We start from the raw sequence: 57,671 nt of genomic DNA, 5'->3' as shown, positions 1-57,671 counted from the left end.
ACACGGATCCATCTATTCGGGCCAACTGAACATCTTTAAATCCGTTAGTCAATATTGCCAATTTGCAACCCTTTAGGCTGGCAAGCATTTCGGTCACACCGTTAATGAGATGGACTTCTTTACCCAAGTTTTCAAGATAAGTTTGCCCAAATACATCGGCATCCATATCGAGATTGTGATGCATGAACAATCGCTTAAACCTTTCCGTTTTCAACTCCTTCAATGAAATACGCCCTTGTTCTAAATCATCCCACAGTACCTTACTGATTGTTTTGTAACTAGCCCTGTAGTCCTTCAGCCCATTCGAAAAGCCATGTGCCTCGAATGTATAAGCGAACGCACGTTTTTCCGTCTCGCTAAAATCAAACAACGTATCGTCTAAATCAAATAAAAATACATCATATATCACAAAAATCTCATCCTTTACAAGCAGTAATTATTTATTGTGATGCCAGTATAACATGATTTACACTTTTAATTCCCACATAGAACTGTTTGTAGAAAGTAAAAAGTGCGCCTGCATAAGGAGTACTTCTGCAGACGCACTTTTTTAGATTTTCGGGAAAAACTTTCTGGCAGCAATAAATAACCAAGTACATACTATGAAAGGGAACGTTAGCGCAGGAAGCCCTAGTGGATTGAGAAGGAACTCTAATCCTGCGGTAACCGGAACAGTCAAAGTGGCGGCTATTATCCCAGTCAACGGCGTTTTTTCTGGTTTATTATCAAATACAAGACTGACGGCTATAATTGTCAATACGGCGTTGTAATTATACAAACCTAAATTCAAAGATTGTGCATCTACACCCATAAAATAGGCAGCTAGCCAGGATACAAAAGTACCAATAATTGCATAAACTCCGAATCGCCATCCTGCCAAGAAAAGTCCGACAAGAATGAGCGAGCCTGTCAAAAGAGAGTCAATAATGAACACTTCGCCGATTCCTTTTATCAATCCAACAAATAAAGTCGGTGTCCCATCGGTTTGCAAATTCCAACGCGCGGGAGAGCTTATGACAAAACCTGGATCCATGTGAAGTACATCGGAGCGGTAAGTAACAAGTAGCCCAATCCACGTAATAAAAACGAATGGAACCGTTAGTATAGGGATTCCCCATTTAGCAATCCATTTAGTTAGAATCACCATTGATAAAGCGGCAATTGCAGCGGCAACCAGTGCAACCAGCCAGCGATTTCCTCCGGTTAAAAAAAGAATTGCGGCCATACCACTTAGTACAGAATTGAAACTGTAGATTCCAGCACGAATCAGCGAACGACCACCACCGCAATACTGCGCGGTAAGCGTTCCAACTATTGAAGAAAGAAAAGCCATTAGACCAAGAAATGGGGAATTTAGCGTGATACCCATTAGTATAAGAAACCCTGAAAAAGCATTATCAACTAGAATAACTTGAGAAAACCCCTTTAATGACGACGAAATAAGAAATATGAACTTATTTAGATGAGTGGGTTTAGCATGAATTTGCTGCATTTGGACATCTCCTGTGTATTATTTGCGTTTGTGAGATCAGAACTAGTAGTCCAAAGAACGCGGAAATAAGCGGAATAAAGTACCCTATTGATACTATTTAAGTATAGTACCATAAAAAAGGCTTTACTTATACAAAATAAAGTGTAAAATATTATTTTGTAAATAAAAGATCATTTAGGAGTGACTTATGAAATTATCAGAGAAAAATGTATTAATTGCCACAGCAATATTGTTTGTAATTGTCGCGGCCTTGTTGAACCTTGGCAACAAAGAAATAGCTGAGAACTTCGTGAATCTGCCTAGTACAGAAATCGCTTCCTCAACTTATAAAGTCAATGATGGAAAACTGGCTTTGGAATTTGGAAAATCGACTAACGAATTACTATTCTTATCGAATATCGTTATTCGATAAGAATAGTAATTCGTTTAGTGTAGAGCATTTATTACAGAATGATTATTTACTAGCTGAAGCTAATATTCCCGAATCAACTAATGGAGAAATAGTAAGCATTGTATTAGGAGATACTAGCTTAGCAAGGAATTATAGATTTATTACAAAATTATTGAAAATAGTGCCATCACGATTAAGATAAAGGTTGAACGCATTCAAGAGCTTTTAGGTGCAATATCCATGTTTTCATTATAAGATTGAAAAACCTATGACTGATTGTCTCCGAATATGGAGCAATCAGTTTTTGATTGTCCGAATATAGGGCTTTAAATGTGATTCCTTAAAATTAGGATAATTGTCAACTCTTATTAGTAATTGAACCAATTGATTGTTTGTATACATTTTTCCTGAATATAGTGTCATACTTAAGAATAGACCAAATTTACGGAAGGAAGGCATGCTTAATGGGACATAAATCAACCATAAATGCGGCAATGCGATGTGGGCTTGAAATTACGGCTAACGCACGCAAAGAACTCATGAAATGGTCCAAGGATGAGCACGCCTTTTTTTCGATGCAGGTTGCCTTCGATGTACATATTGAAAAACGTCCAACTAATAAACAAGGAAATATGTCATTTTCATTGTTCTTCGATAATGGTTCGAATGAAGTCTTAGCTAAACGTTTAGACGACAGAGTAGCCGTAATGGAATGTGTTTATCAAAATGATGGTTTTCTAGCAACTGGTTTTCACGTAAGGGGACGCAGGGAGCCTGTACAGACGAATAGACGTCTTCCTGTACGGTTAAAGTTTCTTGTAGGCCGTAGCACTGGCGTTGCGATGCCTATCGATTTATATACAAGTATCCGGGAATTGCCGGTTGCACAAGAACGCTCTGAGTATGTGAAGAAGAGAATTGCCAGCTGGGAAGGTTATTTACGTATACAAGAAAGCAATGCGGATGTCGCAGATTTGACTGCGGCTTTTTCAATGGCCAGTTTTAATGAAGATTTCAGTAAACTAAGTCTCGTTTGCAGTGGATTAAAAGGAAATGAATGGAATGCAATTAAGGGTTTTAGTGTCAAGATGAAAGGGCTTCAAAATGATATTGGTAGTGTTGTAAATACGAATAGGTCTAAGAACATTGTTGAAATTGAACTGAGTCGAAATTATAAAGAGATGGCAAGGCGGAATGAATGGCAGCCTAAATCTTTTAAGGAAGTCGTGTTCAGTAACTTTGCCGAACTTAGCCAAGTAAAAAGACTAAGGAAAGGTTTTAAGGATCTTCAAGACGGCCTTGCAGCAAATGCGAACTTAGAGAAGGTTCTATTTGAGGAGCGGCCCGTTGTACGCATTTCGAAAAAAAAGCAAAAACTTGTATTTCATAACGAGTTAAATGAGTTCCAACAAGAAGCTGTAACTGGAGCAATGACATCAAATGATCTGTACGTGATTCAGGGGCCACCAGGGACTGGAAAGACGACGGTTATTTCAGAGATATGTCACCAAAATGTCAAGGCAGGGTTGCGTACACTTGTCGCCTCACAAGCAAATCTAGCAGTGGACAATGCACTCGGCAGATTGTTAGCGCATCAAGATATTCGGATTTTACGTTATGGTCGAACAGAAAGCATTGAAGAAGAAGGAAAAAAGTTTATTGAAGAAAATGTTGCATTGAACTGGAAAAACGTAACGTTAGATGCTGTGAATACTCAACTTTGGGGAAATTCAGTAAAAGAAGCGCAACTTCATGAAGAATTAGAAAGTTGTAAAATACGATTGGGAAAACTTCAACTTGAATTGCTGTCATTAGATGAAAAAGTAAAGCAAAAAGAAGAGGCAGAAGCGCAACATCTCGTCCTTGCTAGTGAAATAATGAAGCTCAGTAAAAAGGCAGTAATTTATAAAAAAGAACGTGGAGAATTAGTGGAAAAGGAGGCTGCATTAAACCAACTAGCCGATGCATTAATCGTTGAAATCAATCGACTTGAGCAAATTATACAAGTACAAAACTTAAGTCCAGAGACAATTGATAAAATGGAGAAAATAGAACCTCAATTAGAGAAAATGCGTAATTACATAAGCTTTCGTCAAACAATACAAATGATTGGCGAGACAGAAAATGCTATTGCCATTATTGGCAAAGAACTTGTATTAAAAAGTAATAAAATCGATACTATTTATGGGTTTGTGAAACAGTTAGATTCAATAACTAAAATTGATTTATTAAAAAACCGGTTAGAGTTTTTCGGAATTGTGCCGACATTCAATATGAATTGGAAAATGACCGAACTAAATAAGGTAATTGATTCAATTAAATCCGACACATCTAGCGATGAATACAGTGATTGGCAAGAATTACAAAACCGACTTTTAGCCGCTATTGAGATGATAGAACGTTTGTTGAAAGAGCATGGATTTCTTCCAAATGCAGTTAAAAGAACTGTGAATCAAAAGTATAGTTCAGTTAAAGATATTCATGGGCTGATTGATCGTGTTGGAAAGTTTTTAATTAATCCTTCGACTAAAAGTAGTCTTGCAACGAGAAATTATTCGGCACAAAAATATGACAATCTCGATAAAATAGCCATCGCTTTGGAAATGTTACGTGAAAGAAAGAATTATGTGCAGACACAGCGTGGAAACTTGGAAAAACAAAATCAAATCAGGTTGGATGCCAAAAAAATGTTTGCTGATATTAAAACAGAAATAATCAATCACACACATCGATTCATAACAGAAATAGAACAGGAAAGAAGCGCAATGCAGCGCAATGCAGAGAGTCACCAAATAACCCTAAATGACCTCCGGCGAACAGCTGAAAAACTTCAAAAAGAGATAGAAACTGTCGATGAAACAGTATCACTCAGTGAAGTGAAAATACAATTGCAGCAAAAAGAACAGGTATATGCCGATTATATAGATAAGAAGGCCACGCTTAATCAATATACCTATCAATTGGAAAATAAAAACAGCGATGTAAACGTAAATGCTCAAAAATTAGAGAACAATAGAGCTACGCTTCAAGCAATAAGCGAAAAAATTGATTTGGTAAATGAAGAGCGTCATGAACAGGAAGGACTACTAGCGCCACTGGTTGAATTATTGGACCAGAATCCCGAAGAACAGCGTCTCCAATTGCAAACTTCTATCACGGCTTTATTGGAAAGTATGAAGAAACTTAAAATCGACAAAGAGCGTTTACCTATCAGTCATTCACTCCAACAAGAGTGGAGGACACTGCTCACAGAAGCGAATGATTATGATCTTGACGAAATTCGGAAAATGTATGTGCAGCATGCGAATGTCATCGGGACAACTTGCGTCGCGTCTGCGAGACGAGATTTCATGGAGGAGTATCCGACATTCGATGTGGTCATTATCGATGAGGTTTCTAAAGCAACCCCTCCCGAATTGTTACTGCCAATGTTAAAAGGGAAAAAGATTATTTTAGTTGGGGATCATCATCAATTACCGCCACTAATGGGGCAAGATACACTAGAGGAATTGCTTGAGGAAAGTGACAATAATGAAGAAAAGAAAGAACTAGAAAAACTGTTGAAAGAATCATTATTTGAACGTCTTTTTAGAACATTGCCAAAGCAAAACAAAACGATGCTTGCCATCCAGTATCGTATGCATGAAAGTATTATGGAAACAATTACGCCTTTTTACAAAGAAGGAAATTACGGTCTTCAGTGTGGTTTAACGGACTCTGATTCTGTTCGTGACCACTTGATTGAATCCCGCTATGTGAAAAGAAATGATCATCTTCTTTGGTTTGATATGCCGAATGAACCGAAGTATTTCGAGGAGAAGGTTAAAGGGGGAACAAGTCGCTTTAACCAAGCTGAATTGACGATGATTAAAAACCTCTTGATGGATTTAGATAAGGCAACTGAAAATGCGAAGAATGCTGGAAGAATGAAGCAGGAAGACAAAAAAAGTGTTGGTATAATAAGCTTTTATGGTGAACAGGTAAAAAGGGTAGACCGGTTGATCCAGCAAGAACTACTGCCACATCATTTACATTGCAGAACGGGATCAGTGGACAAGTTTCAAGGCATGGAAATGGACGTCATTATTTTAAGTTTCGTTCGGAATCACCAGGATAAGGGTGGTGACATCGGATTCGCGAAGGACTACAGGCGTCTAAATGTTGCTTTGTCACGGGCACGTGAGTTGCTCATAATTGTGGGAAGTTCGGGTATGTTCACGATAAGGACAAAACATCCAAGTTCAAGGGAAATGTACGGACGTCTTTTAGAAAGCGTCAAACTGAAAAATGGATTTAGGAATCTTGAAGGAACTGTTAAAGTATGATTAATAGGGGGATTCCTGTGTATGAATGACTTAAAGGGACGGTTAACAAAAGAACTTCAACAGGATTTTAATGTAAAAATAAAGGGCTCTCTGACATGGAGTTTACCTGTTAATTCTGTCGAGATTGTCTACCAAACCGTTATGCGAACGAAAGTGGATATTCTTATGAAAATGATGTTGATTGCTTTTGGAAAAGCCGATATTGCAACTGCTGAAGAGTTGAGTGAAATTCTTCTCGTCGAACAGCTCTTTATCAATGAATTAATTGATAAAATGACTCGAACAGGTGTAATCGAAAAAAGAGAAGGGTTTTACTCTTTGACAGACGTTGGGGTCCGGCAGTTTAAAACAGGTATTTTTGTCCATGAACCAGAAATTGGCTCTAGACAAGCGCTTTACAGTCCATGCCATCAAACTTTTCTGAATGGAGAAATAAAGAATATTACGTATGAAGAGAATGAACTTTACCGATTTAAAAGTGAAATTGATGATTGGTCTATAGCAACGCTTGAGGATTCGGTTCTACTAGATGCGCTTATAACGATGGGCGTTGAATCAGGTGAAGGAAACGTTCAGATTGTTGTGTCCGAAATTGTATCTGCTTCAGACATAGAAGTCGATTTGATTCCTTGCATCGAATTTCATCTCTATAACGAGGCAGAGGATTTACTCTATGCAAGGGTGTGGAATACGCTGTCAGAACACTGGGATGAAATGCTAGAAGCACAATTGAATGAAAAAGAACGGAAAAAGTGGCGGGATATGTATTTGTCATGACCATTTAAGATGCTTTTAGATATATTGGAGTTAAGAATCCAATTAAATTTGCTACGGTACCTATGCCTAGTCAATAATAGGTATGCATTTCTGCACATACCAAGAAATCAAAGTTAAAACGGGAGACTCCTTTACTTGAGGGGTCTCCCGTTTTTAATTAAGCAAACTATTTGCATAAGTGCTAGATACGTACTCTGAAATTGTTCATATGTAAGTGGATAGAATTAAAAACTTTGGCTACAGTTATTTTGCAAACAGATTAAAACTATTTGCGAAAAAAGTTATGTAGGGATGAAGAAAATAAAAGTATTGGTGAAATTTTCTATGTTGAAGTTGCCGAAGCGCGTATCATATGATTCTTTAATCTAGCCCTAATGGTGGAACTTTCCAGTGTCCTAAAAATGGTAGGTTCTTTTTTCTTTGAATGTGAATGAATAGCACAACTACTTACTTGAATTTAGAATAATCTCCGTAATATAGTCCATCGTGATTTCCGAAGCCTTTTCGACATCATGAGTTGTCCGGTTATTTAAAAAGTTAGTGAGCATACCTTGCCAAATTAGAATCGTCATCTCGTTGACCTTATCAATGTCAGCATTATCGATGAAACCCTCATTTGACGCAATTTCCAAAATGGACCGACCCCTTTTTGAGACACTCCGTTCAAATAAAATGACTTTTAGTTCTTCTGGAAAATTAATCAGATCACTTGGGTAAATCTCGTAGTAATCTGCCAAGAGTTTTTCAGGATGATTACCTAAATCCTTGATAAATACGGCATGAAAGATTTGCGGCTGTTGAAAAGAGTGCTTACAAAAGCATTCCCAAGAGAGTATGTATTTTTCTAATGGATTTTTACCTTTTTCGATAGCGCTCCCCACATCATCCGTATACGTTTTCAAGAACTTCATGGAAGCGAAAAATATCAAATGTGAAATCTCCGTAAAATAATTGTAAATCGTTGCACTGTTATAGCCCGCCCGATCGGCTACTTTTCGGATTGTGACATTTTCAATTCCTTCTTCTTCAATTATTTCCGCTGTCGCATCAACAAAGTATTTCCACATCCGGCTTCTTTGAATCTTCTTATTCCCCATCTAATAACACCCCTATAATCTATATACTAGCAAAGTTTTGACAAGAGTATGCCCATTATACATTATCTACTAAAAAAAAAGCTGTTATTTAGATTGTTCTATGTTTTTGGATGTGTTAATATAATCAATATAAATAAATAATCATGATTATTTATATGAGTCTGGTTTAAAACTACTCATGGATATAAGTATGTGTTTATCCCACATGAACAAACAGTTTTATCCATATAACATAAATTGGGGGTGTCAAAGAGATTATGTAGAAATGTGACGACCCTTAAATGCTAGATAGGTTGAACTAACGATCGACGAGGGGGGTGGAAACCCGCACTCATTGAAGTTATCAGTAAACAAAGAGGTATGATTTGAGGGATGAGAGATAGACTAGCAAATGATTACCATTTTAACTACCATTATTTTTAAACTGAAAGCGTTACCAATTTGAAGAAATAGCTACAAATCAGGGGTTTTTAACAATTAGAACTAAAAAAGGGGATTGGAAGTATGGGGAAAGTTAGAATTGATCCATTTGTATTCTGGACATCAATCGTCGTTATAGTTGCGGCAACTGTGTTATTAGTATTAAACAAAGGAACAGCGGAACCGTATTTGAATAAGTTAATGACTTCCATTACCTATCAAATGGACTGGGCATTCCAGTTTTTAACAATCGGATTATTTATATTACTCATTTGGTTAGCATTTAGCCGTTTTGGGAAAATCAAGTTGGGTGAAGGAAAGCCCGAATTCTCCACATTTAGCTGGGGGACAATGTTATTCACTGCAGGCATGGGGACAAGTATTATGTATTGGTCGATGTTGGAACCGATTTATTATTTCATGGGACCACCTTTCGGAATTGAGGCCGAGAGTAATGAAGCGGCAGAGTGGGCATTGACGTATGGCTTATTCCATTGGGGAACATCAGCATGGGCACTTTATGCTTTCCCGACAGTTGTCATTGCTTATTCGTATTTTGTAAAGAAACGTCCTTCTTTAAAAATGAGCACTGCACTTAGTGGGGTTCTCGGTAAATATTCAGATGGCAAGATTGCAAAATTAATTGATGTGTTGGTAATTTGGAGTTTGGTCGGAGGTCTTGGTACATCATTGGGACTGGGTGTTCCAATGGTTTCTGCAGTTGTCGCTAGCATTTTTGGGCTAGATAAATCATTGATGCTCGATACAATTATAGTTATCAGTATTACAATCATCTACTCTGCAAGTGCTTATATGGGACTGCATAAAGGAATTAAACGATTGAGCGACATAAATGTCTTCCTTGCATTGGCTCTTGCGGTTTTCATCTTCATTGCAGGTCCGACATTGTTCATCTTAACGTATTTTACCAACAGTTTCGGAATGATGATTCAAAATTTTGCGATAATGAGTTTTTATACAGATCCAATTAGCAAAGGTGGATTCCCACAAGCTTGGACAGTATTCTATTGGGCTTGGTTTGCTGCCACGGCTCCATTCATGGGCTTGTTTGTTGCACGGATTTCCAAAGGACGCACGATTCGCCAACTAATTACACATATGCTGGTATGGGGGTCAGTCGGTGGGTGGACTTACTTTATGGTCTTTGGTGGATACACAATGAATCTACAATTGAATGACCTTCTTCCGGTAAAAGACATTCTAAACGATAGCGGGGGTCCAGCGGCAGTTGTTGAAATCTTGAAGTCATTGCCACTCAGCTACATTGTGTTACCATTCTTTGTGGTGTTGGCGGTTATTTTCCTTTCCACCTCACTCGATTCTGCGACCTATATCCTTGCGGCAATTGCGACGAAGGAAATAAAGAATGGACAAGATCCTGCAAGATGGCATCGTATGGTATGGGGTGCAATCCTTGCAGTCCTTTCGGTAACCTTACTAAATATAGGAGGATTACGTGTCATTCAAACTTCTGCCGTCATTGTATCCGTACCAATATTTGTTATTTATTTATTGTTAATCGTTTCGTTCTTCAAATGGTTAAAGCAGGATTTCCCGAAACAATAAAACAGATTCAAATTAGCGATACTTCACTCGCACACTAGGTTTTAAAATTATTACTTGGAGGTAATTACATGGTTTTCAATGTACGCGAATCGAACCGGTCAATTAAGACAAAATTTCCGAGAGAGGTTAAGGAAATCGAACATGTCTGGATTCCGTTATCGGACGGGACACGTCTTTCGGCACGCATCTGGTTACCTGTAGACGCAGAACAACAGGCAGTACCTGCTATTTTAGAATACCTTCCTTATCGCAAAAATGATTTTACGGCGCTAAGGGATTCGATTCGTCACCCGTACTTTGCGGGTCACGGCTATGCGAGCATTCGTGTGGACATGCGTGGTTGTGGCGATTCAGATGGGATTTTATATGATGAATATTTAAAGCAAGAGCAGGACGATGGACTTGAAGTACTATCTTGGATTGAGAAGCAGCCATGGTTCACAGGCGGAGTGGGAATGATCGGTAAATCGTGGGGCGGCTTTAACGGCCTGCAGATGGCGGCACGTCGTCATCCCGCGCTGAAAACAATCATTACACTTTGTTCGACAGATGATCGTTACGCTGATGATGTTCACTATAAAGGCGGTGCACTTCTTGCGTCGGACATGCTTTGGTGGGGTTCCACGATGCTTGCCTACAATGCACGACCCGCAGATCCCGCAGTTGTAGGGGATGCATGGAGAAAAAGTTGGTTGGAACGTTTAGAGAAAACACCACCATTCGTAGAAGAATGGATGAGACACCAGCGCCGCGACGAGTATTGGAAACATGGTTCCGTCTGTGAAAACTATGATGATATCGACATCCCTGTCTATGCGGTAGGGGGATGGGCTGATGGCTATACCAATGCAATCCCTCGTTTACTTGAAGGATTGAAAGGTCCACGCAAAGGGTTGATCGGCCCATGGGCGCATGAATATCCAGAAGTCGCGGTTCCTGGTCCACAAATCGGCTTTTTACAAGAATGCGTACGTTGGTGGGATCATTGGTTAAAAGGCGTTGACACTGGCATCATGGAAGAACCGATGCTACGTGCATGGGTACAAGATAGTGTACCGCCTAAAACGGATTACGCGATTCGACCAGGTCATTGGGTTGCTGAAAATGAGTGGCCACCTAAGACGCAAGAACAAAAAGCCTATTATTTGAACAAACAACAGCTTTCAGATAAACCGGTTGCAGAACAAGAAATAACCGTTTCAAGTGTTCAGCATCATGGACTCTATTCCGGTGTGTTCTGTCCATTCGGACAACCAGGAGATCTTCCTGCAGATCAGCGAATTGAAAATGGCTTATCCGTAGTCTTCACATCTGACCCGGTAAATGAGGCGATTGAAATTCTAGGTTCTCCTGAGTTTACAGTCGAAGTAGCATCTGACCAGCCGAATGCATTACTCACAGTTCGTCTGAATGACGTCGCACCAGACGGTTCTTCGACACGCGTGACGTGGGGCGTGTTGAACTTGACACACCGAAACAGCCATGAGCACCCTGAACACCTGGAGCCGGGTAAAAAATATACGGTAACCTTATGTATGAATGCAATTGGCCATAATTTACCTGCAGGACATTGTTGGCAATTAGCTGTATCGCCAACATATTGGCCACATGCTTGGCCATCTCCAGAGCCAGTGACATTGACCGTCTTTGCCAATGAAAAGACGTATCTCACGTTGCCAACTAGACAACCTAAAGAAATCGATCAGGAATTACAACCGTTCGAACACCCAGAAACCGCGGCTGTTATGGAACGTGTGATACTGCGTGAAGCAAACCGGACCAGAGAAATTCGCCATAATACAATTACAGACGTTTGGACGCTAGATGACTTTTCTGATGAAGGAGCAAGAATGCTTCCTAGTAACGGAATCGAATATGGCAGCACAAATCGCAACGTTTATTCCGTTACAGAAGAGGATCCACAGTCTGCTAAAGTTCAATGTGATTGGACACTGACTGTAGGACGTGGTGAATGGCAAACGAGCCTTAAGAGCACCAGCATCATGACAGCAGATGATAAGCAATTCTATGTCTCGAATGAGCTTATTGCTTATGAAGGCGAGACTGAAGTATTCAATAAAACATGGAAAATAGCAGTGCCAAGGGATTTTGTTTAATCAATAGTTCTCCTTGTACAGACAGTCTTTCTTTTATGGGAGACCGTCTGGCACAAGGAGTTTTTAGTGGGCTAACGTTTAAAGTACTATTTTTACACGTATTTCTATGTTCCATTCTATAAGTATGAAACACACTTTTAGTAATCATGATAATTTATTCAGGTATGATAAATTAGGTTGATTTCAATCACGCGTTTGTACGGGATTATTCATAGGAGACGGGTCCCGTTATAAATATGTATGGGTGATAATTGGATTCGTTTTCCCTATCAGGTACAGGGCATCTGAAAGCGAGTGAATAGTTACTTCTTTTAAAAATGAATAAGGTAAAGACCTGAGGAGGATCCCATGACAGCTATACTATTTATCATCATCGCCATTAATATCGTTTATGTTTCTTTATTCACGTTACGCGTCATTCTTGTTATAAAAGGATACCGTACGGCGGCATCGATTCTTTCGATGGGCGAAGTGTTTGTTTACCTGATGGGTTTAACAATTGTCCTAGACAATTTAGACAACCCAATCAATATTGCAGCGTATTGTGTAGGCTGGGGAATGGGCGTCTTCCTCGGAAGTAAGATTGAAGAGCGCTTGGCACTTGGTTATATTGTCTTTGACGTGGTCGTTGATTCACTTGAAATCGAAATACCAATGAAAATCCGTGAACAAGGGTATGGGGTTACATCTTGGGTGGCAGATGGTAAAGACGGTAAACGACTCGTTATGAAAGTGTTAGCGAAACGAAATTACGAACAGAAATTAAGAAAACTGGTCCTTTCATTAGCGCCTAAAGCATTTATAATCTCCTATGAACCAAACAAGTTCAACGGCGGATTTTTGCTAAAAAACCTTAACTCAGGACGTAATTAATCTCCATAAAATGTTGCATGTGAATACCATTAAAAATAGTGCGAGGGGTATAAAGAATGGCTATATTAAAAGATTTATTTATTGGATTATCTCAAAATCAATTCCTAAATACTGCAGCAAAAAAATATGGTTTGAAATTAGGGGCACAACATGTCGTCCCGGGGACGAATGTCGCAGAAACGATTGAAAGTATAAAAGAACTGAATGCGCAAGGGATTTCTTGTACGGTCGATAATTTAGGCGAATTCGTTTTTGAAAAAGAAGAAGCAATCGAAGCTAAAGGACAAATTCTTGAGGTAATTGAAGCAATCCATACACATAAAGTGGATGCACATATCTCATTAAAACCTTCTCAACTTGGCCTGGATATCGACTATGATTTCTGTTTGGATAATTTAAAGGAAATTGTGAGTAAAGCGAGCGCTTATGATATTTTCATCAACTTTGACATGGAGGATCACAACCGTCTACAACCATCGTTTGATATATTAGAAACGCTATCTAAGGAGTATTCTAATATAGGAACAGTGATCCAAGCTTATTTCTTCCGAGCTGTAGAAGACATTAAAAAGTATGAAAACTTCCGCTTACGTATCGTGAAAGGCGCGTACAAAGAGTCAGAAGAATACGCGTATCAAGATAAGAAAGAAATTGATGAAAACTATATCAAGCTCATCGAATGGCATTTGTTAAACGGCAAATTCACATCAATTGCGACACATGACCATGTAGTTATTAACCATGTGAAAAAGTTTGTAAAAGTGAACAATATTTCAAATGACAAGTTCGAATTCCAAATGTTATACGGGTTCAGAGTGGATATGCAGCTTCAATTGGCGAATGAAGGCTATAACTTCTGTACATATGTTCCTTTTGGTAGTGACTGGTATGGCTATTTTATGAGACGTCTTGCTGAAAGGCCGCAGAATTTAAATCTAGTTGTGAAACAGGTGTTTAATAAGAAAACGAATAAGGTCATTGGACTGTCGGCAGGGGCATTTTTGTTAGGGAGAATGACTAGAAAGAAATAGTGTTTTTATAGTACGAATAAAAATTCTGATTCAAATGAAGCTTTAGCTATCACTTGAGTCAGGATTTTTTGCGTAGATCATTCCAATGAAAACGCTTCGGCTACTACTAAGAAACGCCTTCGCTGGGATAGCCCATTCAAAAAGCACATTGTATTATATCGGATTAAACCTGCAACCTGAAACACGTATTATAAGTGATCATATGTGGGTGGATAGAATCAAAAACTTGTGCTACAGTTAATTCGCAGACAAGTTCAACTAGTTTAATTGCATAAAAAACAAGAAAAGTAGGGATGGAGCATATGAAAATACTAGCAATAGATATTGGGGGAACATCTATTAAGATGTGCATGGCTGATGAAAATGGAAATGCTACTGCATTTAAAGAATTCGATTCTGAAGCTGAAAAGGGTGGACAATACTTAGTTGATAATATTATAAAGAAAGTTATAGAGACTTATATAGAATTTGATGCCATTGGTATTAGTACAGCAAGTCAAGTAAACAGTGAAGAAGGCTCCATCATTTACGCGAATGAAAACTTTCCGGGTTATACAGGTATGAAAATAAAGGCTATTTTTGAAGCTGAATTCGGTGTTCCTGTGAAAGTTGAAAACGATGTGAATGCGGCTGCTTTAGGGGAAAAACATTTTGGAGCTGGTAAAGAAATTAACGATTTCTTATGCTTAACTTATGGAACAGGTATAGGCGGCGCTATTGTAATTGATTCGACTGTTTATAAAGGGCTTAATGGAGGTGCAGGCGAATTTGGTCACCTGATTTTGCATCCTGGAGGCGAGAAGTGTAATTGTGGCTGTGTGGGATGTTACGAGATGTATGGATCGACCACGGCTTTAGTGAAAAAAGCATTGGAGATTGATAACAAATACATCAATGGGCGAATGATTTTTGAAGGCCTGGAACAAGGCGATGTATCACTTGAGCGGGTACTTAATGACTGGGTACTTGAAGTCGCATATGGCCTCGTGTCATTAACGCATATCTTTAATCCTCCAGCGATTATTATAGGCGGTGGCGTGATGGAGCAAGATAGATTAATAGCAATGGTTACTCGCAAAGCAAAAGAATTAATGTTGAAGAGTTTTTCTAATGTGGAGATATTAAAAGCCTCGCTTGGTAATAAAGCAGGATTGTTAGGCGCGGCGTCATTGCATTTACCTAGCAAAAACTCATGAAAGTATATACTATACAGGTTCGTGAAGACCGAAAATTTGAAAGATAACTCCTTTTGTTACATCTATGAATGAGAGTAATCACATTTAGTGGTTGACTCTCTTTTTTGGTAGTTGTACAGATGAAAATATACACTATAGAAAGTAAGGAGTGGTTCAAGTTTGAATAACAACTTGGGTTTTATGGGTGGCTTATATGCTATTAGTGAATGGATTATGAAGTTTTCTTTGATTAATCTATTTTGGATACTCTTTAATATACCTATTATTTTTTTACTTTTGAATCTATTATTTATTGAACAGAAAGAAGCATTACCCTTTTTATTGATTCCTATAATACTATTAATGCCAATTTTATTCTTCCCTGCAACGACCGCAATGTTTGGAATGGTGAAAGGGTGGATTAGTAAAGATGAAGGCAGTAGTCATCTTTTCAAGTCATATTGGGGGTATTATAAAGAAAATTATAAAAGAAGTGCATTAATTGGGCTTATTTTAACAATAGCTTGGATGATTTGGGCGGCAGATGTCTATTACTTTTTCAATGATAATAATAGTATAATGATGTTTCTTTTTATAATAATGGGTATTATCTTATATGTCTTTTCAATCAATCTTTTTTCGGTTACTGTTCATTATCATATGAAGTTGTTTACTGCACTAAAAAATACACTTCTCCTAACGATAGGTAGTCCAGTGTTATTTATTGCGGTGGCAATTAGCAGTGGTGTTGTCCTATATATAAGCCTAAACGTTTTCAGGGTCTTCCTTCCCTTTTTAACAGGTTCTCTTATTACGTTTTTATCCTTTTCTGCTTTTTATAGAAATCACCTCAATAGTATTGAAAAAACTAAAAAGTGAAACAAACTGAATATTGTATTGCTAAATTTTGGGGTGCGTGTTAATCTGGAAATGCGCAATGAATGCAACCGGTTTCATAAACATATGGGAGAGGAGGAATCAATACCCGAATTAAACTGAATAGGAAACTGTGCAACCGCTTTCACTGAGGAGAACAAAAAGGAGAGATACTATGAGAAGCAAGAAATGTATTGTCAGCTTAATTTCTGTATTGTTAGTATCTATATTTGCACTAGTGGGGTGCTCAGCTTCCGACGACGAAGGGAAAAAAGTAGCATCTGGTGGCCAGGTAACAATTGACATTTTACAATTTAAAGTAGAAATTAAAGAACAGTTTGAAGCGTTAGTTAAAGTGTATGAAAAAGAACATCCCAATGTAAAAATCAATGTTAAAACGGTTGGTGGAGGAGCTGATTATGGCGGGTTGTTGAAAACATCATTCTCTTCCGGTGAAGCCCCAGACATCTTTAATGTCGGTGGACCGTCTGCAGTTGAAGAATATAGAGAGTATTTAGCGGATGTGTCTGATACAGAGGCTGCGAAAACGGCTAATGAAGGAACTTTAAACACCGTAACAGACGGTGATAAAGTGTTAGGATTACCGATAAATCAAGAGGGGTATGGCTTGATTTATAATAAGAGGATTTTTAAAGAAGCGGGCATCAATCCCGATGAGATTGTAACTTTCAAGGATTTAGAGAGCGCTGCTGAAACGTTAGACAGCCAAAAGGAAAAGCTTGGTATTGACGCTGTATTTGCACTAGCAGCAAAAGAAAAATGGGTAATTGGGAACCATCTAGCAAACATCTTTTTTGCACCAGAATTTAATAATGATATTCTAGAAGCTTTTGATGCAAAGACAATCCCATTTGAAAAAAGCAATGAATTGAAAAGGCATCTGGACTTGGAGAATAAATACTCCGTTCAGCCTGTCCTAAGCTTAGACTACTCTCAACAAGTGGAACAATTATTCTCGTTAGAACGTGTAGCGATGATTCAACAAGGCAACTGGATCTATAATTCAGTTTACGATATGGACCCAGAACTAGCGGAAAATGGGATCGGTATTCTACCAGTTCCTCTAGAAGGATATGAAGGCAAGATTCCAACTGGCGTCCCGTCCTATTGGGCTGTCAATAGTGCGAGTGATCCCGAAAAAGTCCAAGCAAGTAAAGACTTCCTGAATTGGATGTACACATCAGAAACAGGTAAGAATGCTGTACTAGAAGACTTTAAATTCATCCCAGCCTATCAAAACTATGATGCAACAAAAATAGCAGATCCGCTTTCGCAACAAATTTATGACTATGCTTCTAAAGGGAACACAATTGAAGGATGGGTATTTTTAGCATCTCCAACTTCGTGGAGTCAAGAAGTACTTGGCGTTAATATGCAAAAATATTTAAGCGGTTCCATGGAGTGGGATGACGTTATTTCTCAATCACGCGCTAAATGGGAAGAAGAACGCAAATAACAGGATTCAACAGAACAATACAGCTAACAAAAGTCTACGTCGTTTTTGTTAGCTGTACTTCATATTGGGGGTGCTAGAAGTGCGAAACCGTGATCTATCATTTTGGCTATTTATAATGCCAGTACTAGTGAGTTTATGTCTAGTCATTATTGTTCCATTTATTTATGGGTTCATTTACTCCTTTACAAATTGGAATGGACTAGTGGCTACTGAATTCATAGGGTTTAAAAACTATATTACATTATTTAAAGATGAAGAATTTAGAGCATCCATTTGGTTTACGACTAAATTCGCAGTGACATCTGTCATCCTTCTTAACTTCTTAGGGTTAGGTCTAGCTATGCTTGTGACCCGGAAAATGAAATCGAGTAACTTTATGCGAACGGTTTTCTTCATGCCCAACTTGATAGGCGGGCTTATCCTAGGATTCATTTGGCAGTTTATTTTTATCAGTGTTTTTGGAAGCTTAGGAGATTTACTAGGGATTGAGGCATTAACGGGTTGGTTGTCCACGACAGCAACTGGTTTTTGGGGATTAGTCATTTTGACATCTTGGCAAATGGCAGGCTACATTATGATCATCTATATTGCATACTTAGAAAACATTCCGAAGGATTTAATTGAAGCAGCGAAAATTGATGGGGCATCAAGTTACCAACGCTTTCGCAACATCACATTCCCACTGGTAGCACCTGCATTTACCGTTAGTATGTTTTTAACGTTGTCCGGTTCATTTAAAATCTATGACCAAAATTTATCATTGACGAATGGTGGACCTTACAACTCTACCCAAATGGCTGCAATGAATATTGTGAAAACAGCTTTTACTGAAAACAAAATGGCCTATGCGCAATCGCAAGCCGTTATTTTTTTCCTGATAATAGCATTTGTTGCAGTAACGCAAGTTTACTACAATAAAAAGCGGGAGGTGGATCTATAATGAAGAAGAGTAAGCGTAAACTGTATATGATAGAGCTACTTGGACTCTTGCTTGCTTTATTATGGCTATCACCGTTCTATTTAATGATTGTTAATGCATTTAAAACAAAAAGAGAAATTTTTTCGGGTGTACTTGGTTTACCGAAGGAACTCACGACAGATAACTTTGTTAAAGCGTTTAATGATTTAGATTTTTTTAAATCCCTTTTCAACTCCGTTTTAATTACCGTTGTGGGTGTAGGGGTTATAATTATCTTTTCATCTATGGCAGGGTATGCACTTGCCCGAAACAAAAGTAAACTTAGTGGCATAATTTTGTTGGTTTTTGTTGCTGCTATGTTAATTCCGTTTCAATCCGTTATGATTCCACTTGTTTCGCTTTTCGGAAAAGCAGATATGCTGAATCGCCCAGGTCTGATTTTCATGTATTTAGGATTCGGTTCTAGTCTATCCATCTTTTTATATCATGGTGCCATGACTGGAATATCTAATTCTATGGATGAGGCGGCTATTATTGATGGCGCGAATAAATTCCAAGTGTTTTGGAAGATTATTTTCCCATTACTAAAACCTATCTCTGTTACAGTAGGTATATTAAATGTCATTTGGATTTGGAATGATTTCTTACTACCATCACTCATATTAGCAGATTCAAGTGCGACGATTCCTTTGAAAATGTATCTTTTCTTCGGACAGTATACAAAACAATGGCATTTAGCATTAGCAGGATTAACTATTGCAGTTATTCCGGTAATTATCGGATACTTCTTTGCACAGAAACAAATTATTGAAGGGGTATCCGAAGGTGCCGTTAAATAAGCGTAAAAGGATGTTGATTATGTCTGTAACAATTAAAGACGTTGCGGCGAAGGCGAATGTAGCTCCATCCACCGTATCACGTGTCGTTTCGGATAGTCCTCTTATTAGTGAGAAAACGAAGCGACGAGTTCGAGAAGTCATGGAAGAAATGGGCTTTCATCTGAACTTTAATGCGCAAATGCTCGCCCTACAGTCAACAAAGACAATCGGTATTATTATGAAAAATTCTGCGAAGGAATCTATAATTACTTCCTTTTTTCCAGAAGTCATTCGGGGAATCAGTGCCTTGTGCAGTAAGCATGATTTCAGTATCAGTCTAACTACAGGGGAATCTGAGGAAGAAATTTTTACTGATACGGTAAAAATGGTGCGTGGAAAAAGAGTAGATGGCATGATTGTCTTATACTCAAAAAAAGATGATAAAGTGGTTCCTTATCTAATTGAATCTGGCATTCCTTTTGTCGTCATCGGAAAACCTCTAATTGAATCCGGTAAGATCATGTTTGTAGATAATGACAACGTTCAAGCAGCGAAAGAAGCAACAGACTTTTTACTAAACCTTGGACATGAAAAGATTGCATTTATTGGAGAAGATAAGCAGTTTGAAGTAAGTGAAGCTAGATTAAATGGTTTCATTCAAGCGGTAAAAGGAAAGAACTTGGATATTCCAGAGGGGTTCATCAAGAATATACAATTCAATCTTAACCATGGTAAACAAATTGTCACTGAATTAATGAGCTTAGCTGAGCCGCCAACTGCATTAGTTGTCTCAGATGACTTAAATGCGTTAATTGTGTTGACTGCATTAAGTGAAAAAAACATCAAAGTACCAGACGATATGAGTATGATTGTCTTTAATAATTCAGTCATATCGAAAGTAGCCAATCCGCCCTTAACGACTGTAGATACACAAATATTTCAATTGGGCTATGAATCTGCGAACTGCCTAATCGAACTGGTGAAAGATCCGCAAATGTTTAGAAAAAGCGTCATCATACCAACTGTTATTGTGGAAAGAAATTCGTGTTTAGCCCTGTAAGTAGGGAGAATGCGAAATTTCGAGCGTAAATGCAACCGGTTGCTTGAATTCATGCAACAGATTTTTTGAAGGAGGAACTATTCATGAACATTGTCGTATGGAATGAAAATCGTCATGAACAAAAAAATCCTGTTGTCTCGGATATTTATCCAAAAGGAATTCACGGGGCAATTGCAGATTTTTTACAACAGGACTCTCACCATGTAAAAACAGCAACGCTCGACGAGCTAGAACATGGTTTAACGCAAGAGGTTTTGAATGATACTGATGTACTTGTTTGGTGGGGGCATCTTGCGCATGATGAAGTACAAGATGAGATAGTGGAAAGAGTTAAGAAGCGTGTATTGGAAGGCATGGGCTTGATTGTTTTACATTCAGCTCATTTTTCTAAGATTTTCAAGACATTAATGGGAACAACTTGTGATCTTAAATGGCGTGAAGCAGATGAGAAAGAACGATTATGGGTTGTTGATCCGAGCCATCCCATTACAGAAGGCATCGGGGAGTACATCGAACTTGAAAAAGAAGAAATGTATGGGGAGCACTTTGATATCCCAGCACCTGATGAGTTGGTATTTGTCAGTTGGTTTGAAGGTGGAGAAATTTTCAGAAGCGGGGCAACATTTAAACGTGGAAAAGGGAAGATATTCTATTTCCGGCCTGGGCATGAAACATATCCTACATACTACAATAAAGATGTGCAACAAGTGATTCGCAATGCAGTGAAATGGGCAGCAAATTCGAATACACCAACACCAATCTATGGTAATGCTAAGCCATTGGAGAAAATTGCGAATCATAACGAGTGAAAACAACTGGAGGGGTGAGGTATGTTGAAATTACGAGTTGCTGTTATTGGATGCGGTAGCATTGCTAGATATAGACATTTAGGAGAATTTAATAACCATTCAGGAGTAGAAATTATCGCTGTCTGTGACATTGTAGAAGAAAGAGCACAAGAGATTGCGCAACAATATGGAGCAAAAGCGTATACGAGCTATGAAGAGTTATTAGAAGTGGAAAAACCGGATGCCGTGAGTGTTTGTTTACCAAACTATTTACACGCAGCCGTTTCAATCGCTGCTTTACAAGCGGGTTGTCATGTTCTATGTGAAAAGCCTATGGCAACATCGAGAGCGGAAGCAGAGGAAATGATTGAGGCTGCAAAAAAAAATAATAAAAAATTAATGATTGCTCATAATCAACGTTTTGTACCATCGCACGCTAAGGCACGAGACTTAATTGCAAAAGGTGAAGTAGGTAAAATCTATAGTTTCAGAACTGCATTTGGACATGGCGGACCTGAAGGGTGGAGTATTGACGGCAAAGACAGTTGGTTCTTCAATAAAGAGCAAGCTTTTATTGGAGCAATGGGGGATCTTGGCGTACATAAAGCTGATTTACTCCGCTATTTACTTGGAGAAGAATTTGTCGAAGTAGCTGGTTTTATCGAAACAAGTGCAAAAGAGAATACAGATGTTGATGATAATGCTGTTTGTATTTTAAAGTCTGAAAGCGGCGTGATTGGAACGCTTGCAGCTAGTTGGGCATATACGGCAAAAGAAGATAATTCCACGATTATTTATGGGGAACTTGCTACATTGCGTTTAGAAGATGATCCAAAGTATGCGTTAATTGTGCAATATAAAAACGGTGAAGTCGTTAACTATGAATTGGGTGGAATTCAGTCTAATGCCGAAGGTGGTCAAACAACCACGCATATTATCGATCATTTTGTTGACTCAATTGTGCAAGATACTGAGCCACTCATTAATGGTGCGGAAGGTTTGAAATCATTACAGGTAATCTTGGCTGCTTTGGAATCAATGAAAACAAAAAAAATCACAAAAATTTAACCAACCATTGGAGGTACGATTCATGAAACTTGGCGTATTTGCGGTTTTATTTGCAGGAAAATCATTTGAAGACATGCTGGATCACGTGAAAAAAGCGGGTGTAGATGCTGTTGAAATTGGCACAGGCGGCTATCCAGGAGATGCTCATTGTAATGTAGATGAGCTACTTGCAAGTAAGGATAAGCGGAAGGATTATCTAGATAAAATCCAATCACGCGGATTAACGATTAGTGCATTCAGCTGTCATGACAATCCAGTTTCCCCAAATAAACAACTTGCTCAAAATGCGCATAATACATTCGTGAAAACTGTTAAACTAGCACAGTTATTGAATGTACCTGTTGTCAACACATTTTCGGGGACACCGGGATCTCACGAGGGCTCAACACATTCAAACTGGCCGATATCCCCATGGCCAACAGAGTACTCGGATATCTATAACTGGCAATGGGAACAAAAACTCATTCCTTACTGGAAAGAACAAGGGAAATTCGCGGAAGATCACGGTGTGAAAATAGGGATTGAGCTTCATGGTGGGTTTTCAGTACATACACCCTATACCCTGTTGAAATTAAGAGAAGCAACTTCACCCGCTATCGGGGCCAATTTAGATCCAAGTCATCTCTGGTGGCAGGGGATTGACCCAGTCGCAGCTATTAAAATTTTAGGGAAAGAAAATGCCATTCATCATTTCCATGCCAAAGATACATTTATTGACCAGGACAATGTGAACATGCACGGCTTAACAGATATGCAACCATACGGAGATGTGCAAACACGTGCGTGGACATTTAGATCCGTCGGCTGTGGACACAGTATCCAAGAATGGTCTGATATGATGAGTGCTTTACGCACATATGGCTATGATTATGTAGTAAGTATTGAACATGAGGATCCGTTAATGTCGGTTGATGAAGGGTTCTCACGTGCAGTGAAGAATTTGAAATCGGTAATGATTAAAGATCAACCTGCCGATATGTGGTGGGTGTAATAAATAGAAAAGTTGCGTTGTATGAGGTTGATATTCATACAACGCAACTTTTTTAACGGTTAAATTAAAACATGTATTCATATAGTAAACCTGTATCAGGTGATCAACAACAAATTGTAGGTAATCCAAAAATGAAAAGAGTGGTTTGAATGAGTGTATTAAGAGTTGGAATTATTGGTGCTGGAGGAATTGCTAGTGGTGTACATATCCCTAATTATTTGAACAGCGGCTACGAGGTAGAAATAGTCGCAATAGCAGATGTTATAGTGGAACTTGCACAACAAGTTGCAGAACAATTTACAATTCCATATGTCTTTTCTTCCTATAAAGAAATGCTTGAAAACGTAGAATTAGATGCGGCAAGTGTTTGCATACCTAATAAATTTCATGCGCAAGCTACGATTGCTGCGCTCGAGGCGGGTTGTCATGTGTTGTGAGAAAAACCACCGGCAATGACTATGGAAGAAGCACAAATGATGGCGAAAACAGCTAGCGAGTCTGGAAAAATTTTAACGTATGGCTTTCATTATCGCTATCGACCTGAAGTGGAAATTGCAAAATCATTTATTGATGCGGGAGAAATGGGCGATATTTACGCTGCGCGCGTTCACGCTATTCGTAGAAGAGGTATTCCAGGTTGGGGTGTATTTACGAATAAGGAATTACAAGGCGAAGGCCCATTAATAGATATTGGCGTTCATATGCTAGATACCGCACTCTATCTCATGGGCTATCCAGCACCTGACGTTGTGTTAGGGAAAACACATCAACAAATAGGCCCCCAAAAAAGGAGTAGGGCTAATTGTTGATTGGGACTATGAAAACTATACAGTAAAAGATATGGCTGTTGGTATGGTGACATTTAAAAATGGAGCCACTTTAACGTTGGAAGCTGCTTTTGCTGCAAATGTCGAAAAAGATGAGACGATGCAGGTTTCCTTGATGGGGAATAGAGGGGGAGCTGATATTTTCCCTTTGAAAATTTATCAGGAGAAATACAACGCATTAATCGATAGTACTCCTGCATATGTACCAGAAGTAAATGGCCATCAGCTTGAAATAAATCAATTTGTAGAATGCTGCTTGAAAGGCAAGATTTCATTGAGTACGCCTGAACAAGGGCTCATCATTCAAAAAATCGTGAATGCTATTTATGAATCTGCAGAAACTGGAAAGCGATACAGTTCTGAAGTACTATTAAAGAGCTTTAAACCAAAAAGGTTGTGCAGTATGAATTCAACAATCATGCTGCACAACCTTTTTTTATAAAGTAAGAACTTTTGTCACACTGCGAGAAATTTCATGCGTATTGATTGTAGATTGTATCTGTTTGTTTTTCACGCATTTTATAAACTCTTCGACCTCATAGTACATAGAATCAAATTCATGCTTAACAGAAATATCTTCAGTTTGACCGTCTTTGTATTTGATTATTATTTGTTTCGGATCACTAATTTTATCGATTTCGATAACACCATTCTCACCCTGTATTTCATTTTGGGAATAGGAATCTGAAATTTTGGAGTACATAATAACAGCTTCAAATTCATCGTAATTTAAGATCATACTTCCTTGGCCATCTGCACCAGTGGATAGTAAATAAGTGTTTTTGAGCACGGATTTCGGTTCGCCGACTAGATGAACAATAGGCGCTATACAGTATACACCTAAGTCTGTTTTAGCACCATTCCCCAGTTCAGGTTTGAAAGCATTTTCAATAATGCCTTCCTTGTATTTATCGTAACGCGAAGAGTATTGGTTATAATGAAATACGAATCGTCGGAGTGTGCCAATCTTAGCTAGGTGCTCTTTCAAGTTGAGAAATGTAGGTGTAACTGTGGATTTCATTGCTTCCATATAGGTTACTTGATGTTCTTCAGATGCTTTAATTACTTGATCCATTTCATTTAAGGAAGTGACTGCTGGTTTTTCGCAAAGTACATGAATGCCGTTTTTCATTGCCAAAATACTTTGTTCTGCATGAAACGCATTGGGCGATGCAATATAAACAGCTTCAATAGTACCACTTTGAAACATTTCTATCATATCTGTATACACATGTTCGATATTATGTTTCTCTGCGAACGCTCTCCCTGTATCCTCAGTCCTTGAGTAAACTCCCCCTATGCTAAACTCGGGATGTTCTTTAGCTGCTTTAATAAGTCGATCTGTAATCCAATTTGTTCCGATAATTCCAAATTTCAAAGTAATACCCCCTTTTAGTTATATATGTAGAAGTAAAGAATTCCATTGAATTCGCTGCGGCGCTAGGGGATGCCTACCGGCATAAGTCGAACAGCTTCACCGCTAGTCTTAGGGCAACGGCTACCCCTTGATAGGGCCTTAGCCAAGTTATATAGATTTTTATTTGTTCAATATATAGTCAATAATAAGTAGTCCTTGCCTTATAAAGCGAAACTAGCCCTCAATGCTAAATGAAAACACTGTCTGCTTTTCATATAATTCATTAGCTTTTATGATAACTGATGGAAAGCCCTCGTGATGCAAGGAGGCAGGGGAAGCTTGTGTTTCAAAACATACACCTAAATAAGGTTTGGATTTTCCTTCTGCTAACTCAAGGCCGTCTTCAAGGGTATTCGATGTGTACATAACGAGACCTGGTTGGTTGGTTTTAATCGTCATCACACGACCACTTATATCTTCTTTTACACTGATGATGTGTTGTTGAATTTGATTAAGAATAAAGTAATGATCATATCCATGATTAGCAACACTATTTTGTTCTGAAAGGGAGTTAATACCGTCAACAAGCTCTCGGCCATTTCGGAAATCAAATGGAGTATTCGATACATCGATCTTTTTACCGGTTGGAATTAGTTCGGAATTAAGTTCAACATATTCATCGCTCTTCATAGTGACATGGTGGTTATGAATCGTGTCGGCTAAATTCCCATTTAAATTAAAATAGGAATGATTTGTCATAGTAAGCACAGTCGTTTTATCGGATGTCCCTGAATAATTTAGGATGAGCTCATTGTTATTAGTCAGTGTATAAGTAACAGCAACCTCAAAAGTACCAGGATATCCACCTTCACCATCTAAACTTTTATGGCTTAATTTTACGCCAACTGTATCAGCAGTTTGAAAAGGGCTAGCCTGCCAGACTACTTGATGAAATCCACCATCTCCCCCATGTAAATGATGGCCACCTTCATTTGAAACCAATGTATATGTTTGGTTTTCGATAGTATATGAAGCATCTTGAATTCTTCCAGCAACACGTCCGATAATCGCGCCAAAGAAGTTCGGATTTTTTTCATAATCGAGATAATCTTTATAGCCAAGGACCACGTTTTCTAATTGGTTATGCCGGTTTGGAACGCTTATGTCAGTGATGATGCCACCGAAGTTCAAGAAGCTTACAGTCATGCCGTTATCATTTGTTAATGTATACAGCTTCCATTTATTCAAAATTTCCTGGGTATCTATTTTCATTTTACTAGCCACCTACATATTTAATGTCTTGATGAATCGTTCACAATCACTTTGTACTTTAAAAACGCCTGCATCTCCAAGTACTTTGGCGAATTTAATCCCTAGTTCTTTTTCTAAAATGGATTCAATTTGCTCTAGGTCGGATAATTCTCCATAGTTAATCTTCATTTGCTCTGCCCATTGTTGATGATAGGGGGTTACTGTACTTGTTTGGCCTAGTAAGAACTTCTTGATTTCAGCTAATTCATCTTTCAGACGAGCTGGTAATACTGCGAGTCCCATTACTTCAATAAGCCCAATATTTTCTTTTTTAATATGATGGACATCCGAATGGGGGTGGAAAATCCCTAGTGGATGTTCATCAGATGTTCGATTGTTGCGTAAAACAAGATCGAGTTCAAACTTGTTAGCGCGCATTCTGGCAATCGGAGTGATTGTATTATGTGGGGTATCATTACTAAATGGTCTGATATCCACTTCTTCATCACTATAATTTTTCCATTTAGTTAGGACATGGTCAGCTGCCTGAATCAATGGCTCAATCTCATCGCTCTGTAAACGAATGGTTGTTAACGGCCATTCTAGGACAGATGCGGTAATGTTTGGAAAGTTTTCTAAGGCAAACGAAAATGCATTTGTTGCTTTTGCCATTGGGAAATCATAACTCCCGGCTTGATAATGATCATGACTCAAAATAGATCCACCGACAATTGGTAAATCGGCATTCGAACCAATAAAATAATGTGGGAATTTCTCTATAAAAGTAAGTAACCGCTTAAAAGTGTCCCTACCAATTTTCATATCACGATGTTCTTCAGCAAGTAATATACTATGTTCATTGTAATAAACATAAGGTGAATATTGCAGATACCAATTTTCATTTACAAGTGGTACTTGAATGATACGATGATTTGCCCTAGCTGGATAACCTGTCCGGCCAGCGTATCCTTCATTTTCGATACATAATAGACACTTTGGATAATCAACATCATATTTCAATTCGCTTTCTCGCTTAATTTGTTCAGGGTCTTTCTCTGGTTTTGACATGTTAATGGTAATATCCATTTCACCAAAGATTGTTGCAGCTTTAAAATGGATATTTTTCTTGATGCGGTTCATCTGAATATAATTACTGTTTTTACTTAAGTCATAAAAATAGTCTGTTGCTTCTTTTGGAGAGTTATTATATTTTTTTTGAAAAAGCTCATTGATGTGAGAAGGTCTTGCAACAAAGCAATTCATAATCGATGCCGAAAGTATTTCTTTGTCATCAAAAACATTCTCAATTACGTCATTATTCACAGCATAGGCAATGATCTGGTCGAGCAGATTTGGAATTGAATCATCTGTTACGTCTTCAGTTGTCGCATGCATTGAATCGAGATGGAGCAGTGCAAGGACTTGGTTCATCACATAAATCTGGTCAGCATCATCAATTAGCTTAGCGTGGATAGCTTTTTGAATGAGCCCTTTAATATGTTGGTAAATCATTTAGCTTTCACGTCCTTCGTATAACCATCAGGGTTGTTGACATGCCATTTCCAAGCATCTTGAATAATTTTCTCAATCGAAGTCCGTGTTGGCATCCAACCTAAAATAGTGGCGGCTTTATCAGAGCTTGCGATTAGGATACTTGGATCACCGGCACGGCGTTCACCTGATTTCTCGGGGATTTCTTTACCAGTAACTGAGCGTGCAGAATCAATCATTTCTTTTACTGAAAATCCTTGACTACTTCCCAGATTGAATATATCGCTATTTCCACCATTGTTTAAATAATTTAGCGCTAATAGGTGTGCATTGATAAGATCTTCTACATGAACATAATCACGAATACATGTGCCATCTGGCGTATCATAATCTTCTCCGAAAATAGTGATATGTGAGCGTTGCTCGAGCGCTGCTTGGAGAATGATTGGTACTAGATGTGTTTCAGGAAGATGGTCCTCGCCGATTTCTCCAGATTCCCGAGCACCCGCCACATTGAAATAGCGTAAAGCTACATAGTGAATGCCATAGGCTTGTTCGCACCATTTCATCATTTTTTCCATCGTCAGTTTGGTTTCTCCGTAAGTACTTGTCGGATTGGTAGGCATCTTCTCTGTAATCGGGACAGATTCAGGCTCACCGTAAGTGGCGGCAGTGGATGAAAAAACAATTTTTTTGACATTAAACTCTGTCATGACTTGCAATAATACTTGAGTACCATGTACGTTATTGTCGAAATAATCCAGTGGTTTTTCCATAGATTCAGCAACAAGGGAATTCGCTGCAAAATGAACTACTGCATCAATGGATTCATTAGTAAATACATTACGCATAAACGCGATGTCTCGAATATCTCCTTCGTAAAATGTTGCACCGGGATGGACTGCTTCTCTATGTCCAGTTTGTAAATTATCAATGACTACGACATTCGTCTGTTTATCAATTAACTGATAAACTGCATGTGAGCCGATATAACCAGCTCCCCCTAGAACTAAAACACTCATTTAAACCGCTCCTTCAGTAAGTTCTCTTGCTCCGTCATCAATTGCGGCGGTATAAAATGTTGCTTCATAACCTATCTTGGAATTATAGCTGTGATTGACATTCTTTTTAAAGTTGTCAACTTGATCTTTTTCTACAATTGCAATCGCACAACCACCAAAACCAGCACCAGTCATGCGGGCACCCACAACCCCTGGTTGATCCCATGCAGCTTGGACAATCGTATCAAGTTCGATGCCTGTTACTTCGTAATCCAGTTGAAGTGATTTATGTGATTCATTCATCAATTGCCCAAAGGCCTTTAAATTACCCTGTTGTAATTGCTGGAGGGCCTCGATTGTCCGTAGATTCTCATAGACAGCATGTCTTGCACGTTTTTGGTTTGTTTCATCAGTAATAAGTTGTTTGTGTTGTTCAAATTGTTCTTTCGTCAAATCACCAAGACTTTTTATTTGAAGGGCTGTTTGCAAGTTCTCCAAGGCTTGATCACATTGCGCTCGACGTTCATTGTATTTTGAACCGGCAAGTGTTCGCTGTTTATTGGTATTGATAATGATAATCACATGTTCGGCAAGCTCAATAGGAGCATAGTTATAAGCTAATGATTGGCAGTTTAATAGGATGGCATGCCCTTTTTTTCCTTTACCGATTGCAAATTGATCCATAATTCCACTATTGACGCCGATATAATCATTTTCTACTTTTTGCCCAAGTTGAATCATCTGGACACGATCAATTTTTAAATCAAATAGTCCTTCTAAAAGAACGCCAGTGACCATTTCAATAGAAGCAGAAGAGGAAAGTCCGGCCCCGTTAGGAATGTCACCATAAAATAAGATATCCATTCCAGATGATATTTTATGCCCATTTTCACACATATATTTAATCATACCCTTAGGGAAATTCGCCCAATCATGTGCTTCATTATAAGCTAAATCCGCAAGGTCACATTCAATAATTCCAATATGGGGGAAGTTTATTGAGTAAAAATTCAACATCTGATCATCACGTTTTTGGGTAAGTGCGTATGTTCCAAATGAGATTGAGGCGGGGAACACATGACCACCATTATAATCCGTATGTTCACCAATTAGATTAATTCGTCCTGGTGCAAAAAACATGCGTGGTTTTTCGACAATGTTAAAGATTGATTGAAATTCATCTAGTAAATTTGTTTCTGTCAAAGGTTGCTACCTCCCATTGTTAATAAATTAATTTAATTAAGTTAATTGTACTATATATTGGGAGAATGTTCAAACTCACTCGTACGTATTTTATTAAAATGTTGAAGTTTGATGAAATGGTTCAATTAGTTGGAGAAGAGGGTGTCTATTAAACGAGTTTTGAAAGGAATGGGAATTCGGAAAATAACAAAAATAATACTATGAAATCTTGTAAAGTAAAGCATTTACATCTATCATATATGGTAGTTGATTATTCAGTTTGTTTTCGGGGCAAGCTAATCTAAGCGACTAAAAATACTTTAATAAGCGTAGAGAAAAATGAGAGGATGATAAATATATAAACTATTATTACTAATGACTTTTTATATTGATTGGAACAGTGAAAGAATTACAGATTATCGATTATAATAGTCAATTTAAGTAGAGCGAAATTTTACGTGATAAGAATTTAACTAGATTATTTGTATTATGCTATGTGGAGATTACTGTGATTAGAGAGAAATATTGCAAATGGCATTGATGAGGCCAAAATAAAGGTGACAAAAGTGATTAATGCATGTTTTATGGGAGGATAACAAAGGTAGAGGTAGTAAGTGTTTTTTGAATTTACTACACGCGGGAAATTATACAGTATAAAACCAATAAATATGGCGGTACTAGAAAAAAATGTTACAAATACTTTTTTGGAAATTCAAAGCGTTATTTTGAGATTTTGGATATATCACCCTTATATAAATCGTTAATAATACTAGATAAAGAGAGGGAGAAAAACATGTCTGAACAACAAATTGGAGTAATTGGTTTAGCCGTAATGGGGAAAAACTTGGCGCTTAATATTGAAAGTAGAGGGTATTCTGTTGCTGTCTACAACCGTACAGCGGCAAAAACAGAGGAGTTTTTGGGAAATGAAGCAGTAGGTAAGAACTTTTTCGGGGCCAAGAGTATTGAAGGATTTGTTAACTCATTGGAAGTACCACGAAAAATTATGCTAATGGTTCAAGCGGGACAAGCAACTGATGCAACAATTGCATCCTTACAACCTTATCTTGAAAAGGGCGATATCTTGATCGATGGGGGAAATACTCTATACGAAGATACGATTCGCCGTAACAAAGAATTAGAGCTAACAGGCATCCATTTCATTGGGACAGGAGTTTCTGGGGGAGAAGAAGGTGCGCTAAAAGGTCCTTCGATTATGCCAGGTGGCCAAAAAGAAGCATATGATCTAGTTGCACCTATTTTTGATGCAATTGCTGCACGAGTTGATGGTGAATCTTGTAGTTCATATATTGGCCCTGATGGTGCAGGGCATTATGTGAAAATGGTGCACAATGGGATTGAGTATGGGGATATGCAATTAATCGCAGAGGCTTATTTCATCTTGAAGCATGTCCTGGATCTGGATGTACAAGAACTCCATGAAGTCTTTTCAGAATGGAATAAGGGTGAGTTAGATAGTTACCTAATTGACATTACTGCCGAGATTTTTACAAAGAAAGATGAAGAAACAGGTCTACCACTTGTTGATGTTATTTTAGATAAAGCAGGCCAAAAAGGGACAGGAATGTGGACTAGTAAAAATGCTTTAGATTTAGGCGTTCCACTACCATTAATTACTGAGTCCGTATTTGCACGTTGCATTTCTTCTATGAAAGAAGAACGTGTCAGAGCAAGTAAAGTGTTAGCTGGGCCAGAAGTAGGCAGCTATGAAGGTAATAAAGAGGAACTCATTGAAGCCGTTAGAAAAGCATTGTACATGAGTAAAATTTGTTCCTATGCTCAAGGTTTTGCACAAATGCGTGCGCAATCTTTAGAAAGTGGCTGGAATCTTCGCTATGGCGATATTGCGATGATTTGGCGTGGAGGTTGCATTATCCGTGCTCAATTCCTGCAAAATATTAAAGATGCCTATGATCAAGACCCTGAATTAGAAAACTTATTGCTAGATACCTACTTTAAAGAAATTGTAGTAGGTTACCAATCGGCTTTACGCGAAGTCGTATCAGTTGCAGTTAAACAAGGTATTCCCGTGCCATCATTCTCAAGCGCAATTGCTTATTATGATAGCTATCGTTCAGAAAATCTTCCTGCAAATCTAATTCAAGCACAGCGTGACTACTTTGGTGCCCATACGTATGAACGGAAGGATAAAGAAGGGTCATTCCATACAAACTGGTTTTAAGAGGGAAAATACCGAGCCCTGATTGCAAGAGGGGGCAGACACTGACTAGTTTTAGTTGCGAGGGGTAATAAGTATTTTATAATTACTGCTTACATTAAGTAGAAAAGCTTTGGAGAAGAATCCAAAGCTTTTTCTATACTAAACGATTTTTTCTGTAAAGGGAAGGAGATTTAGTATATCGAGGGAATTGGTAATTACACTCGATATTGGTACAAAATGCTCAAGAAGTTGTTTTGGAAAAGGTAATTCATTTGAAGAAATCAAAACGAACATTCTAATTCAAGCTATCATAAAAACTAATCAGCGCAATCATGAGATATATGTCGAGACATTTGAAAAAAATGAGATCATTGCTAGTGATTTAGCAAAGTACTTTTAATGGTATACAATTTGATGGAATTTAAATCAAAGTAAGGTAAATAGGAATAGATAGAAGAGATTTTGATGCAAGTACAAACAGTCATGTTAAAAGTGGCAGAGGCGAAAGTGAAGTTAGCAACATACGAAAACTCGGATGAATCGCGAAAACTTTAAAATTAAGGTGAATATTGGTAACTTGAATGTGTGACTGTATATACAATAAAAAAATCTGAAAGAATCATATGATATGGAAATCCCAAAGAAATATGTATTTTTATTGGTAATAGACACCTGATTTTCTCTAGAAATTTCCCAGTTTCAATGCCATATGTATTGAATTATAAACCTGAATTAAATGAAAACAAGTGTATATATGATTAGATCTACTGTTGCATGACCTTGAATAGAAAGCAGAATGACAAGCCTTTTAAGTCCTATTAGCAAGGCTATAATTATGCTTCTTAATGTGATCTACTATTTTTTTAGTTTAACAAAACTAATGAGGCCAACCTATTTACCAAATGAAGTTTTCCGTGTATTCTTTCCATAAGTAAGTCTGAATTATTGGATTCGTGCAGGAACTACCACTTTTGTAGAGTGAAATAAAAAATAGATATACTAACACAATGCCTTTTTGAAACTTTATTGACTGTGTCGAATCCAATGGAACACCTTTAATAATGGATATGCATGGTTTGCGTACACTATAAGGGGGGATAAGAAACTGGTCTATTCGAATGCATTGAAGAAGGTTAGTATGCTTGTTTGGGATAAATTTTATTTAGGAATTAAAATAATGATTAAAAGGAGTCAATGATATGAATACGCTAAAAAATCTTCGTATAATGACGTACAATTTGCGTAATAATTGTGATGTATCACCTAATTCATGGGCGGAGCGTAAAAAGCTAATACTTGAATTGTTTTTGCGTGAATCACCTGATATTATCGGAACACAGGAATGTGTTTATGAACAAATTCAAGATATGGATGAAATGCTTCCAGACTATGACGCAATTGGCTTAGGTAGAAATGGCGGAAGTAAAGGTGAGTATACGGCAATCTACTTCAAAAAACAGCGCTTTAAGGTCTTAGAATATGATCATTTTTGGTTGTCTGATATGCCTGAAACCATAGCTTCCTCCTCATGGGGAAATGATGTTACGCGTATGGTAACTTGGATTCGTTTTCTGGACATGGAAACAAATCAGCAATATTACCATTTGAATACTCATTTAGATCATATTTCTGAAAACGCAAGAAAAGAATCGGCTAACCTAATCATAAAGAAAATAGCTAATTTTAATCCAGAACTATTGGTACTGGTAACGGGTGACTTCAATACGGGCGCGAATACAGAACCTTATAAAGTTTTGATGGAACAGGGCAAGTTAATAGATGCATGGGATACTGCAACGGGCAGGATTAACGAAGGGTTAGGAACGTTTAATAACTTTAATGATCCAACTGGGGGAATAGATAGAATCGATTGGATTCTATATCGTGGGGATGTGAAGCCTGGTGTAATCCAAATCGTCAATGATCAACCGCAAGGCCAGTTCCCAAGTGATCATTTCCCGGTGATGATGGATTTGAAAATTCCAATGAATAGGGAATGAAAAGTAATTACTGGGTTTTTCACAATAACAAATGAAGTATTAAGGAATGGTGAAAACTCCATTATTCCTATAAAACTATGTTGAATTATTGAATGCACTTAACAAACTGAGCGTTGGCGCATAAAACTTGCAGCAGAATCCCCTAAGACTGGCGAAGAAACGGGTGCAAGAGGATTCGAATCGGCTAAATAATTAGTTTGGATTGATAGTCTTTTTTGAACATTACTAAAAAAAGAAAAATTATTTCTTACTTTTTTAAGGGAGAATTATATGAGAATAGATGCGCATCAGCACTTTTGGAAACTAAGCAAAAATCTAAACGATTGGCCAACTTCTGATAGTAAGGCTATTTATAGAGACTTTACACCTGCGGATTTAGAAGAGCACTTAAAAAAACACGACATTCATAAAACAGTTACTATTCAAGCTGCACCGTTTGTCGAAGAAACTAAGTTTCTGCTAGATCTAGCAGATCAACATGAGTTCATAGGTGGAGTAGTTGGATGGATTGATATGTCGTCTAAGCAATTTCCAGAACTATTTACGGAGTTTAGGAATCACCCTAAATTCGTCGGCATAAGGCCGATGCTGCAAAACCTCAAGGATGATCAATGGATATTACAACCTGAAGTGAAACGAAATATTAGCATTTTAATTGAACATGATTTTCCTATAGATATATTAATTTATCCCAAGCATCTCCCGCATATAGTAACATTATTAAAGGAATTTCCTTCATTACGAGCAGTAATTGATCATTGTGCAAAACCTGCAATTCAGAATCGTCAATGGGCGCCATGGGCTGACTTAATAGAGCAATTTTCTGAATTTGAATCGGTGATGTGCAAAATTTCAGGACTAGTGACAGAGGCGGATCATCATTCTTGGGAAACGGACGAATTTAGACCGTATATTCATCATTTGATAAACTGTTTTGGAACTGAACGTGTTATGTTTGGCAGTGATTGGCCTGTCTGCCTGCTGGCTGCTCAATACGATGAGGTGGTAGAAATAATAACGAGTAATTTGCCTGAAGAGATGACAATGAAAGATAAGAAGTTATTATACGGTGGCAATGCGCAAAAGTTTTATAGATTGTAGTGCAATGATAGGGTAGGGCCAAAAATGTCCTATACCTATCATTTTTTATAGTTGAAAGATATTGTAGTTTATTCAAAATGAGTTGAACAGAATAAAAAAGGCAGTAGTTTAAAATTGTCGAAAAAGCCACTCGGCAGTAATTAATCAGATAGTTTTTGTCAGTGTCTTTACTATTTTAGAATTTGCAAAGTAATTTAAAAAATTAAACATTGACAGTATATTGAAGATTGATATAATCATAGTTGAATTAAGGATAATAAACCAAAGGAGCTGTTAGTTGATGAAACAAGCACCGATTTTGTTGACAGATGAGCAAATGCAAGCGTTTATTACAAAAGGATATGTAGTATTGAAAACCGATTTTGAACCTGATTTCCATGCGAAACTAATGGATGAGTTGAATCACGTGTATGAAGAAGAGGGGAATCCGGGTAATAATTTATTGCCTAGAGTACCGAAATTACGAAATGTTTTCAATCATCCTGCTGTAGATGGAGCCTTGCAAAGTGTTATCGGACCAAATTATTTGATGCATACTCATCGCCATGGACATTTTAATGCAGCTCCAGAGCCTGGTGGATGGCATAAGGATAGTTATTGGGGGTATAACAGAATGCGTAATCACCATCCATGGTGGGCAATGATAATGTATTTTCCCCAAAACACTCCGCCGGAATTGGGACCTACAAGTGTCATGCCAGGAACACAGAATTATGCATCTCGTATTTTTATAGAGGATGAAATGAAAGAGGAAGTACTTGCCAGCGGTGAGGCGGGAACATTTATACTCATTCATTACGATATTTGGCATAGAGCAACAGCCAATACACTTGGACAGCCACGCTACATGCTAAAGTTTGAATTTATGAGGACAGAAGCTCCTGTTGCCCCAAGCTGGAATAATGAAAACGAAGAGTGGAAAACGCCATCATCAGCAAATGAGCTCTTCTATCAGCATGAAGAAATGTGGAATGAGACTTGGGACTGGCTTTCTGGTAAAGTCGGTGCCATTGCTGAAACAAGAAAAAATTCTGATGTTGCCAAGCTTTCCGCACTATTAATTGAAGATAACGAGCCAGAAGCAATCAATGCAGCTTATCAATTAGCAGCTTCAGGGGATGATGGTATTTCTGAATTAGAAAAAGCTTTACATTCTACACAGCTTAAAGATTCACGTGTAGCAGCCTACGGACTTTCTGTAGCAGGGGAGAAAGCGATACCCATTTTAGAAAAGGCATTAGAAAGCAATCAAGAATCTACCATAGTGAATGCAGTATTTGCACTTGGAGAACTGCGATATCTTTCCTCGCCGGTAGTGCGAAAATTGAATGAGTTAGTCAATCATCCTTCATTAAAAGTTCGCCATGTAGTTGTAGATGCGCTTGGTATGATTCAAGAGCCTACAGAAGAAGTGCTAGCCGGATTAATACGAGCATTGAAGGATGAAGATATTCAAACCAGGTTTACGGCTGGTCTTGCGCTTTGTCACTTTGGAACAGAGGCAGATGTCGCGGTCCCGCATCTCGCAGAAGCATTAAAAGATGAAGATAGGTACGTAAGAGGTCACGCAGTTGAAGCGCTTAATTATATCAATACTGATGCGGCAAAAGAGGTATTAATTGACTACCTTCTTGCATCAAGATGGTGTGCTTCTACAACTCCAGCGAGCACGTTTTAACTTTATAAAGAAAAAGGTAGGACTTCTTAGAAGTTACTACCTTTTATTTTTGGATTTATTAAATATTTTAGAAAATATAACCTAGATCAATAATAATTGAGAAGAGTAGATTACGGTAAATTAGACATATATATGGCTAATAACAACAAATCAGATGCGAGCTGATGCGTTAGGAATTGAGAATAAGAATGTCCAAACACTTGTACTTGATAATTTAGCTCTGGAAGGGACTTTTTTTACCAACGCATGTTGCGGGAGTCCAGTATGTACACAATCGCGAGCATCTATTTTTACGAGACGATATCCATATGTTCACGGTGCATGGAATATTGGAGTTTGATTGAATGACAATGAAATTTATTTAAATGATCATTTGAAGTAGTGGGACTATCGTTCGCTAGGGGTCGGAAAATGCATTTTTGTCCACAAACGGAGGCCTACTTTTCGATAAAAGCAGAAGACGTAGACGTACGGTGAATTATTTGATTTACGCGAAGATTCGGGTGGGCATTGCAACTGTTTCTTTGATCCGGAATATACTGCAGTAAAGCTACAATAACTAGATACGCTCGTTCACCGATTGATAAAGGATCAATATCCACTTCCAGAAAGAAGTGCATATTGGTGAAGTTATCATCCAGTGTGATAATCTGATCAACGATGCTGAAGCAAAAAGTAAAATCCCTCATTGTTCAAGAGGGATTTTATCTTGGTCTACTAATCTATAGGATTATGAAGCGATGAAGCTCTTATATGGAGTTCTGAAGGTAATACGATTTTTCTAGGTGTTGCTGGAGCAGTATTTTCAATCCGTTCGATTAATAGTTGAGTTCCAATGTAGCCAAAGTTATAAGCGGGTTGTTCAGCAGCAGTAAGAAAAGGTTCGCTTTCCGTATAATTGGGCACTCCATCGTAACAAACGACGGCGACATCTTCAGGAACTTTAATATTGTGTTTTCTTAATGATTTAACGGTATTAATACCGATAAAGTTACTAGTGGAAAAAATAGCAGTAGGTTGTTCGCTCACTGGTAACTTAAACATTTGATCTATTATATCAGAAAAATCGCTGTCTTGAAAAAAGTGACTTTGTTGAATTAGGTTATTGTTTATTTCAAGCCCATGTGATCTGAGGGTATCGCAATATGCTTTATGACGTTCACGCGCAGTTGCAATATCCAAAGGACCATTGATGATTGCAATTTTCTCATGGCCTTGTATGATTAAATGTTCTATTAATTTCCGGGTGGTCGTTTCATTATCACTAAGGACTTGATCACACTCTAGTTCTTTAATGTGACGGTCAATTAATACAACGGGAATATTAAATTTACTGAGTTTAAGAATGCTCTTTATAGAAGAATCTTTTGCAGGTGCAATAAGCGCACCGTCTATTCTAGTAGAAATAAGCATATCGATATATTTTGACTCCTTATCGACATTCTCATCGCTATTACAAAGCATAAGCTGATAACCCATCTGCATAGCTTTGTCTTCAGCACCCCGAGCAACGCTTGTAAAGAAGGGGTTTGAAATATCTGTAACCATCAGCGATAATATTTTTGATTTTTTCGAAACGAGACTTCTAGCAGAACTGTTAGGTACATAATTCAACTTTTCAATGACTAACTCGACTTTTCGCCTTGTATTTTCACTAACGTTTACAGCGTTATTAATTACTCTTGAAACTGTCATTGCGGATACATTAGCTTCTTTAGCTATATCGTAAATAGTAACCAATCTTTCTCCTCCTTATTACTATTGGCATTTCAAGGATACGCACCTTTTTTTGTCAATCTAGTTGGTGTATTAAGTTTTATTCTTAGAGTAGCTATTCATTCGGGACAACTTCGTATTCACTCCAGAACTTAGCATGTTTAGCTAAAGATAATTAGCAACCAGTGCAAAGGGATGTAAAAACGGCAATAGAATCTATTATTGTTATAACATAAATTTATTGTAAATGCTCATTTATCTTTTTCATAATTAAATTTGACCGTTCTTTTCGAATAGTTCGTTCCATTATAATTCTCAAGAAGTAGGATCTTATTAGATTATCAAAATAGAACAAGAGGTTCCATACGATAACTAATCTAACGTAGGGCGAGTCTACTGACTTGCATGAAATTCATCTCGTCTAAATATTCTTAAGACTCAAGTTGACAGATAGTTGTGACGTTGTTAATATTGTGTTACCGGTATCTATTGACGCCATTAGTAAATTAATAGAGGTGATATTATTTGGTATTGACTCATGTTCATGGAGTTTCCACATAAAAAGCCACCGTTAGTCATAACGATTTTAGTATTACTATGAGAAGTTTGAGAATAAGTAAAAAGATACATTAATGGAGGTTTATAGATTGAGTGAATTACGTTATAGACAAGTGCATTTAGATTTTCATACGAGTGAGTACATCCCACATGTAGGCAGTGATTTTGTAGCGGAGGAGTTTGCGGGGATCTTAAAAGAAGCAAGTGTAGATTCAATTACTTGTTTTGCAAGATGTCATCACGGATGGCTCTATTATCCATCAAAAAGTAGACCTGATCTCATCCATCCTAATCTTGACAATCACAATCTGCTGTTGGAACAAATCGATGTGTGCCGCAAAAATGATATTAAGGTTCCTATTTATACAACTGTGCAATGGGATGCTTATATTATGAACAATCATCCTGAGTGGTTAGCGATTGATGAAAATGGGGAATTTATTAATAGTCAAGGCGTACCTGCTCCACATTTTTATTATACAATTTGTTTAAATAGCGGTTATCGAGACTATCTTAAAGAGCATTTAGAAGATTTGATTGATGTGGTGGGGAGTGACCGTATCGAAGGGCTGTTCCTAGATATTTTATTTAAAGTGGATTGTCATTGTGATAATTGTTTTAAAGAAATGAAGGAAAAGGGCTTGGATACGACAAGTAGACGCGAGAGAATAACATATTCAACGATTATGTTGGATGAATTCAGAGCGGAAATCAGTCCGTTTATTAAAGAAAGAGTCCCACATGCTCGTATTTTCTATAATAGTTCTCACATTGGACCGACGAATAAAAAGAGCTTAGAAAGTTTCACGCACTTAGAATTGGAATCTTTACCAAGTGGTGGATGGGGCTATGACCATTTCCCCGCAACAATGAGATATTCTCGAAACTTGGGCAAAGACATCATCGGTATGACTGGGAAATTCCATACATACTGGGGAGACTTCCATTCTTTGAAAAACAAAGCAGCTCTAGAGTTTGAGTGCTTTAATATGCTTGCACTGGGCGCGGCTTGCTCCATTGGCGATCAACTTCATCCGAATGGCCAATTGTCAAAAGCAGCCTATGAGTTAATTGGTCATGTTTATGGGAAGGTAAAGGCTGTAGAACAATACTGTATGGATACAAAATCTGTATCGGAAATCGGTGTCTTAACACCTGAAGAATTTTATATTCCTGGAGAAAAAAATCCAAGTATCCATCCATCCTTAATTGGTGCGGTGAGAATGTTACAGGAACTGTCTTTTCAGTTTGATATTGTTGATAGTCAAATGAACTTTGATAAATATAGACTCATCATTTTGCCAGATGTCATCAATTTCTCTTCGCAATTGGAGCAAAAACTCCAAGAGTATACGGAGCGTGGTGGAAAAGTAATCGGCACATTTGAATCACTCATCGACAAAGATGCTAAAGTGAGCAAGCTATACGGCAATGAATATGTAGGCGATTCGTACTTCGATCGAGATTTCGTGATGCCGAATGATGTGATTGGTAAAGAGCTTTACAAAGAAGAATATGTCATGTATGTCAAAGGAACTGAAATTAAAGCGCTAGAATCAGAAGTGTTAATGCAAACAGTGCAACCTTACTTCAACCGAGAAGGAGAGACTTTCTGTTCTCATCAACATGCGCCTTCATCGAAAGAATTTGGCCATCCTGCAGTGACGAAAAATCAGCATGTGATTTACTTCTCGCACCCTATCTTTGGTCTTTACAGAAAAAATAGCCCTGCATGGTGTAAATCGATGATGAAAGATGCCCTTGAAAATCTACTGGATCAAAAGCTGATTTCTCATAATGGTCCATCAACATTATTGACATCGTTAAATGAAAAAGAAGATTCAAATGCGACAGTCGTACATGCTCTCCATTATATTACTGAGAAACGTTCAGCCGATATTTATACGATTGAAGATATTATTCCGCTTCATGATATTGAATTCGAAATTTTCATAGGGGATAAAAACGTGAATTCCGTGAAAATAATCCCTGCACTAAAAGAGCTAGACTTCCGTCTAGAGAATGGCTATTTAACGGTTGTTGCCGATAAAATAGAAGGACATTACATGATGCTTGTAGAGTGACTTTTTGTGAAAAACTGTTAGCACAAAATTATTGGGGGGAAGAAAACATGAAATTGGGAATAAGTAGTTATAGTTTGGTTAGAGAGCTTAGGGACGAGAAGATGACAATCTTAGATGTGATTCAATGGGTCAAGGATAATGGTGGAGAACATCTGGAGCTAGTGCCATATGGCTACACTGTCTTAGGTAACGAAGAATTAGCAGATCAAATTAGAGAAAAAGCTGCTTTAGTAGGAATTGAATTATCGGCATACTCATTGCCAGCCGATTTTGTTCAGGAAACAGAAGAAACCTTTTTAGAAGAAGTTGAACGTTTAAAAGCGCATGTTGATATTGTAAATAGAATGGGCATTAAAATTATGCGCCATGATGTCACGGCGTTCACATTAAAGCCGGAAGAAAAGAACATCCACTATTTTAATGAGCATTTTTCAAAAATGGTAAGAGGAAGTCAATTATTAGCAGATTACGCAGCGCAATTTGGAATCACGACGACAATAGAAAACCATGGTTTCAATGTTCAATCTAGTGATCGAGTTCAAAGTGTCATTCATGCAGTTAACCGGGAAAACTTCAAAACAACGTTAGATGTAGGGAATTTCTTATGCATTGATGAAGATCCGTTAGTTGGCGTTAGAAAGAACCTTCCATATGCAGCTACTATTCATTTTAAAGACTTCTATATTCGACCTTATTATGAAAATCCAGGTGGTGGTGACTGGTTCCGTAGCGTGAATGAAAACTATCTACGTGGTGCAATTGTAGGACAAGGTGATATCAATATTCGCGAAATCATGAAACTTATAAAAGACTCTGGATATGATGGCTATTTCACTATTGAATTTGAAGGTATGGAAGAGTGTAAGCTTGGTTCGAAAATCGGAATGGATAATGTAAGAAGGCTGTGGGAAGAAGTATAAGTACTGGTTCTATCGTTAAAACTTGAGGGAATTTACACGTCTGTTTGTTAAGTATTTAATTGCAAAATATACAGGTATGTAGGTTTGGAAAAATTCATTTTCACTGGAGCATTTTCGGTTCGCTTTCGGCTAAATAATCACGACACATTTACCAAGTGCTATGTGTGGCTAGAAGTGACTCCGTCATGTCTAGCCACACTTTTTTTGAGGAATTGCAGTCCTATTACTTCAGTCTTTCAAACTTATGCGTTTTTTTGAAATTGACAGATCAATCAATGTTTTGTTATCATTATGTTATCGGTAACTACTACTCTATTGTTAAGGGAACTTGACAATAAAAAAGGAGAAAAGATAATGGTTGAACAGACTTACGAAGAAGGAATAACGAGTATAGTAATGGATGAGAAAGATAATGTTGCGACTCTCTTAAAGGATTTTAAAAAAGGTGAAACATTAACGTATTCAAAACTAGGGCAGGCATTTCAAGTAACCTTAAATCAGGATGTAAACTTTGGACATAAGGTTGCGATTGCAGTTATTCAACCACATGAAGAAGTGTTCAAATATGGAGAAGTAATTGGTGCTTCCACTGAAGAGATAGCGATCGGTGAACATGTTCATGTTCATAATATTGAAGGTATCAGAGGGCGTGGAGATAAAAAAAGACAGGAGTCAGAACATGCAAACATTTAAAGGGTATCGCAGAGACAACGGGAAAATCGGAGTTCGGAATCATTTATTAATCCTTCCGACAGTAGTATGTGCAAACCAAGTGTGTTCAAGAATCCAACAACAAGTTTCAGGAACGGTTGCTATTCCGCATCAACATGGCTGTAGCCAGGTCGGATCAGATAAAGATAGAACTCATAAAGTATTGGTTGGAATGGGTAAAAACCCCAACGTGGGAGCAGTTCTTATTGTCAGCCTGGGCTGTGAAGTAATTAATGCAAAAGATGTAAAAGCAGAAATTGAGACAACAGGGAAACCGGTGATTTGGATTGATATTCAAACAGAAGGTGGTTCTGTTAAAACGATTCAAAAAGGGATAGAAGAAGCACAAAAGCTAATGGGAATTATTGAGCAAACGCCTGTTGTGGATATTCCTATGTCTGAACTGATTGTTGGTGTGAAGTGCGGCGGTTCTGATTTTACTTCCGGCTTGTGTAGTAATCCAGCACTCGGTAAAGCGGCGGACCTCCTTCTACATGAAGGTGGAACGATTGTGATGGGTGAAACTACAGAGATTATTGGGGCGGAACATTTAGTAGCGGCTAAAGCGGTGAGTCAAGATGTTAAGGACAAGTTATACCGTTGTGTAGGGCAGTTTGAAGATGAAATTGAACGGATGGGCGTGGATATGCGTGGTGGTAATCCAAGTCCGGGTAATATTGAAGGTGGATTATCCACAATTGAAGAAAAATCACTAGGCTGTATTAGTAAAGCCGGTACTGCTCCATTACAAGGCGTGATTGATTTTGCTGATGATATTCCTGGAACAGGGTATTATTTTATGGATTCTCCAGGAAATGATATTGAGTGTGTAACAGGTATGGCTGCAGCCGGGGTTCATATCGTGTGTTTTACAACGGGAAGAGGAACGCCTACAGGCAATCCAATTGTACCAGTCATAAAAATTACAGGTAACGAAGTAATGGCTAAACGAATGGCTGATAATATGGATATTGATACAAGCGAAGTGTTGTCAGGTAAGAAGACACTGGAACAATCTGGTGAAGAAATCTACCAATTTGTTATGGAGGTAGCGAATGGTGAGCAAACAAAGGCTGAGGTCTTAGGGCACGAGGAATTTAGTATTAGCAGAATCGGCATTAGTTTGTAAGTTTTTCGAAAAAAATCATGTAGGGAATAGTAGGGGGAGTTGTGTTGAATAGACTTGAAAAAAGAGTGGCACTAGTCACTGGAGGTAGCAGGGGAATCGGTGCTGCTATTGTCAATAGACTCGCGGAAGAAGGGGCATATGTTGCCATTAATTATACTTCTCCGAGCTCACTCGGAAAAGCAGAAAAATTAAAGAGTTATATAGAAGAAACTTACCAGGTACAGGCAATGGTTGTAAAAGCCAATGTCGGCATAAAGCAAGAAGTAGATGCAATGATTGATGATATCGAAAAAACGCTCGGATCCATTGACATTCTTGTTAATAATGCTGGAATAGCACCATTCGAACCATTTATGAGCCTGTCTGAAGAGAACTGGGATCGAACATATGAAACGAATGTTAAATCTATCTTTTTAACAACTCAGCGTGCAGCTAAAAAAATGATTGAAAAACGCTATGGCAAGATTATCAATATCACGTCAACTGCTAGCGTACTCGTTACTAGTCCTGTCATACCACATTATATTTCATCTAAAGCGGCTGCGAGTCATTTGACAAAAGCGTTAGCGATTGAGCTTGGAAAGTATAATATTAATGTCAATGCAGTAGGACCAAGTACGGTTGCTACTGACATGTGCCATGATTATTTACAAGATGAAGCGATTCTTGAAAAAGAAATTCAAGCAAATCCAATGAAGAGACTGGGAACTGAAAAGCAAGTTGCTGATGCAGTTGTCTTTTTAGCATCCGATGAGGCAATGCAAGTTAACGGTCATCTATTGATGGTGGATGGCGGGCTAACAGTAAAAGCAGCACAACCGGAAGATCATATGTCTGCAGAATGGGAGTTAAGCATATGAGACTAGAAGGTAAAATCGCATTAATTACTGGGGCGGGCAGTGGTATAGGAAGAGCTACTGCGCTTCGCTTTGCAAAAGAAGGCGCTCATGTAATTGTTAATGATGTATCCGAGGAAAATGGAGAAAAAACGGTTGCAGATATAAAAGATAATGGCGGCCATGCATCATTTTTTCTTGCGGATGTGACAAATCCTGAATCCGTACAAGCCTTGACAGAATATATAATTCAGAAGTTTAAGCAAATTGATATTTTATTTAATAATGTTGGAATAAGCAATGTTGGACGCTTGGATGAAGTAGAGCCTGACGTCTGGGACAAGGTCATGAGTGTGAATGTGAAAGGGATATATTTACCGTCTAAATATATTGTCCCTCATATGATGGAGCGCAAGAGTGGTTGTATCATTAATATGTCATCCTGCGCAGCTGAAATGGGGTTAGCGAAGCGGGCATTGTACTCCGCAACAAAGGGAGCGATTCTTTCTCTAACGAAAGCCATGCAAGTAGATTACGCGCCTTATAATATTCGAGTCAACGCATTACTTCCCGGAACTATCTTTACACCTTTTGTTGAAAATTATTTGAAAACAGCTTATAGTGATCCGCAAGAAGCGATTAATAGTATAAAAACAAGGCAGTTAAGTGGTGAATTAGGAAAACCGGAAGATGTTGCGGATGCAGCACTATTTTTAGCATCTGATGAGTCGAAATTCATGATGGGATCACCGCTTTATATTGACGGTGGGGTCGTGTTTGGGAAAAATGCATGATTAGAAAAATTCAAGCGCACTATATATGTTGAGATTAAGATTCTTATGTTCAACTTATAATAGTTGATTAATAGTCAGGGGAATTATAAGAGAGGGAGTTATTAGTATGAAACTATTAACATTTGAAGAGCGTGGGATATATAAATTAGGTGTGCAAATAGAGCAAGGGATAATCGATGTTGCAGCTACTGCAGACAAGGTAGGAAATGTTGATATCCAGACAGAGATTATGGCTGTTATTTCAGCTTCGACAGCAGAAGTATCCAAGCTTCAAGCCTTTATTGATGCTTCGATAGTAGACGGTAAAGCTACCTTTATTAACTCGGAAAAAATTACTTGGGGACCAGCTGTGACTAAACCTCATAAAATTATTTGTGTGGGTTTGAATTATCGTAAACATGCAGATGAAACAAATGCACCATATCCAGTAGTTCCGATTTTGTTTAATAAATTTGATAATACATTAACGGGACATAATAGTGAAATTCCAATTCCAAGAGTGACTGAAGAACTTGATTATGAAGTGGAATTGGGTATAGTTATTGGTAAAAAAGCAAAGTATGTAAAAAAAGAAGACGCACTTGATCATGTATTTGGTTATTGTGCAGTAAATGATCTTTCTGCACGTGATTTGCAAATGAGGACACCACAATGGCTATTAGGGAAAACATGTGATAAATTCAGCCCGGTCGGTCCTTATCTTGTAACGGCGGACGAGGTTGGAAACCCTAACAATCTATCACTAAAAACGTATGTAAATGGAGAGTTGAGACAAAACTCAAATACTTCAGATATGATTTTTACTTGTGCTGAGATTGTTAGTTATATTTCTGATTATATGACATTAGAACCTGGCGATATTATTTTGACAGGGACACCTGAAGGAGTTGTGCTAGGTCTTCCAAAAGAGCAGCAAGTGTATCTTAAACCAGGTGATGAAGTAACTATAGAAGTCGAGAAATTAGGTACGCTAACAAACCGATTTGTAGCGGAAAACTAAAGAAACGAGTTGACCAGCTATGCTAAAAGGAATTCCTTCTATTATTTCTCCGGACTTAATAAAGATATTAATGGAAATGGGACATGGTGATGAACTAGTATTGGGGGATGGGAATTTCCCGTCTGCAAGCCATGCGGAACGTCTTATTCGATGTGATGGGCATGGAATACCAGAATTACTAACCGCGATATTAAAGTTCCTCCCCCTTGATACGTACGTGGAACAGCCAGTTGTATGTATGGCTGTAGTACCTGGAGACCCAGTAGAACCTGTTATATGGGGGGAATATGAAAAAATAATCAATGATCAGTGTACGAATTCAGTTCCAATTGGTTATATCGAGCGATTTGATTTTTATGAGCGTACAAAAAATGCTTATGCAGTAGTTGCAACTAGTGAACAAGCTCTTTATGGAAATATTATCTTGAAAAAAGGTATTATCTAACTCAAAGTCATCGAATCATGGCAGTTGCTGTTGTATTTGTGCTGCAAATAAATGGCTATGCTCAAAGGTACCGATATCTTGTTTTAGTGAGATAGCGGTTCTTCAGCGGAGTTCGTCGCTAATAATAAACCAAACCGTTAAAAGATTTTACAGTAGACAGAATTGACGGTATAATCAATCTGGAAATGGTTTCAAAAAAACTATTGGGTGGCGTAAAGTATATGTTACTAGATAAGTATAAAGGAATTATTCCTGCATTCTATGCTTGTTATGATGAAACAGGGGAAATATCACCAGAGAGAATTAGGAAGTTAGCTAACCATCTCTATGAAAAAGGAGTTCAAGGTCTATACGTGGGCGGGAGTTCAGGAGAGTGTATTTATCAAAGTTTGAAGGAAAGAAAGGCCACATTGAAATGCGTTTCTAACAATCTGAAGGGAAAACTTACTTTAATTGCCCATGTCGGAGCACCATCAACAAAGGAAAGCGTAGAATTAGCGAAATATGCGGCGGAACTAGGATATGATGCGTTGTCTGCTGTGCCGCCTATTTACTTCCAACTTCCCGAGAGTGCAATTGAAAAGTATTGGACGGAAATTATGAATTCGACAGACTTGCCATTTATTACTTACAACATACCACAAACGACAGGCTATAGTCTTTCAATAAATTTACTTTCGAAATTGTTGAAGAACAATAAGTTAATTGGGGTGAAAAATTCATCAATGCCAGTCATGGATATCGAAAGATTCAAAGCGGCAACTCATGATGATTTTATTGTATTTAATGGTCCAGATGAACAATTTGTATCTGGAAGGTTAATTGGTGCGGATAGTGGGATTGGCGGTACATATGGTGTGATGCCAGAGCTGTTCTTGAAAGCGGAAGAGTTTGTATCGACAGGTAATTTCACGGAAGCTAGAAAGATCCAACGTGATATTAATGATATCATTATTGAATTATGCTCATTGAATGGTTCAATGTATTCCGTTATTAAAGAGATTTATAAACTAAGAGGCCTAAACATAGGTAGTGTTAGGGGCCCATTGGAGCCGGTATCTGGAAATGACTTAGGAAAAATTGAAGGAATAAAAAATAGGATTGATAAAGCAATATTAAAATATTGAATACAAATCTGATGGAATAAAGGCGGTGGACAATTGAACACAATTGTATTGAATTCCCAAACAGTGCTAGGTGCAATTTCACTTGAAAAGAGTGGAGAATATATAATACCTTGGAGAATTTTTCATGAGGAAAAAGACTTTTACACACCAAATCTCCTTAACGGCATACTTGAAGTACCTGCAGGTGTTCGAATTACATTTGAAACAAATTCACCTACACTACTAGTAGAATTTAAGGCATCTGAAGCTGAATTGGAATTCGATATTGTAATTGATAAGGTATTAGTTAAAAATGTAATTGTTAGCCCTAATGAAACATCTTTTAAAGTGGATGGTCTTGTTGCTAGCTACAAACTTGTTGAAATTTATTTATCACAACAACAAAAAGTTGCGTTAAAAAAAGTTGCTATTACTAAAAACGCACATTGGAACACCAGTGCATCTCTAAAGAAAAAGTGGCTTGCCTATGGGAGTTCTATCACGCAATGCCACGCAGCGGAAAGCCCATCAAAAACATGGCCAGCTATTACCGCTGATGAGTTGGGTTTGGACTTAATTTGCCTTGGATATAGTGGACAATGCCAATATGACCCTATGATAGCAAGAACGATTAGGGATACTCCTGTTGACTTTATTTCCCTCTGTGCGGGAATAAATACATATGGAGCAAACTGTTACAACGAACGGACATTTCAAGCGGTTATCATTGGATTTATAAAAATCATTAGAGAAAAGCATCCGACTGTTCCAATCGTTTTGAATTCTCCTATTTATGGAGCATTTAGAGAAGAAACTCCAAATCTAGTTGGTTTTAATCTCATTGAAATGAGAAAACTAATAAAAGAAATTGTTGAGATATTCAATGAAAACGGCGATAATCATATATTTTATGTGTGTGGGCTAGAGATTTTGAGCGAGGAGCATATAGGGTTATTACCGGACCACCTGCATCCGAATGCAGAAGGGTATGAGATGATGGGACAAAACTTTGCAAAAGAATTTAAGGGTTATTTTGAGTGAAAAATGAAAAAGTACCTGTTGAAAATCACCTGAGATAACTGGGTAAGTAAGTTGATTTGTTTAAATAAAAACCATAGCAAAACTTTTTTCGAAAATAAAACATGAACTCATGGTTGTTGTAAGAAATCTCCTGAAGAACCAATGCATGGTTGGTATATCTTGAGGGAAATGGCTGATTCCGCATTTATTGGAACAGCCATAACAAGACTGATGAATATAACAAAAAGGTTTGTAGAAGCAATAAAATAAGGAATGTGAGGATGGATCATATGAAAATAGTAGCAGTAGATATTGGTGGAACAGCTATTAAGATGTGCTTGGCGGATGAAAAAGGGAATACTTCAGAGTTTAGAGAATTTGATACTGAAGCTGGAAAGGGCGGACCTCATTTAATAGAAAATCTAATGCAGAAAATTGCAGGGTCCTATTCAGGATTTGATGCCATTGGTATTAGTACGGCAAGTCAAGTAAATAGTGAAGAAGGATCTATCATTTTTGCGAATGAAAACTTTCCGAATTATACGGGGATGAAAGTAAAAGCTATTATTGAAGATAGATTTGGAGTCCCAGTGAAAGTGGAGAATGATGTAAATTCGGCTGCTTTAGGGGAAAAACATTTTGGTGCTGGTAAGAAATTCAAAGATTTCTTATGTTTAACGTATGGTACGGGTGTAGGTGGGGCTATTGTAATTGATTCCACTGTTTTTAAAGGTCTTAATGGTGGAGCAGGAGAATTTGGGCATCTAATTTTGCATCCTGAAGGTAGGAAGTGTAATTGTGGATGTCTAGGTTGTTACGAGATGTATGGATCTACTACGGCCCTTGTGAAAAAAGCAAAAGAGCTCAATAATAAATATATGAACGGAAGACAGATATTTGAAGGCCTTGAACAAGGTGATGTACTACTCGAAAAGGTTCTTAATGAATGGGTGCTTGAAGTAGCTTATGGACTAGTTTCACTAACACATATCTTTAATCCTCCTGCAATTATTATAGGTGGTGGCGTGATGGAACAAGATAGATTAGTGGCTTTGGTAACAACTAAAGTAAAAGAATTAATTATAGAAAGTTTTGGAAACGTAGAAATAGTGAAGGCTTCCCTTGGAAATAAAGCTGGATTACTAGGCGCAGCATCACTACATTTGTAAAAAAAGACATAGCTGAAACCAGGAAGTTTTTAACTTGCTTAGTTATTTTAAGTGATAAAGAAACAACAGTCATACTCTCGACATTTCTAGTTGACAATGAATTTATTTAAGGTAAAATGAAATTGCAGATAAGTTAGTATTGAAAAAATACTTTTTTAATCAATCTGTATTTCAATCAATTTGTAATCGTTATCATTAGAATTAGAAAATGGCTTTTTAGGTTAGTTGAAACGAAATTATTAATGGGGAATCTAGGGGAATATCAACGTTTGGTATTGTCGACTAATTTATCACGATAATTTAAGCCCAAATGTAATCCATTACATTTGCGTTTCGGGAGTTAGAACTAATTCACCTAACTAAACAGAAGAATTTATTTTTAAAAAAATGATTGTAACTTGAGGAGGAAATAAAAGATGAGTAAAAAATTAAAAATAGGTATTATTGGTTGTGGAGGAATTGCACACGGTAAACATCTACCTAGTCTAAGTAAATTAAAAAATGTAGAGCTTGTTGCATTTTGTGATATAGAGGTAGAAAAGGCTGAAAAAACAGCTAAGCAATACGGAACTGATAGTGCTATGGTTTATAAAGATTATAAGGAATTATTGAAAGATGCGTCAATTGATGTTATTCATGTTTTAACGCCAAATATATCTCATGCAGAAATTTCAATAGCTTCAATGGAAGCTGGGAAACATGTACTATGTGAAAAACCGATGGCGAAAACATCTGAAGAGGCTCGCCAAATGCTTGAAGTAGCTGAGAGAACTGGTAAAAAGCTTACAATTGGCTATAACAATCGTTTTAGGTCAGATAGCCAGCATTTACAAAAAGTCGCAAGTCGCGGTGACTTAGGAGAAATATACTTTGCGAAAGCACATGCGATTCGAAGACGTGCTGTTCCAACTTGGGGAGTTTTCCTCGATGAAGAGAAGCAAGGTGGCGGTCCACTTATTGATATCGGGACACATGCACTTGACTTAACATTATGGATGATGGATAACTATAAGCCGAAATCTGTTATGGGCAATATTTACCACGTTTTGGGTAAAAATGAAAATGCAGCTAATGCATGGGGTCCTTGGGATCCAAAAGAGTTCAAAGTTGAAGACTCTGCATTTGGTTTTATAACAATGCAAAACGGTGCAACAATTATCTTGGAATCTAGCTGGGCATTAAACTCGCTAGATGTTGATGAAGCTAAATGTTCACTAAGCGGCTCTAAGGGTGGGGCAGATATGAAGAATGGTCTGCGAATCAACGGAGAAGACATGGGTAATCTATATACAACTAAAATAGAATTAGGCGCTGGTGGTGTTGCATTTTACGATGGAACATCAGAAACTGATGCTGATCTTGAAGCGCGTTTATGGATTGAAAGTATTATTAATGACACAGAACCAACTGTTAAACCAGAACAAGCTCTTGTTGTAACACAAATACTAGAAGCAATCTATGAGTCTGCTAAAACTGGTAAAGCCGTTTATTTTGATTAATATGTATCTGAATTAAGTATTATGAAAAAAGAATATATGGTTATATAGGCTATGATAAAATATAGCCACTAAATAAAAAATGAAAGAGTGAGTGATATATATGATTAAAGTGGCTGTATTAAGTAGATGGCATGTCCATGCAGATGACTATGCACGTGATATTAAAGAAAATGAAAACTTATCGATTGAACTTGTCTGGGATGAAGAAGTCGACCGAGGAGAAATATGGGCAAAAGAGTTAAATGTGCCATATGAACAAAACTTAGAGGCTGTCTTATCTAATCCGAATATTGATGCAGTCATCGTGAATACACCGACAAGTATGCACAAAGAAGTTATCATTGCAGCAGCAAAACATAAAAAACATATTTTCACTGAAAAAGTATTAGCATTTACGGTTAAGGATAGTGAAGAGATTTATGCAGCGATTGAAGATGCAGGGGTCAAGTTAATGGTATCGTTACCAAGATTAACAGATAATAACTTCCTGTATGCTGAAAAGTCAATCAACGAAGGTTGGGTTGGAAAAGTAACCATGGTGCGTTGCCGTTTCGCTCATAGCGGTGGTGTTGCACCTGAAGGGCAAGAGTATGGATGGTTGCCAGCGCGTTTTTACGATAAGGAACAAGCTGGTGGAGGAGCGATGATCGATCTTGGAGCTCACCCAATCTATTTAACGAATCGCTTAGCAGGAAAAGCAGTGGGTGTTTACGCACGTCTCCATAAAGAAAGCAGTACTACTGTAGACGATAATTCTGCATTATTAGTAGACTATGAGTCAGGTGCTCTTGGTATTATTGAGACAAGTTTTGTTTCTAACGGCAGTCCTTTCCAGCTTGAAGTGTATGGAACTGAGGGTACATTACTCATTAGTGATGATAAAATTCAAATCAATAGTGAAAATGTGAAGTCAGAAGTGTTGACAGAAGTTTTGCCTGCATTACCTACGCCAATGGTGCAGTGGGTTAATGAAATTAAAACAGGGGCAACTCCAACAATTACAAAAGAAGATGTCATCAATTTAACACTAATTAATGAGGCAGCAGTGAAGTCTCATAATGAGGGACGTCGGATTGAGTTGTAAGATAGTTTAATGAATATTCTTTTATAGGTTCTCTTATTGAACCGAAATTATAGTATGTTGCAGTTGGAGAGTTTGATAAGCAAAAGTAATTATAAACCTAGTTTATAAAATCTTGCCTGTCAACTCTCCCTTCAATTTTTAGGTGGATAAATGTCGATTTTTAGCCGGAATACTCAATTTAATTTAATGTGCCCGCCTATTTAATAGTAGTATATAACAACTGAAATAGAACGATAGTGCACAGTAAAATTTATAAAAAAAGGGAGTAGATGAAATGTTAAAGGTTGGCGTTATTGGTGTGGGATCAATTTCGGAGATGCATATTACACCCTATTTGAAAAATAAGGATGTAGAATTAGTCGCACTTTGTGATATTCATGAAGAGCGCTTAATAGAAAAAGGACAGTTATACGGTGTAAGTCAGTTATATACTAATTATCAGGAATTGTTAAATAATCCAGATATTGATGCAGTTAGTATTTGCACTTGGAATAACTCGCACTCCGAAATTGCTGTAGCAGCACTTGATGCTGGAAAGCACGTCCTAGTTGAAAAACCATTAAGTATGACTGTCAAGGAAGCACTTGCTGTAGAAGCTGCAGCTGAGAAGTCGGGGAAAGTGGCCCAAGTAGGTTTTGTGAGAAGACATGCAGATAATGCAAATATCATCAAGGAGTTTATCGATAGTGGTGAACTTGGTGAAATATATTATGCAAAAGCGTCTTATTTGAGACGACTAGGAAATCCAGGTGGTTGGTTTAGTGATCAAACTAAATCTGGTGGTGGGCCTTTGATTGATCTAGGAGTTCATGTCATAGATATCATGTGGTATTTAATGGGTAAACCACGTCCTGTTTCAGCAAGTGGGAATTCATATCATAAGTTGGGGAATCGTAGCAATGTTCAACACCTTTCGGCATATCAAGCTGCCGACTATGACCCAACGTTAAATGATGTAGAAGATTTAACAAATGCTTTAATTCGTTTTGAAAATGGGGCATCCCTTTATGTTGATGTTAGTTTTACTCTTCACGCAAAAGGTGATGAAACAACTGTTAAATTATATGGTGATAAAGGTGGGGCTGAACTTGAGCCTGCATTAGCACTTATTTTGGAGAAAAATAATACAATTTTGAATGTGACACCTCAAGTTGATAATTCAGGTTTTGAATTTGCAAAAACATTTGCAAATGAAATTAATCATTTTGTTGAATGCTGTCAAACAGGCAGTGAAACAATCGCACCTATTGCTGATGGTGTTGAGGTGATGAAAATGCTAAATGCAATTTATGAATCAGCAAAAATAGGTAAAGAAGTGTATCTATAACCACTATAGTTCTATTAGAATAGAATCATTACCTACATATTAAAATGAAGGTAATGATTCATTTTGAAAAATGAAAGTGATGGGGTTATAGGCTAAATTACTAAGGTTTTACTACTAATTCAAGGTAGATACATTTTTGTTATTGCTAATGTTGATGTATTTGCATCCATAATATCCTATTAATAGGGAAAATGTTCCTTTGGTCAGTTAGGGTAACAAGTCTAAAAAGTAATGTACTTATGGGATGGCTTTTAAACTATACTACCGTTTTGTAGATAAACACCATGAATAGATTTTGAATTAAAGGAGGAAATAGTGATGGGTAAGTTAGGGTTACAATTATATTCTATAAAAGATGCGGCTAAAGAGGATTTTCTCGGTGTACTTGAGAAGGTTGCTAATATGGGTTATGAAGGTGCACAATTTGCAGGCTTTTTTGACCATACCGCTACTGAGGTTAAGGTGAAAATGGACGAAGTAGGAATTAAGGCCGCAGGAGCGCATATACAAATAGAGGAAGTTAAAGATGACTTTGACAAATTACTAAGTTACCATGATACGATAGATAATCGCTTACTAATTTGTCCATATTTGCCGGAAAGCATGCGTACTACGGAAGATGATTATAAGCGGACTGCTGAATTGTTTAATAATGTAGGGGAGAAATTAGCTAAAGCAGGTTTTTCATTTGGCTATCATAATCATGCATTTGAATTCGATTTGTTCAATGGTAAATCTGGTTTTGAACTATTATATGAGAATACTGATCCTCAGCTAGTTAAAATGGAGCTAGATTGTTTTTGGGCCGCAGATGCTGGGTTCAGTCCAGTTGGTATTATTGAAAAATACGCGGATCGTTGTGTTTCGTTACATATTAAAGATCTAAAGCTTGTGGATGGTAATCCTGTATCGACTGAAATAGGGACTGGGACGCTTGATATACCTCAATTGATAAAAGCAGGTAAAGAACATCAAGTTGACTGGTTTATTGTTGAACAGGAAGACTTTACAGGTGACCCGGTAGTTAGTGCAGCTAAAAACGCAACAGAGTTAAAAAGAGTTATTGAACAATCATAAATACGAAAAACGGTTGTGAAAGTATACTACTACTTTTACAGCCGTTTTTATATTATTCTCGAATTATGTAGATTCACGAATAACTAATTCATGATCTAAAATCACACTAGTTACTTCTTTACCTCTAATTTTATTAATTAGCATTGTTGCAGATGTAGACCCCATTTTATATCCTGGTTGTGAAATCGTTGTTAATGTTGGATGGGTCATATTAGAGAAACTGATTTTATCGAATCCAATGATGGCGATATCATTTGGGACATGCAATCCGTTTATATTGATTTCCTTAAGTGCGCCAATAGCAAGTATATCGGATACAGCAAAAACAGCTGTTGGTCTGTCAGAAAGCGTTAAAAGATGGCGCATTGCTTGCTGTCCTTGTTCGAAACCTAAGCTATCGGTATTGTAAATCCAATCCGAATTAATCGGCAAATTAAATTCCTGTAAAGCTTTCTCAAATCCCTGTCGACGTTCACGTGCATACAAGTATTTCTTATGTGAATTAATGAGAGCTATTTTAGTATGACCAATTTTAATTAAATGTCTAACTGCATGATAAGCAGCTAATTCATTATTAATCGTTACATATGAAATATTGCCATCTTCATCATATTCACTACACTGGATTACGGGATATTTACTAGCAAGCTCAAGTAATTTAGTTCGATTCACTGTCGGATCCATTGAAATGATTCCATCTGCTAACTTACTCTTAAGTAGATTAAAGTAGATATCTTCTCTATTCGAATTGGAATCAGTTGCACATAGAAGGATATTATACCCTTGTTCAATTGCAATATCTTCAATACCATTAATAATCTCGGTATAAAAAGGGTTCGAAATACTTGGGATGAGTGCGAGAAGTAATCTGCTTTCAGATGTTCGTAAGTTTCGACCAAGTACACTAGGTTCATAATTCAAATTAGTTATGACTTGCTCTACCTTCAGTCTAGTCTTTTCCGTAACGATAGCTGGGTTATTGATTACCCTTGAAACGGTGGCAACAGAAACACCTGCTTTTTTGGCGACTTCTTGAATGGTCGGCATAGAATCACCTCATTTCATATTTGTTATTTAAGTAAACGATTACATTAGATTAAGCAAAGTATAGCATAAAGGGAGTGGGATTGTAATAATTAATGTTTTAAATAAATGCAAAAATTACAATAGAACTGAATTTTCCGCTGGACAATAAAATATAGGTAAAGTAAACTAGATTCGACGATGATATTTATAAATTATTTTCGTTTAGGATTTGAATCTAGTTGTATATTTGGGGGAGTAACTGATGACAAAGATAGTTAAAATCGGAATTATTGGTAGTGGTGGAATTGCGGGCAGCCATGCAAATGCATATCTAGCGATGGATGATGTTCAGATTGTAGCGGTAACCGATGTTGTTCCAGGCAAAGCGCAAGAGTTTATTAATAAATTTGGGATAAAGGGTGCACAGGCGTTTGAGGACCATAAACAGATGCTGGAATTGGATATTGATGGTGTAAGTATTTGTACACCTAATATCGCACATCATATAACTAGTATCGATGCATTACAAGCGGGAAAAAACGTCTTGGTTGAAAAGCCCTTATCAGTAACACTTGATCAAGGAATTGAAATGGTTCAAGTAGCAAAACAAACGGGGAAAATACTTACTGTTGGTTTTCAACCACGATATGACCTTAATATGCAAACAGTAACAAATATTGTTAAATCGGGACAACTCGGAGATGTCTACTATGTAGAAGTAGGGGGTGGCCGTCGCCGCGGCATGCCAGACGGAACATTTATCAATAAAGCTTTGGCAGGTGCGGGAGCAATGGTTGATATTGGAACCTATTCGCTTG

General features: G+C 37.7%; 50 protein-coding genes (2 of these 50 cut by a window edge). 40 read left to right on the top strand and 10 right to left on the bottom strand.

Going from position 1 to position 57,671, the window contains the following annotated elements; translation table 11 throughout:
- Together I2483_RS03260 and I2483_RS03255 are read right to left on the bottom strand one after the other, a co-directional pair.
- Positions 1–409 carry the 5' portion of a YjjG family noncanonical pyrimidine nucleotidase gene (locus I2483_RS03260; protein WP_207173924.1) on the bottom strand. It extends 308 nt beyond the left edge of the window, so 409 of the gene's 717 nt are visible here — the first part of the coding sequence; the start codon lies at positions 407–409; the stop codon falls past the left edge of the window.
- A 141-nt stretch (positions 410–550) separates the two neighbouring features.
- Positions 551–1,492, bottom strand: coding sequence for an urea transporter (locus I2483_RS03255; RefSeq protein ID WP_207173923.1), 942 nt, complete (start codon positions 1,490–1,492; stop codon positions 551–553).
- Positions 1,493–1,679: 187 nt separating this feature from the next.
- Here I2483_RS03255 and I2483_RS03250 point away from each other — a divergent pair, with 187 nt between their 5' ends.
- From I2483_RS03250 to I2483_RS03240, 3 genes are all read left to right on the top strand, one after another.
- Positions 1,680–1,904, top strand: coding sequence for a hypothetical protein (locus tag I2483_RS03250; RefSeq protein ID WP_207173922.1), 225 nt, complete (start codon positions 1,680–1,682; stop codon positions 1,902–1,904).
- Positions 1,905–2,347: 443 nt separating this feature from the next.
- The gene (locus I2483_RS03245; RefSeq protein ID WP_207173921.1) at positions 2,348–6,208 is read left to right on the top strand and encodes a DEAD/DEAH box helicase; all 3,861 of its coding nucleotides are present in this window, start codon (positions 2,348–2,350) and stop codon (positions 6,206–6,208) included.
- Between the two features lie 21 nt (positions 6,209–6,229).
- Positions 6,230–6,985, top strand: a complete 756-nt coding sequence (locus I2483_RS03240) for a hypothetical protein (RefSeq protein ID WP_207173920.1) — start codon at positions 6,230–6,232, stop codon at positions 6,983–6,985.
- 443 nt (positions 6,986–7,428) lie between these two features.
- Here the strand turns inward: I2483_RS03240 and I2483_RS03235 are convergent, their stop codons facing one another.
- Entirely contained in the window at positions 7,429–8,082 is a 654-nt protein-coding gene (locus tag I2483_RS03235) for a TetR/AcrR family transcriptional regulator (protein WP_207173919.1), read from the bottom strand.
- A 504-nt stretch (positions 8,083–8,586) separates the two neighbouring features.
- Here I2483_RS03235 and I2483_RS03230 point away from each other — a divergent pair.
- The 16 genes from I2483_RS03230 (at position 8,587) to I2483_RS19600 (ending at position 24,551) form a co-directional block, all read left to right on the top strand.
- A complete protein-coding gene (locus tag I2483_RS03230; protein ID WP_207173918.1) occupies positions 8,587–10,089 on the top strand; it encodes a BCCT family transporter in 1,503 nt (500 codons plus the stop codon).
- A gap of 68 nt (positions 10,090–10,157) precedes the next feature.
- Entirely contained in the window at positions 10,158–12,206 is a 2,049-nt protein-coding gene (locus I2483_RS03225; RefSeq protein ID WP_207173917.1) for a CocE/NonD family hydrolase, read from the top strand.
- Positions 12,207–12,554: 348 nt separating this feature from the next.
- Positions 12,555–13,079 carry a DUF2179 domain-containing protein gene (locus tag I2483_RS03220; protein ID WP_186670832.1) on the top strand — a complete coding sequence of 175 codons (525 nt, stop codon included), beginning with the start codon at positions 12,555–12,557 and terminating at the stop codon, positions 13,077–13,079.
- A gap of 56 nt (positions 13,080–13,135) precedes the next feature.
- On the top strand, positions 13,136–14,110 hold the full coding sequence (locus tag I2483_RS03215; RefSeq protein ID WP_207173916.1) for a proline dehydrogenase family protein: 975 nt from the start codon (positions 13,136–13,138) through the stop codon (positions 14,108–14,110).
- Positions 14,111–14,412: 302 nt separating this feature from the next.
- Complete coding sequence (locus I2483_RS03210) at positions 14,413–15,306, top strand: ROK family protein (protein ID WP_207173915.1); 894 nt, start codon at positions 14,413–14,415, stop codon at positions 15,304–15,306.
- 159 nt (positions 15,307–15,465) lie between these two features.
- Positions 15,466–16,164 carry a YesL family protein gene (locus tag I2483_RS03205; protein WP_255550252.1) on the top strand — a complete coding sequence of 233 codons (699 nt, stop codon included), beginning with the start codon at positions 15,466–15,468 and terminating at the stop codon, positions 16,162–16,164.
- A gap of 172 nt (positions 16,165–16,336) precedes the next feature.
- On the top strand, positions 16,337–17,638 hold the full coding sequence (locus I2483_RS03200; RefSeq protein WP_207173914.1) for an ABC transporter substrate-binding protein: 1,302 nt from the start codon (positions 16,337–16,339) through the stop codon (positions 17,636–17,638).
- A 79-nt stretch (positions 17,639–17,717) separates the two neighbouring features.
- Entirely contained in the window at positions 17,718–18,578 is an 861-nt protein-coding gene (locus I2483_RS03195) for an ABC transporter permease subunit (protein WP_207173913.1), read from the top strand.
- Entirely contained in the window at positions 18,578–19,396 is an 819-nt protein-coding gene (locus I2483_RS03190; RefSeq protein WP_207173912.1) for a carbohydrate ABC transporter permease, read from the top strand. Before I2483_RS03195 ends, I2483_RS03190 begins: the two co-directional genes overlap by 1 nt.
- A 19-nt stretch (positions 19,397–19,415) precedes the next feature.
- On the top strand, positions 19,416–20,435 hold the full coding sequence (locus tag I2483_RS03185) for a LacI family DNA-binding transcriptional regulator (RefSeq protein ID WP_207173911.1): 1,020 nt from the start codon (positions 19,416–19,418) through the stop codon (positions 20,433–20,435).
- Positions 20,436–20,518: 83 nt separating this feature from the next.
- Positions 20,519–21,244 carry a ThuA domain-containing protein gene (locus I2483_RS03180; RefSeq protein WP_207173910.1) on the top strand — a complete coding sequence of 242 codons (726 nt, stop codon included), beginning with the start codon at positions 20,519–20,521 and terminating at the stop codon, positions 21,242–21,244.
- A 21-nt stretch (positions 21,245–21,265) separates the two neighbouring features.
- Positions 21,266–22,291, top strand: coding sequence for a Gfo/Idh/MocA family protein (locus tag I2483_RS03175; protein WP_207173909.1), 1,026 nt, complete (start codon positions 21,266–21,268; stop codon positions 22,289–22,291).
- Between the two features lie 22 nt (positions 22,292–22,313).
- Positions 22,314–23,282, top strand: a complete 969-nt coding sequence (locus I2483_RS03170) for a sugar phosphate isomerase/epimerase family protein (RefSeq protein ID WP_207173908.1) — start codon at positions 22,314–22,316, stop codon at positions 23,280–23,282.
- 149 nt (positions 23,283–23,431) lie between these two features.
- On the top strand, positions 23,432–23,719 hold the full coding sequence (locus tag I2483_RS19610; protein ID WP_346267687.1) for a Gfo/Idh/MocA family protein: 288 nt from the start codon (positions 23,432–23,434) through the stop codon (positions 23,717–23,719).
- 15 nt (positions 23,720–23,734) lie between these two features.
- Positions 23,735–24,091 carry a Gfo/Idh/MocA family protein gene (locus I2483_RS19605; protein ID WP_346267686.1) on the top strand — a complete coding sequence of 119 codons (357 nt, stop codon included), beginning with the start codon at positions 23,735–23,737 and terminating at the stop codon, positions 24,089–24,091.
- A gap of 31 nt (positions 24,092–24,122) precedes the next feature.
- Positions 24,123–24,551, top strand: coding sequence for a Gfo/Idh/MocA family oxidoreductase (locus I2483_RS19600; RefSeq protein ID WP_346267685.1), 429 nt, complete (start codon positions 24,123–24,125; stop codon positions 24,549–24,551).
- On the opposite strand, the gene I2483_RS03160 is transcribed toward I2483_RS19600, so the two are convergent.
- From I2483_RS03160 to I2483_RS03140, 5 genes are all read right to left on the bottom strand, one after another.
- On the bottom strand, positions 24,546–25,487 hold the full coding sequence (locus tag I2483_RS03160; protein WP_207173907.1) for a Gfo/Idh/MocA family protein: 942 nt from the start codon (positions 25,485–25,487) through the stop codon (positions 24,546–24,548). The genes I2483_RS19600 and I2483_RS03160 overlap by 6 nt on opposite strands.
- Positions 25,488–25,700: 213 nt before the next feature.
- The gene (locus I2483_RS03155; RefSeq protein WP_207173906.1) at positions 25,701–26,738 is read right to left on the bottom strand and encodes an aldose epimerase family protein; all 1,038 of its coding nucleotides are present in this window, start codon (positions 26,736–26,738) and stop codon (positions 25,701–25,703) included.
- A 12-nt stretch (positions 26,739–26,750) separates the two neighbouring features.
- Complete coding sequence (gene galT / locus I2483_RS03150; protein ID WP_207173905.1) at positions 26,751–28,229, bottom strand: UDP-glucose--hexose-1-phosphate uridylyltransferase; 1,479 nt, start codon at positions 28,227–28,229, stop codon at positions 26,751–26,753.
- On the bottom strand, positions 28,226–29,230 hold the full coding sequence (gene galE / locus I2483_RS03145) for a UDP-glucose 4-epimerase GalE (protein ID WP_207173904.1): 1,005 nt from the start codon (positions 29,228–29,230) through the stop codon (positions 28,226–28,228). Before galE ends, galT begins: the two co-directional genes overlap by 4 nt.
- Complete coding sequence (locus I2483_RS03140) at positions 29,231–30,412, bottom strand: galactokinase (RefSeq protein ID WP_207173903.1); 1,182 nt, start codon at positions 30,410–30,412, stop codon at positions 29,231–29,233.
- Between the two features lie 772 nt (positions 30,413–31,184).
- Here I2483_RS03140 and gndA point away from each other — a divergent pair.
- From gndA to I2483_RS19725, 5 genes are all read left to right on the top strand, one after another.
- The gene (gene gndA / locus I2483_RS03135) at positions 31,185–32,594 is read left to right on the top strand and encodes an NADP-dependent phosphogluconate dehydrogenase (RefSeq protein ID WP_207173902.1); all 1,410 of its coding nucleotides are present in this window, start codon (positions 31,185–31,187) and stop codon (positions 32,592–32,594) included.
- A 1,178-nt stretch (positions 32,595–33,772) separates the two neighbouring features.
- Positions 33,773–34,573, top strand: coding sequence for an endonuclease/exonuclease/phosphatase family protein (locus I2483_RS03130; protein ID WP_207173901.1), 801 nt, complete (start codon positions 33,773–33,775; stop codon positions 34,571–34,573).
- A gap of 270 nt (positions 34,574–34,843) precedes the next feature.
- Positions 34,844–35,674 carry an amidohydrolase family protein gene (locus I2483_RS03125; RefSeq protein WP_207173900.1) on the top strand — a complete coding sequence of 277 codons (831 nt, stop codon included), beginning with the start codon at positions 34,844–34,846 and terminating at the stop codon, positions 35,672–35,674.
- Between the two features lie 280 nt (positions 35,675–35,954).
- On the top strand, positions 35,955–37,352 hold the full coding sequence (locus I2483_RS03120) for a HEAT repeat domain-containing protein (RefSeq protein ID WP_207173899.1): 1,398 nt from the start codon (positions 35,955–35,957) through the stop codon (positions 37,350–37,352).
- 130 nt (positions 37,353–37,482) lie between these two features.
- The gene (locus I2483_RS19725) at positions 37,483–37,692 is read left to right on the top strand and encodes a sulfatase-like hydrolase/transferase (protein ID WP_481886311.1); all 210 of its coding nucleotides are present in this window, start codon (positions 37,483–37,485) and stop codon (positions 37,690–37,692) included.
- 377 nt (positions 37,693–38,069) lie between these two features.
- Here the strand turns inward: I2483_RS19725 and I2483_RS03110 are convergent, their stop codons facing one another.
- Positions 38,070–39,092, bottom strand: a complete 1,023-nt coding sequence (locus tag I2483_RS03110; protein WP_207173897.1) for a LacI family DNA-binding transcriptional regulator — start codon at positions 39,090–39,092, stop codon at positions 38,070–38,072.
- 623 nt (positions 39,093–39,715) lie between these two features.
- Here I2483_RS03110 and I2483_RS03105 point away from each other — a divergent pair.
- The 15 genes from I2483_RS03105 to I2483_RS03035 all read left to right on the top strand — a co-directional run bounded on the left by I2483_RS03105 (position 39,716) and on the right by I2483_RS03035 (position 55,827).
- Positions 39,716–41,710: an alpha-amylase family protein gene (locus tag I2483_RS03105; protein ID WP_207173896.1), complete on the top strand. Its 1,995-nt coding sequence runs from the start codon at positions 39,716–39,718 to the stop codon at positions 41,708–41,710.
- A gap of 47 nt (positions 41,711–41,757) precedes the next feature.
- Complete coding sequence (locus I2483_RS03100) at positions 41,758–42,630, top strand: sugar phosphate isomerase/epimerase family protein (protein ID WP_207173895.1); 873 nt, start codon at positions 41,758–41,760, stop codon at positions 42,628–42,630.
- Positions 42,631–42,984: 354 nt separating this feature from the next.
- Positions 42,985–43,323 carry a UxaA family hydrolase gene (locus I2483_RS03095; RefSeq protein WP_207173894.1) on the top strand — a complete coding sequence of 113 codons (339 nt, stop codon included), beginning with the start codon at positions 42,985–42,987 and terminating at the stop codon, positions 43,321–43,323.
- Positions 43,310–44,470, top strand: a complete 1,161-nt coding sequence (locus tag I2483_RS03090; protein WP_207173893.1) for a UxaA family hydrolase — start codon at positions 43,310–43,312, stop codon at positions 44,468–44,470. The genes I2483_RS03095 and I2483_RS03090 overlap by 14 nt, the downstream gene beginning before the upstream one ends.
- Before the next feature lie 44 nt (positions 44,471–44,514).
- Positions 44,515–45,330 carry an SDR family NAD(P)-dependent oxidoreductase gene (locus I2483_RS03085; RefSeq protein WP_207173892.1) on the top strand — a complete coding sequence of 272 codons (816 nt, stop codon included), beginning with the start codon at positions 44,515–44,517 and terminating at the stop codon, positions 45,328–45,330.
- Entirely contained in the window at positions 45,327–46,100 is a 774-nt protein-coding gene (locus tag I2483_RS03080; protein ID WP_207173891.1) for an SDR family NAD(P)-dependent oxidoreductase, read from the top strand. The genes I2483_RS03085 and I2483_RS03080 overlap by 4 nt, the downstream gene beginning before the upstream one ends.
- A gap of 106 nt (positions 46,101–46,206) precedes the next feature.
- On the top strand, positions 46,207–47,100 hold the full coding sequence (locus tag I2483_RS03075; RefSeq protein WP_207173890.1) for a fumarylacetoacetate hydrolase family protein: 894 nt from the start codon (positions 46,207–46,209) through the stop codon (positions 47,098–47,100).
- 19 nt (positions 47,101–47,119) lie between these two features.
- On the top strand, positions 47,120–47,545 hold the full coding sequence (locus tag I2483_RS03070) for an RbsD/FucU family protein (protein WP_207173889.1): 426 nt from the start codon (positions 47,120–47,122) through the stop codon (positions 47,543–47,545).
- Positions 47,546–47,766: 221 nt separating this feature from the next.
- Positions 47,767–48,672, top strand: a complete 906-nt coding sequence (locus I2483_RS03065) for a dihydrodipicolinate synthase family protein (protein ID WP_207173888.1) — start codon at positions 47,767–47,769, stop codon at positions 48,670–48,672.
- Between the two features lie 33 nt (positions 48,673–48,705).
- Positions 48,706–49,692, top strand: coding sequence for an SGNH/GDSL hydrolase family protein (locus I2483_RS03060; RefSeq protein ID WP_207173887.1), 987 nt, complete (start codon positions 48,706–48,708; stop codon positions 49,690–49,692).
- A 269-nt stretch (positions 49,693–49,961) separates the two neighbouring features.
- A complete protein-coding gene (locus I2483_RS03055; protein ID WP_207173886.1) occupies positions 49,962–50,840 on the top strand; it encodes an ROK family protein in 879 nt (292 codons plus the stop codon).
- A gap of 416 nt (positions 50,841–51,256) precedes the next feature.
- Entirely contained in the window at positions 51,257–52,339 is a 1,083-nt protein-coding gene (locus I2483_RS03050) for a Gfo/Idh/MocA family protein (RefSeq protein WP_207173885.1), read from the top strand.
- Between the two features lie 100 nt (positions 52,340–52,439).
- On the top strand, positions 52,440–53,423 hold the full coding sequence (locus I2483_RS03045) for a Gfo/Idh/MocA family protein (RefSeq protein WP_207173884.1): 984 nt from the start codon (positions 52,440–52,442) through the stop codon (positions 53,421–53,423).
- Positions 53,424–53,697: 274 nt separating this feature from the next.
- On the top strand, positions 53,698–54,750 hold the full coding sequence (locus tag I2483_RS03040; RefSeq protein WP_207173883.1) for a Gfo/Idh/MocA family protein: 1,053 nt from the start codon (positions 53,698–53,700) through the stop codon (positions 54,748–54,750).
- Between the two features lie 318 nt (positions 54,751–55,068).
- Positions 55,069–55,827 (top strand): sugar phosphate isomerase/epimerase family protein, encoded by a 759-nt coding sequence (locus tag I2483_RS03035; RefSeq protein WP_207173882.1) that lies wholly within the window; start codon positions 55,069–55,071, stop codon positions 55,825–55,827.
- A gap of 63 nt (positions 55,828–55,890) precedes the next feature.
- On the opposite strand, the gene I2483_RS03030 is transcribed toward I2483_RS03035, so the two are convergent.
- Positions 55,891–56,874, bottom strand: coding sequence for a LacI family DNA-binding transcriptional regulator (locus tag I2483_RS03030; protein WP_207173881.1), 984 nt, complete (start codon positions 56,872–56,874; stop codon positions 55,891–55,893).
- A gap of 241 nt (positions 56,875–57,115) precedes the next feature.
- Between I2483_RS03030 and I2483_RS03025 the strand changes: the two genes are divergently transcribed.
- On the top strand, positions 57,116–57,671 hold the 5' portion of the coding sequence (locus I2483_RS03025) for a Gfo/Idh/MocA family protein (RefSeq protein WP_207173880.1). 530 nt of this gene lie beyond the right edge of the window; only the first 556 of its 1,086 coding nucleotides appear in the window; its start codon is at positions 57,116–57,118; its stop codon lies beyond the right edge, outside the window.

This window comes from Sporosarcina sp. E16_3, from assembly GCF_017347125.1.
In the GTDB taxonomy this organism is placed as follows: Bacteria; Bacillota; Bacilli; order Bacillales_A; family Planococcaceae; genus Sporosarcina.
This window is presented reverse-complemented; position numbering and strand designations above follow the sequence as displayed.

Coding starts and splice junctions, on each gene's coding strand:
- I2483_RS03030 (WP_207173881.1), bottom strand. CDS start 56,874: ATGCCGACCATTCAAGAAGTCGCCAAAAAAGCAGGTGTTTCTGTTGCC.
- I2483_RS19600 (WP_346267685.1), top strand. CDS start 24,123: ATGGCTGTTGGTATGGTGACATTTAAAAATGGAGCCACTTTAACGTTG.
- I2483_RS03200 (WP_207173914.1), top strand. CDS start 16,337: ATGAGAAGCAAGAAATGTATTGTCAGCTTAATTTCTGTATTGTTAGTA.
- I2483_RS03170 (WP_207173908.1), top strand. CDS start 22,314: ATGAAACTTGGCGTATTTGCGGTTTTATTTGCAGGAAAATCATTTGAA.
- I2483_RS03240 (WP_207173920.1), top strand. CDS start 6,230: ATGAATGACTTAAAGGGACGGTTAACAAAAGAACTTCAACAGGATTTT.
- I2483_RS03190 (WP_207173912.1), top strand. CDS start 18,578: ATGAAGAAGAGTAAGCGTAAACTGTATATGATAGAGCTACTTGGACTC.
- gndA (WP_207173902.1), top strand. CDS start 31,185: ATGTCTGAACAACAAATTGGAGTAATTGGTTTAGCCGTAATGGGGAAA.
- I2483_RS03070 (WP_207173889.1), top strand. CDS start 47,120: ATGCTAAAAGGAATTCCTTCTATTATTTCTCCGGACTTAATAAAGATA.
- I2483_RS03040 (WP_207173883.1), top strand. CDS start 53,698: ATGTTAAAGGTTGGCGTTATTGGTGTGGGATCAATTTCGGAGATGCAT.
- galT (WP_207173905.1), bottom strand. CDS start 28,229: ATGATTTACCAACATATTAAAGGGCTCATTCAAAAAGCTATCCACGCT.
- I2483_RS03250 (WP_207173922.1), top strand. CDS start 1,680: ATGAAATTATCAGAGAAAAATGTATTAATTGCCACAGCAATATTGTTT.
- I2483_RS03220 (WP_186670832.1), top strand. CDS start 12,555: ATGACAGCTATACTATTTATCATCATCGCCATTAATATCGTTTATGTT.
- I2483_RS19605 (WP_346267686.1), top strand. CDS start 23,735: ATGACTATGGAAGAAGCACAAATGATGGCGAAAACAGCTAGCGAGTCT.
- I2483_RS03225 (WP_207173917.1), top strand. CDS start 10,158: ATGGTTTTCAATGTACGCGAATCGAACCGGTCAATTAAGACAAAATTT.
- I2483_RS03125 (WP_207173900.1), top strand. CDS start 34,844: ATGAGAATAGATGCGCATCAGCACTTTTGGAAACTAAGCAAAAATCTA.
- I2483_RS03210 (WP_207173915.1), top strand. CDS start 14,413: ATGAAAATACTAGCAATAGATATTGGGGGAACATCTATTAAGATGTGC.
- I2483_RS03120 (WP_207173899.1), top strand. CDS start 35,955: ATGAAACAAGCACCGATTTTGTTGACAGATGAGCAAATGCAAGCGTTT.
- I2483_RS03095 (WP_207173894.1), top strand. CDS start 42,985: ATGGTTGAACAGACTTACGAAGAAGGAATAACGAGTATAGTAATGGAT.
- I2483_RS03215 (WP_207173916.1), top strand. CDS start 13,136: ATGGCTATATTAAAAGATTTATTTATTGGATTATCTCAAAATCAATTC.
- galE (WP_207173904.1), bottom strand. CDS start 29,230: ATGAGTGTTTTAGTTCTAGGGGGAGCTGGTTATATCGGCTCACATGCA.
- I2483_RS03155 (WP_207173906.1), bottom strand. CDS start 26,738: ATGAAAATAGATACCCAGGAAATTTTGAATAAATGGAAGCTGTATACA.
- I2483_RS03055 (WP_207173886.1), top strand. CDS start 49,962: ATGAAAATAGTAGCAGTAGATATTGGTGGAACAGCTATTAAGATGTGC.
- I2483_RS03080 (WP_207173891.1), top strand. CDS start 45,327: ATGAGACTAGAAGGTAAAATCGCATTAATTACTGGGGCGGGCAGTGGT.
- I2483_RS03230 (WP_207173918.1), top strand. CDS start 8,587: ATGGGGAAAGTTAGAATTGATCCATTTGTATTCTGGACATCAATCGTC.
- I2483_RS03100 (WP_207173895.1), top strand. CDS start 41,758: ATGAAATTGGGAATAAGTAGTTATAGTTTGGTTAGAGAGCTTAGGGAC.
- I2483_RS03185 (WP_207173911.1), top strand. CDS start 19,416: ATGTCTGTAACAATTAAAGACGTTGCGGCGAAGGCGAATGTAGCTCCA.
- I2483_RS03245 (WP_207173921.1), top strand. CDS start 2,348: ATGGGACATAAATCAACCATAAATGCGGCAATGCGATGTGGGCTTGAA.
- I2483_RS03075 (WP_207173890.1), top strand. CDS start 46,207: ATGAAACTATTAACATTTGAAGAGCGTGGGATATATAAATTAGGTGTG.
- I2483_RS03235 (WP_207173919.1), bottom strand. CDS start 8,082: ATGGGGAATAAGAAGATTCAAAGAAGCCGGATGTGGAAATACTTTGTT.
- I2483_RS03175 (WP_207173909.1), top strand. CDS start 21,266: ATGTTGAAATTACGAGTTGCTGTTATTGGATGCGGTAGCATTGCTAGA.
- I2483_RS03035 (WP_207173882.1), top strand. CDS start 55,069: ATGGGTAAGTTAGGGTTACAATTATATTCTATAAAAGATGCGGCTAAA.
- I2483_RS19610 (WP_346267687.1), top strand. CDS start 23,432: ATGAGTGTATTAAGAGTTGGAATTATTGGTGCTGGAGGAATTGCTAGT.
- I2483_RS03090 (WP_207173893.1), top strand. CDS start 43,310: ATGCAAACATTTAAAGGGTATCGCAGAGACAACGGGAAAATCGGAGTT.
- I2483_RS03065 (WP_207173888.1), top strand. CDS start 47,767: ATGTTACTAGATAAGTATAAAGGAATTATTCCTGCATTCTATGCTTGT.
- I2483_RS03255 (WP_207173923.1), bottom strand. CDS start 1,492: ATGCAGCAAATTCATGCTAAACCCACTCATCTAAATAAGTTCATATTT.
- I2483_RS03130 (WP_207173901.1), top strand. CDS start 33,773: ATGAATACGCTAAAAAATCTTCGTATAATGACGTACAATTTGCGTAAT.
- I2483_RS03050 (WP_207173885.1), top strand. CDS start 51,257: ATGAGTAAAAAATTAAAAATAGGTATTATTGGTTGTGGAGGAATTGCA.
- I2483_RS03180 (WP_207173910.1), top strand. CDS start 20,519: ATGAACATTGTCGTATGGAATGAAAATCGTCATGAACAAAAAAATCCT.
- I2483_RS03045 (WP_207173884.1), top strand. CDS start 52,440: ATGATTAAAGTGGCTGTATTAAGTAGATGGCATGTCCATGCAGATGAC.